The following is a 57671-nucleotide window of genomic DNA, read 5'->3' on the forward strand; positions in this document are numbered from 1 at the left end:
AGCGAAGCCGATGCCCTGGCCTTGATCAAATCCATCGCCGGCAAAAACCAGCTGTTCAAGACCTACATCGGCCANGGCTACTACGGCACGCACACGCCGTCGCCAATCCTGCGCAACCTGCTGGAAAACCCGGCCTGGTACACCGCCTACACCCCGTACCAACCGGAAATCTCCCAGGGCCGTCTCGAAGCGCTGCTGAACTTCCAGACCCTGATCAGCGACCTCACCGGCCTGCCGATCGCCAACGCCTCGCTGCTGGATGAAGCCACCGCCGCCGCCGAAGCGATGACCTTCTGCAAACGCCTGAGCAAGAACAAGGGCAGCCATGCGTTCTTCGCTTCCGTGCATTGCCACCCGCAAACCCTCGACGTGCTGCGCACCCGGGCCGAGCCGCTGGGCATCGACGTGGTGGTGGGCGACGAACTTGAACTGACTGACGTCAGCACCTTCTTTGGCGCCCTGCTGCAATACCCGGCGAGCAACGGTGACGTCTTCGATTACCGCGAACTGACCGAACGCTTCCACGCGGCGAATGCGCTGGTGGCGGTCGCCGCCGACCTGCTGGCCCTGACCGTGCTCACCCCGCCAGGCGAATTCGGTGCCGACGTGGCCATCGGCAGCGCGCAACGCTTCGGCGTGCCGCGGGGCTTCGGTGGCCCGCACGCGGCATATTTCTCCACCAAGGATGCATTCAAGCGCGACATGCCGGGCCGTCTGGTCGGCGTCTCCGTCGACCGTTTCGGCAAGCCGGCCCTGCGCCTGGCGATGCAGACCCGCGAGCAACACATCCGCCGCGAGAAAGCCACCAGCAACATCTGCACCGCGCAGGTCTTGTTGGCCAACATCGCCAGCATGTACGCCGTGTACCACGGCCCGAAAGGCCTGACGCAGATTGCCAACCGCGTGCATCACCTGACCGCGATTCTGGCCCAAGGCTTGAGCGCATTGGGCCTGAGCGTCGAGCAGGAAAACTTCTTCGACACGCTGACCATTAAGACCGGCGCGCAAACCACCGCGTTGCACGACAAGGCGCGCGCCAAGCAGATCAACCTGCGCGTAATCGATGGCGAACGTCTGGGCCTGTCCCTCGACGAAACCACCTCGCAAGCTGACGTGGAAACCCTGTGGGCCCTGCTGGCCGACGGCAAAACCCTGCCGGACTTCGCTGCTCTCGCCGCTTCGGTGACTAGCACGATCCCGGCCGCCCTGCTGCGTCAATCGCCCATCCTCAGCCACCCGGTGTTCAACCGCTACCACTCGGAAACCGAGCTGATGCGCTACCTGCGCAAGCTCGCCGACAAGGACCTGGCNCTGGATCGCACCATGATCCCGCTGGGCTCGTGCACCATGAAACTCAACGCCGCCAGCGAAATGATCCCGGTGACCTGGGCCGAGTTCGGCGCCCTGCACCCGTTCGCCCCGGCCGCGCAAAGCGCCGGCTACCAGCAGCTGACCGATGAACTGGAAGCGATGCTCTGCGCCGCCACCGGTTACGACGCGATCTCCCTGCAACCGAACGCCGGTTCCCAGGGCGAATACGCCGGCCTGCTGGCGATTCGCGCCTACCACCAGAGCCGTGGCGAAGACCGTCGCGACATCTGCCTGATCCCCTCGTCCGCCCACGGCACCAACCCGGCCACCGCCAACATGGCCGGCATGCGCGTGGTCGTCACCGCCTGCGATGCCCGCGGCAACGTCGACATCGAAGACCTGCGCGCCAAGGCCATCGAGCACCGCGAACACCTCGCCGCGCTGATGATCACCTACCCGTCGACCCACGGCGTGTTCGAAGAAGGCATCCGCGAAATCTGCGGCATCATTCACGACCACGGCGGCCAGGTGTACATCGACGGCGCCAACATGAACGCCATGGTCGGCCTCTGTGCCCCGGGCAAGTTCGGCGGCGACGTGTCGCACCTGAACCTGCACAAAACCTTCTGCATCCCCCACGGCGGTGGCGGCCCGGGCGTCGGCCCGATTGGCGTCAAGTCGCACCTGACCCCGTTCCTGCCGGGTCACGGCACCATGGAACGTAAAGAAGGCGCAGTCTGCGCAGCACCGTTCGGCAGCGCGAGCATTTTGCCGATCACCTGGATGTACATTCGGATGATGGGCGGCGCCGGTCTGAAGCGCGCTTCGCAACTGGCGATCCTCAATGCCAACTACATTTCCCGTCGCCTCGAAGAGCACTACCCGGTGCTCTACACCGGCAGCAACGGCCTGGTGGCGCACGAATGCATCCTCGATTTGCGCCCGTTGAAAGACAGCAGCGGCATCAGCGTCGATGACGTCGCCAAGCGCCTGATCGACTTCGGCTTCCATGCCCCGACCATGTCGTTCCCCGTCGCCGGCACCTTGATGATCGAGCCGACCGAAAGCGAATCCAAAGAAGAACTGGACCGCTTCTGCGACGCCATGATCCGCATCCGCGAAGAAATCCGCGCGGTGGAAAACGGCACCCTGGACAAGGACGACAACCCGCTGAAAAACGCCCCGCACACTGCGGCGGAAATCGTCGGTGAATGGACGCATCCGTACAGCCGTGAGCAAGCGGTGTATCCAGTAGCGTCGCTGATCGAAGGCAAGTACTGGCCACCGGTCGGTCGCGTCGACAACGTGTTTGGCGATCGCAACCTGATCTGCGCCTGCCCTTCGATCGAAAGCTACGCTTAAAACTGATGGGGGCGGGTTCGCCTGCCCCCACTTTCAAGAACACTACATATCCCCTTGTGGGAGCGGGCTTGCTCGCGAATGCGGTGGGTCAGGCAACATTGATGGTGACTGATACACCGCATTCGCGAGCAAGCCCGCTCCCACAGGGGACCGTGCAAAGCACCAGATTGCGCCCATACCTATAACAAGAAACCGGAGAACAACCATGTCTTTAAGCGTGTTCGACCTGTTCAAGATTGGCATCGGCCCCTCCAGTTCCCACACCGTCGGCCCGATGCGTGCAGCTGCTCGTTTCGCTGAAGGTTTGCGCCGTGAAGGGCTGCTGGCCGCAACCACCTGCGTCAAAGTCGAGCTCTACGGATCACTCGGCGCCACCGGTAAAGGCCACGGCAGCGACAAGGCCGTGTTGCTGGGCCTGGAAGGCGAACACCCGGACACCGTGAACACCGAAACCGTCGCCGCCCGTCTGCAAGAGATTCGTGGCAATGGTCGCTTGAACCTGCTCGGCGAACACAGCATTGCGTTCAATGAGAAAGTACATTTGGCGATGATCCGCAAACCGTTGGCCTATCACCCCAACGGCATGATCTTTCGCGCCTTCGATGCGGCGGGCATACAAATCCGCAGCCGCGAGTACTACTCGGTCGGCGGCGGTTTTGTGGTCGATGAAGACGCCGCCGGCGCCGACCGTATCGTCGAAGACGCCACGCCACTGACCTTCCCGTTCAAAAGCGCCAAGGACCTGCTCGGTCACTGCACCACCTACGGCCTGTCCATCAGCCAGGTGATGCTGACCAACGAAAGTGCCTGGCGCCCGGAAGCGGAAACCCGCGCCGGCCTGCTGAAAATCTGGCAAGTGATGCAGGACTGCGTCGCCGCCGGTTGTCGTAACGAAGGCATCCTGCCGGGTGGTTTGAAGGTCAAACGTCGGGCGGCCGCGCTGCATCGGCAACTGTGCAAGAACCCGGAATCATCCCTGCGAGATCCGCTGTCGGTGCTGGACTGGGTCAACCTCTACGCACTGGCGGTCAACGAAGAAAACGCCAACGGCGGGCGCGTGGTGACGGCTCCCACTAACGGTGCGGCAGGGATCGTCCCCGCTGTTTTGCATTACTACATGCGCTTCATCCCCGGGGCCAACGAAGACGGCGTCGTGCGTTTTCTGCTGACCGCGGCCGCGATTGGCATTCTCTATAAAGAAAACGCCTCGATCTCCGGCGCCGAAGTTGGCTGTCAGGGTGAGGTTGGCGTGGCGTGCTCCATGGCCGCCGGCGCCCTGTGCGAAGTGCTTGGCGGCACCGTACAGCAAGTGGAAAACGCCGCCGAAATCGGCATGGAACACAACCTCGGCCTGACCTGCGACCCGATTGGCGGGCTGGTGCAAGTGCCTTGCATCGAGCGCAACGCCATGGGGTCGGTCAAGGCAATCAATGCGGTGCGCATGGCCCTGCGCGGCGACGGTCAACACTTCGTCTCACTCGACAAGGTCATCCGCACCATGCGCCAGACCGGCGCCGACATGAAAAGCAAATACAAGGAAACCGCCCGTGGCGGTTTGGCGGTCAACATTATCGAGTGCTGATGCTTACGCGCATTTGCACACTTTTTCAGGAGCTGAATATGTCCACCGAACAACTGTCGAAAACCCCGCTGCACGCACTGCACATCGAACTCGGCGCCCGCATGGTGCCGTTTGCCGGCTATGACATGCCGGTGCAATACCCGCTCGGCGTGATGAAAGAACACCAGCACACCCGTGATCAGGCCGGGCTGTTCGATGTCTCGCACATGGGCCAGATCCGCCTGACCGGCGCCGATGCCGCCAAGGCGCTGGAAACCCTGGTGCCGGTGGACATCATCGACCTGCCTGTGGGCACGCAGCGTTACGCGATGTTCACCAACGAGACCGGCGGCATCCTCGACGACTTGATGGTCGCCAACCTGGGTAACGACGAACTGTTCCTGGTGGTCAACGCCGCCTGCAAGGACCAGGACCTGGCGCATCTGCGCAAACACATCGGCGACCAGTGCACCATCGAGCCGTTGTTTGAAGAACGCGCCCTGCTGGCGCTGCAAGGTCCGGCCGCCGTCACCGTGCTCGCGCGCCTGGCACCTGAAGTAGCGAAGATGACCTTCATGCAGTTCGCCCGCGTGAAACTGCTGGGCGTGGACTGCTTTGTCAGCCGTTCGGGCTATACCGGTGAAGACGGTTACGAAATCTCCGTACCGGCCGCCAACGCCGAAGCCTTGGCTCGCGCCCTGCTGGCCGAACCTGAAGTAGCGGCCATCGGCCTTGGCGCTCGCGACTCCCTGCGCCTGGAAGCCGGCCTGTGCCTCTACGGCCACGACATGAACACCGAGACCACCCCGATCGAAGCAAGCCTGCTGTGGGCCATCTCCAAGCCTCGTCGCGCTGATGGCGCACGTGCTGGCGGCTTCCCCGGCGCAGAAACCGTGTTCGGACAGCAACAAGCCGGTGTCAGCCGCAAGCGCGTGGGCCTTCTGCCTCAAGAACGCACGCCAGTGCGCGAAGGTGCAGAGATCGTCAATGAAGCAGGCGACATCATTGGTGCGGTTTGCAGTGGTGGCTTCGGTCCGACCTTGGGCGGCCCTTTGGCGATGGGTTACGTCGACAGTGCTTATATCGCTCTCGATACGCCGGTATGGGCGTTTGTTCGTGGGAAAAAGGTGCCTTTGCTTGTAAGCAAAATGCCATTTGTTCCACAACGCTACTACCGTGGCTGATTGACTGTTTCTATAAGTAACGCGGTTGCGTTAACAGCGCACTAATGTGTAACGCAACCGCCATAAAACAGTGCATCACTTTACCTGTAAGCTTCGTTTATGAACTTTGCTTATAACGATCGAAAACAATTGAACACGGCGATTGCATAAGCCAACACTAGTTGCGGCATAAACGCCCCGGCGCGAGCAAATCCGGGCCCTCCACAGGGCTTGTTTTTTCTCCCGTAGTTGGCGTAGAGTTTGTTCACTGTGTTTGCATGGGTCGCTTGGAATCGTGACCTGGGCAGTAGCCTACAAGTTAGCTACATCCCGTTCGGCGTCTTCTTACTCTCCTGCAACCAGCCCCAGTACTCTTTCACAAGAAGGAGGCTGTCATTAATTTTTGCGTTAAAGGAAATAAGAAATGTCCCAACGTCAGAGCGGTACCGTCAAGTGGTTTAACGACGAGAAAGGTTTTGGTTTTATCACTCCAGAAAGCGGTCCGGATCTGTTCGTGCATTTCCGCGCTATTCAGGGCAACGGCTTCAAGAGCCTGAAAGAAGGCCAGAAAGTGACTTTCGTTGCTGTGCAAGGCCAGAAAGGCATGCAAGCTGACGAAGTACAAGCAGAAGCCTGATCTTCTGTTACGAAAAAGCCCCTGATGCTGACATCAGGGGCTTTTTTGTGCGCGTAAATCCGTAAAATGGCTTCTTTTTTCCGTCCAGAGGCTGCCATGTCGAAACATCTTCTAAAACCCCAGGGCGACTTTCCTGCCGTCACCCTGGGTCGTCGCCTGGCAGCGATGTTCTACGACTTCTTGTTGTGTACCGCCCTGCTGATCGTCACCAGCGGGATTTACAAGATGATCCAGATGGCGATCATCGGCGAAGACAAAATGCGCACCCTTACCGAGGCCGGCGCGCTGGACGGCGATCCATTGCTGTCAACGGTGCTGCTGTTTGTGCTGTTCGGTTTCTTCGCCAAATTCTGGACCTGGTCCGGTCAGACCCTGGGGATGCAGGTCTGGTGCATACGCGTGCAAAACGCCGACGGTTCATCCATCAGTCTGTGGCAGGCGTTGCTGCGCTTTGTGGTGTCGATCGCGTCCTTGCTGTGCGTCGGGCTGGGTTTCTTCTGGTCGCTGTTCGACAAACAGAAACGCAGCTGGCATGACATCTACTCCAATACCCAGCTCGTGCGGATTCCAAAGAAAACCAAGTAATCCAGCCATACGAAAACCACTGTGGGAGCGAGCTTGCTCGCGATGGCGGCGTTTCAGTCAACATGTATGTGACTGACTGACAGACCGCTATCGCGAGCACGCTCGCTCCCACAGTTTTTTGCAACTAGCTGACAGATCTCAAGCGTTGCCGGCTAATTTCATCCGCGCTGCCTGTGTGAAGTCGAGCATGCGCTTGAGCGGCCGAATCGCTTGTGGAATCAGCGCGGGATCGACAAAGATCTCGTTAGTCCCTTCCTTCAAGCTCTTGAGCGTGCGCTCAAGGGTATTCATCGCCATCCACGGGCAATGTGCGCAGCTGCGGCACGCTGCGCCGTTACCGGCCGTTGGCGCTTCGATGAAGACCTTGTCCGGGCACAGCTGCTGCATCTTGTAGAAGATGCCGCGATCAGTAGCGACGATCAGGGTCTTGTTTGGCAGGCTCTGGGCTGCCGCAATCAACTGACTGGTGGAGCCGACGGCATCCGCCAACTCGATCACCGCCGTCGGCGACTCCGGATGCACCAGAATAGCTGCATCCGGGTACAGCGCCTTCATGTCTTCGAGCTGTTTGGACTTGAACTCTTCGTGAACGATGCAGGCACCGTCCCACAGCAGCATGTCCGCGCCGGTCTGGCGCTGGATGTAGGTGCCCAGGTGTTTGTCCGGGCCCCAAATGATGGTTTCGCCGTTATCCATCAGGCTTTCGACGATCTCCAGCGCGCAGCTTGAAGTCACCACCCAATCTGCCCTGGCTTTGACCGCCGCCGACGTGTTGGCATACACCACCACGGTACGTTCCGGGTGCTGATCGCAGAACGCCGAGAACTCGTCCACCGGGCAACCCAGGTCCAGCGAGCAGGTCGCTTCCAGGGTTGGCATCAGGATGCGTTTTTCAGGGTTGAGGATTTTGGCGGTCTCGCCCATGAACTTCACACCGGCGACCACCACGGTCTTGGCCGGGTGAGCATTGCCGAAGCGGGCCATCTCCAGCGAGTCGGAGACACAGCCTCCGGTTTCTTCGGCCAGGGCCTGAATGACCGGATCGCAATAGAAGTGAGCAACCAGCACCGCGTCCTGAGCCTTGAGCTCGGCAGCGATGGCGGCACGGTAATAGGCCTCCTCCTCGGCGGTCAGCGGCTTGGGCTGCTTGGCGTCGAGGTGGGCTTGAACCAGAAGGCGTTCGGAAATCTGCGTCATGTTCGCAAGACCTGCAGGCGCTTTCGCGCGAAAGTCGAGTATACACCCGGCTCCGGACCCTTCAGGGTACCGCCGGGAGAGTGAGTATCATCAGGCACGGACAACATTGAAGCTGCGCAAGGCTACAGAATATCCCGTGGATGCAAAAGATGATTCTGACCTGCGTCACGGTGTAGCCACGCTTTGATGCGAGCTCAAATCGCGGGCAAAAAAAAATCCGGAAATCCTCACTTACGTGGGCCTTCCAGACTTTTAAAACTGCTACAAAAATGGTGGGTCGTGTGGGATTCGAACCTACGACCAATTGGTTAAAAGCCAACTGCTCTACCAACTGAGCTAACGACCCGCTGTGTGGTGGCGCGTATAATACTGATTTTTAAGGACTATTCAACACCTAATTTGAAATAAATCAAAAATAAGGTGTCGGGTCGCTGATTCCGGCTGCCGCAAAGCCTTCTGCACGCAGGCGGCAGCTGTCGCATTTGCCGCAAGCGCGACCCTTATCATCGGCCTGATAGCAGGAAACAGTCAGCCCATAATCGACACCCAGCTTCACGCCTGCCTGGACAATTTGCGCCTTGCTCAGGTTCTGCAATGGCGCCTGAATGCGAAAACCATTCCCCTCTACACCGGCCTTCGTCGCCAGATTGGCCATGCGCTCGAAAGACTCAATAAATTCGGGACGGCAGTCTGGGTATCCGGAGTAATCCACGGCGTTCACACCAATAAAGATGTCACGCGCGCCCAGCACTTCAGCCCAGCCCAGAGCCAGGGACAGGAACACCGTGTTGCGCGCCGGCACGTAAGTCACCGGAATACCTTCACCCGGCACTTCCGGCACGTCGATGCTGCTGTCGGTCAGTGCCGAACCGCCGATACCGTTCAGGTTCAGACCGATGACCTTGTGTTCGATAACACCCAAGTCTCGGGCGACACGTTCGGCGGCGTGCAATTCGGCGTGAGACCGCTGACCGTAGTCGAAGCTCACGGTGTAGCAGCTGTAACCTTCAGCACGAGCGATCGCCACGACGGTCGCCGAGTCCAGGCCGCCGGACAGCAAGATGACTGCACGTTTTTCGGTAGTGTTCAGTTGTTCAGTCATTTCAGCGCCCCGGCTCGTCATTCCAAAGATATTTATGCAACTGCAACTGCAGGCGCACTGGCAGGTTGTCCGCCACCACCCAGTCAGCCAGGTCCCGTGCATTGAGATCATGGTGACTTGGCGAGAAAAGGACTTCACCGGCGCGCTGATCCAGACCGTACTGGATCAGCTTGGACACGGCCCAGTCATAGTCTTCCCGCGAGCAGATGACGAACTTCACCTGATCGTTGCGCGTGAGCAGTTCGATGTTCTCGTAGCGGTTGCGATGGGCTTCTTTCGAACCCGGGGTTTTCAGGTCGACGACGCGACTGACCCGTGGATCGACCGCCGAGATATCCAGGGCACCGCTGGTTTCCAGCGAGACCTCGTAACCGGCGTCACACAACTGCTTGAGCAATGGGATGGCGTTGGGTTGTGCCAGCGGCTCGCCGCCGGTGACACAGACGTAACGCGGACGAAAACCGGCCACTTGCTCGAGGATGTCGTCGAGCGTGCGAATGGTTCCGCCAGTGAACGCGTAGGCGCTGTCGCAGTATTGGCAACGCAATGGGCAACCGGTCAGGCGCACAAAAACAGTGGGCAGCCCGGCAGTCCGCGTTTCACCCTGCAACGAGTAGAAAACTTCGGTGATTCTCAATGTGTCTTGCATAGTCGCCACGGGCATAACAGCTAAACAGGCTGTCCGCCTCCGTCAGGCACTTCAAGGAACCCCGCCACCGCGCAGATCCCAAAAAGCGTGTTTCATAAAAAGGGCGTGAATTCTAACGAAAAAACCCGCGACAAGCGCGGGTTTCTTCGAAACAGGTCAAGCAGCCTTACATTTTCTGCAGATCACGCTGAGCCAGCTGAGCAGCGGAGGTGCCCGGATATTGGGACACTACCTGTTGCAGAATGCCTTTGACCTTGTCGGGATGACCAAGGCGGCGCTCTACATCAGCCAGCTTGTACAGCGAATCAGGCACTTTTGGATGCTTGGGGTACAGCTGTGAAACCTTGGCAAAAGCCTGACCTGCACCTTGCAGATCGCCTTTGGCCAGATTCACTTCGCCCAACCAGTACTGGGCATTACCCGCATACTGACTGTTCGGGTACTTGCGCAGGAATGCGGCAAACGCCTGGCTGGCCTTGTCGAAATCCTTGGCTTTGATCAGGTCGAAGGCTGCATCGTAATACAGTTTTTCCTTCGCCGGATCAGCCGGCTCGCTACCCGCGGCAGGCGCTTGTGTGGAAGTGGCAGCGGCTGCCGCTCCTGCGGCTGCGCCCGCTGCTGCACCGGGGGCATTCAAACTGCCACCGGCGGAAGAATTATCAGGAGTCGCGGCTGGTGCAACGCCGGTTCCTATGCGCCGATCAAGATCCTGATATCGCTCCAGGTTCTCTTGCTTCATGCGCGCTACATCATTTTGCAGAACTTCGATGATGCCTTGTTGGCGCGAGATCTGCTCCTGCATTGATTGCAGTTGGTTGAACAGCTCGCCCTGTGCCGAGACAGGGGCCGAAACCCCTCCCCCGGCATAGGCGCCGTTCGTACCGTAACCTGCAGGCGGATTACTAGTCCCGCTATTGGTATAGCCGGAGTCGTTATCGACCACAGGAACCGCAGCCCACACCGCAAGCGGTGCGAGGCTGAGAGCCAAAACAGTTACAGCACGACGGCACGTTCGCATGGCGAATTACTTACGCAGTTCGACGCGACGGTTTTGAGCCCAGGACTGCTCGTCGTTGCCGGTAGCAACTGGACGCTCTTCGCCGTAGGAAACCAGTTCCAGCTGAGCTGGGGAAACACCTTGCAGTACCAGGTAACGCTGAACGGCTTTCGCACGACGCTCGCCCAGTGCCATGTTGTACTCACGAGTACCACGTTCGTCGGTGTTGCCTTCCAGAACAACGCGAGCGCCGTTTGCTTTCAGGTCTTTGGCGTGAACGTCCAGAGCGCGCATGGCTTCTGGCTTCAGGTCCGAGCTGTCGTATTCGAAGTAGAAAGTGGTGATTGCGCGCAGAGCAGCTTCTTCGCTCAGGGAGCCGTCAACTGCACCAGTGTTTGCGCCGTAACCAGCGTTTGGATCTACAGCGCCTTCTCCGGCATTGTCGCCGCCTTTGGACGAGCAACCTACAGCTACAGCCATGGCCAGAGCCAGCGCAGCAAATTTACCAAACTTCAGCATTTCCATCGTGAAACTCCTAATGAACCCCAGTGTGTTAAGTACAACGTGTAGCGCCGCGTCAGTTCAGGTAAGGGGACCAGGAAGGTTCTCTGACTTCGCCTTGTGCGGTAGGAAGCGGGAGCCTTACGCGTCCATTAATGGACACGAGCATCAAGACTCCCCGGCCCTGCTGGCGGGTGGCGTAGATTACCATGGTGCCGTTGGGCGCAACAGTAGGCGACTCGTCCAGAGTGCTATCAGTGAGGATTTTTACGCTTCCGCGCTGCAAATCCTGGGCCGCCACCTTGAAATTAGTGAAACCTTCCTGACGATGGATCATCACCAGGGTCTTTTCATCAGCCGAAAGCTTAGGGTTGGCGTTGTAGTTACCGATAAAGGTCACACGTTCCGCACCACCACCGCCTGCGCTGGTTTTGTAGATCTGCGGCTTGCCGCCACGGTCCGAGGTGAAGTAGATGGTCGAACCATCTTTACCCCAGAACGGTTCGGTGTTGATGCCAGGACCGTTAGTGACACGAGTGATCTGACGCGAACCCAGGTTCATCACGTAGATGTCCGGGTTGCCATCTTTCGACAGTACGAATGCCAGACGATTACCATCCGGCGACCATGCTGGCGCGCCATTCAGGCCTTCGAAGTTGGTGATCTGCTCACGGCGACCGGTGTCGATGTTCTGCATGAAGATACGCGGACGCTTCTGCTCGAACGACACATAAGCGATGCGCTTGCCGTCCGGTGCGAAACGCGGCGACAGGATCGGCTCGCGCGATTGCAGCAGGGTCACAGCACGGGCACCGTCATAGTCCGAACGTTGCAGCGTGTAGCGAGTGTTCTTCTCGGAGAAACGCTCGGCTGTCACGTACAGCAGACGAGTCGAGAACGCACCTTTGATACCGGTGAGTTTTTCGAACGACTGGTCCGCAATGTAGTGCGACATGTCACGCAGTTGATCGACGCTGCCCGACACGCTGCCGGTCAGCACTTGCTGCTCGGTGGCGACGTTGAACAGTGCGTATTGGACCTGCAGGCGACCGCCCGCAGGAGCAATGCTGCCGACCATGACGTACTGGGCACCCAGCGCCTTGAAGTCACGGAAGATGATTTCGCTGGCCTGGCTTGGCTGGCTGATCATGTTCTGTTTAGGAATCGGCGAGTAGTAACCCGAGTTGCGCAGGTCGTTACCGATGATTTCGGCCATGTCGTCCGGCAGAACGCTGCCGCCCTGGTTGCCAAACGGAACGACTGCGATCGGGGTGGCCCGATCACTGCCGCTGGTGACCAGAATGTTTTTTTCATCAGCTGCCGCTATCCCTGCCAGGCAGCAGATAACGACAAGCATTCCTCGAAGAAGGTTTCTCACAAGGCTAGATCCTCAGGTGTGAATGTCATCTTGAATGAACGATACGGAGCGAAATCGCTCGGCTTCATTCCCTGCATTTCTGTCAAACGTCCAATATTCTTCACCGCTGCTACAGCCGAAGCGTCAAACGGACCATCGCCACTGGACTTGGCCACGCTGACCGAAGTCAACGTACCGTCCGGCAACATGCCGATCTGCAACACGACTGTCATGCCTTTGCGGGCCGAAGGTGGACGAGCCCAGCCTTCCGCTGCACGAGCACGGATCAGATCATCGAAACTACCGGCGACTTCGTCACCCTGCTCATCCGCCAAGGCCTGCTGACGCTGCGGCGTGTCTGAAAGCAAATCTGCCAGGGCCTGAGCCTTTTTGTCTTCGGCGGATTTACGTGCCGCTTCCTGCGATTTTTTCTTCGCAGCATCGGCAGCAGCTTTCTTCTTCGCGTCTTCCGCGACTTTCTTCTTCGCGTCCTCAGCTTCAGATTTCTTCTTGGCGTCTTCCGCGGCTTTCTTCTTCGCGTCTTCGACGATCTTTTTCTTCGCTTCTTCAGCGGCCGCTTTCTTGGCCTCTTCTTCAGCTGCTTTCTTGGCTTCTTCTTCAGACTTCTTCTTGGCTATATCAGCCAATTTTTTCTCTTCGGCCTTTTTAGCTTCGGCGGTCTTCTTCGCTTCATCGGCTTTCTTGGCTTCATCAGCCTTTTTAGCCTCTTCCGCTTTCTTCGTCTCGTCGGCCTTTTTTGATTCTTCGGCTTTTTGAGCCGCATCTTCCTTCTTTTGTTCCGCGGCTTTGATCGCTTCCTGCTCGATCTTTTTCTGTTCCATCTGTTCGACTTCGGTCTGGCGCGCGGCGGATTTCTTCGCCTCACCCGCAATCTTCTGATTGGTCTGGGTGGTCGCCTGACTTTTCGATTTCAGTTGGTACAGGGTCGCCTGGACAATCGGCTTGGCCGGCGGCAGTTCGGGCGTGAAGGCGAAACTGACAAACAGCATGCCGAAAACCAGCACGTGCAAGACAAGCGCCCAGACACTAGGCCAGAAGTAGCTTTCCGAGGCGGACGGCTCTCGCATTTGCTGCATCAGGGTGCCTCGGTAATCAAGCCAACATTACCGACCCCGGCTTTCTGCAACCCGCCCATGGCGCCCATAACGGAACCGTAATCGACGGTCTTGTCGCCGCGGATGAACACCTGAGTACGCTTGCCACCTTCAGTGCCGGCGCGAATGATCTTGGTCACGGCGTCAGTCATCTGCGGCAAGGTCATGGCCTTGTCCTGCTGCTTTTCGGTGTCGACTTCGCTGCCAAGGTTCCAGTAGTAGGTCTTGTCAGCCTTGATCGAAATGGTCAGGACCTGGGTGTTGTTGTCCTGCGGCAAGGCTTCGCTGGAAACCTTGGGCAGATCAACTTTCACGCCCTGATTGAGCATCGGAGCGGTCACCATGAAGATGACCAGCAGTACCAACATCACGTCGATGTAAGGCACCACGTTCATCTCGGCAACCGGCTTGCGCTTTTTGCGAGCTCGAGCGATTAAAGCCATTGGAAATTACCTGCTTATTCTTCGCTGGTGTGCACTTTGCGGTGCAGGATCGCCTGGAATTCGTCGGCGAAGGTGTAGTAACGGCTCAGCAGGGTTTCGCTGCGAGCAGCAAAACGGTTGTAAGCGATAACGGCCGGGATGGCGGCGAACAGACCGATCGCGGTTGCGATCAGTGCCTCGGCGATACCTGGAGCCACAGTGGCCAGGGTCGCTTGCTGGGCAGTTGCCAGACCACGGAAGGAGTTCATGATCCCCCAGACGGTACCGAACAGACCGATGTACGGGCTGACGGAACCTACGGTCGCGAGGAACGGCAGGCTCTGCTCGAGCTTTTCTTCTTCGCGGGAAATGGCGACGCGCATGGCACGGGCCACGCCTTCCATGACCGCTTCCGGGTCAACGCCTGGCTGCTGACGCAGACGGGAGAATTCCTTGAAACCGGCACGGAAGATCTGCTCTACGCCCGAATCCGGATCAGGATTGCTGCCGGCCTGACGGTAGAGTTTGGACAGGTCGATACCCGACCAGAAGCGCTCTTCAAAGCTCTCCAGGGCACGTCGACCGGCGCGCAGCAGATTGCTGCGCTGAAAGATCATGATCCATGAGGTCACCGATGCGGCTACCAGGATCAGCATTACCAGTTGCACCACGATACTGGCATTGCTGACCAGGCTCCACATGGAGGAATGGTCGACGACGTTAGCTTCCACGCTTTATCTCCTGCTTTGAGTGTGTACCCGCGCCGCTCACGTCGGCAAAGGCCGCACGTAGAGCTTCGGGAATGGCCCGGGGTTTCAAACTGTTAGTGCGCACACAGGCCACCAAAAACTGCCCCTCGCAGAGCAGCGCATTATCCGTGGCCCGCCTGACCTGCTGTTTGAAGCGCAGGCTGACACGGTTCAATTCGATTACTTCAGCGCTTACCAGCAGCTCGTCGTCCAGTCGCGCCGGCGCGTGGTAACGCGCTTCGCTGGAATGCACGACGAACAACAGGTCCTCACCTGCAAGCTGGGATTGGGCAAAGCCCAGCTCCCGGAGCCGCTCGGTTCGAGCCCGTTCCATAAACTTGAGGTAATTAACGTAATACACGATGCCGCCCGCATCGGTGTCCTCGTAATAAACGCGACAACGAAGTGCGAAAGGCTCAAGCCCGTTTTGCGCGCGCATACTCTAGTGCTTACTCCTCAGGTTGCCAATCCGGCCAGGCAACTGTTTTTCATTGATTCACGGCTTTCTGGCGAAAGTACGGTCCTGGGACCGCACAAACCCCGAATAAATCAGCGCGCAAAGGTTATTTATCGTCCACGGCATCGAGGAACTCGTCTACCACGGGCATCTCGCCCAATCGTGACGGGATGTTTAAACCGAAGTGCAGGTACGCATGCCGGGTCACCACTCGCCCCCGCGGCGTACGCATGATGTAGCCCTGCTGGATCAGGTACGGCTCCAGCACGTCTTCAATGGTGTGGCGCTCTTCACTGATGGCTGCAGCGAGACTATCGACCCCGACCGGCCCACCGTCGAACTTCTCGATCATGGTCAACAACAGACGTCGATCCTGGTGATCGAAACCACGCTCGTCGACATCCAGCAGGTTCAAGGCCAGGTCGGCGATCGGTTTGGTAATGTGGCCCTTGGCGCGAACTTCGGCGAAATCCCGAACCCGGCGCAGCAAGCGGTTGGCGATCCGTGGCGTACCACGGGCACGGCGGGCGATTTCGAAAGCGCCTTCCGGGTCCAGGGGCAAGCCGAGGATATTCGCCGAACGACTGACAATCGTTGCCAGATCGGCGGTGTTGTAGAACTCCAGGCGCTGGACGATGCCGAAACGGTCGCGCAGCGGATTGGTCAGCATCCCCGCCCGCGTCGTCGCACCGACCAGCGTGAACGGCGGCAGATCAAGCTTGATCGAGCGCGCGGCCGGCCCTTCGCCGATCATGATGTCGAGCTGGAAATCTTCCATGGCCGGGTACAGCACTTCTTCGACGATCGGTGAGAGCCGATGGATTTCGTCGATAAACAGCACGTCGTGTGGCTCAAGATTGGTCAGCAGCGCAGCCAGATCACCCGGGCGCTCAAGCACCGGGCCCGAAGTGCTCTTGATCGACACGCCCATTTCCTGGGCGATGATGTTGGCCAGGGTGGTTTTACCCAGACCCGGCGGGCCGAAAATCAGCGTGTGGTCCAGGGATTCATTGCGCCCACGGGCAGCCTGGATGAACAACTCCATCTGCTCGCGAACGGTCGGCTGGCCAATGTACTCGGCCAGGCTGACAGGACGAATCGCTCGGTCCTGGACTTCCTCGCGGTCACGAGGGCCGGGCGTGGCGGTAATCAGACGATCAGCTTCAATCACTTAGATCATTCCCTTCAGGGCACGACGAATCATGTCTTCACTGCTCAAACCTTTCTCCTTGATCGCAGAAATCGCCTTGCTGGCTTCCTGCGGCTTGTAGCCCAAGGAGATCAGCGCGCTGACCGCGTCATTTTCGGCGGTAGCGACCGGAGCTGGCGCATCTGGCGCACCCGGCTGGTTTGGCACCAACGCGAACATCGCCGGCACCGTTTCCCAGGCCTTGAAGCGGTCCTTGAGTTCCACCAGCAAACGCTCGGCGGTCTTTTTGCCCACGCCCGGCACCTTGGTCAGCGCCGAGGTGTCCTGGGATTGTACGCAGCGGACCAGCTCATCGACTTCCAGGCTCGACATCAGGGCCAGGGCCAATTTCGGCCCTACACCATTGAGACGGATCAACTCGCGAAAAAAGTCTCGCTCGCGCTTGCCGAAGAAGCCATAGAGTAACTGCGCGTCTTCGCGTACGACCAAATGGGTGTGCAAGGTCAGCGGTTCACCGACCGACGGCAAGCGATAAAGCGTGGTCATGGGCACTTCCAGCTCATACCCCAGACCGTTTACATCCAGAATCAGGTGCGGCGGCTGTTTCTCAGCCAGTGTTCCGCGCAAGCGTCCAATCACGTTTCAGATCCTTGAGCGTTGGCCAACTCAGCAGCTGGCGACTGACAGAGCAAGGGTTTTGCGCCGACGACACAGGCGCAAAACCCTCGCTCCATAAAAAATGATTGCTGATGCTATCAGAGACGCAGGCGTCCGCCACGACTGCGTGCCGTGCCCAGGCCATGGGGCAACAGGCTGGAACGGGTGTGAGCATGGCAAATGGCGATGGCCAAGGCGTCCGAGGCATCGATTTGAGGTTTGCTGGTCAGTTTCAGCATGTGCATGACCATCATTTGCACCTGCTCTTTATTCGCCGCGCCGGTCCCGGTCACCGCCTGCTTGACCTGGGTCGCGGTGTATTCAGCGATTTCCAGGCTTTCTTCCGCCCCGGCAACGATGGCTGCGCCGCGGGCCTGGCCAAGTTTCAATGCAGAGTCAGCGTTGCGCGCCATGAAGACCTTTTCAATGCCCATGGTCACCGGGCCGTACGTCTGGATGACTTCGCGCACGCCGCGATAGACGATTTGCAGGCGTTCATGCAGCTCGCCGGAACCTGTGCGAATGCAGCCCGACGCCACGTAAACGCAACCACGCCCGGTATCTCGCACTACGCCATAACCGGTAATGCGCGAACCGGGGTCGATACCAAGAATTAAAGTCATAACGCCTGCAAAGCTAGTGCGAGTATTCGAGGGTAACTGTAGGAGCTGCCGAAGGCTGCGATCTTTAATAAATGCATCAACCGAGCTGTGCGGCGACCGACTCAGGAATGTCCGCGTTGGAATAAACGTTCTGCACGTCATCCAGGTCTTCAAGCATGTCGATCAGCTTGAGAACCTTCTCGGCGCCTTCCAGGTCCAGTTCGGCACTGGTGGTCGGCAGCATCACGATTTCCGCATCATCACCTTTGAAACCGGCCGCTTCCAGCGCGTTACGCACGGAGTAGAAACCGGCGAACGAGGTAAATACGTCGATGGAGCCGTCTTCGTGGGTCACCACGTCATCGGCATCGGCCTCCATCGCCGCTTCCATCAGCGCATCTTCATCGACGCCTGGGGCGAAGGAAATCTGCCCCTTGCGCTCGAACAGATAGGCCACCGAACCGTCCGTACCGAGGTTGCCGCCGCATTTGCTGAACGCATGGCGAACAGCGGCGGCGGTGCGGTTGCGGTTGTCGGTCATGCACTCGACCATCACCGCCACGCCGCCCGGGCCGTAGCCTTCGTAGGTCAGCTCGACCATGTCGTCGGTGTCGGCAGCACCGGCGCCGCGGGCGACCGCGCGATCGATGATGTCGCGGCTCATATTCGCGCCGAGGGCCTTGTCCAGCGCCAGACGCAAACGCGGGTTGGAACCCGGATCACTACCGCCCTGACGGGCAGCAACGGTCAGTTCACGAATCCACTTGGTGAAAATCTTGCCCTTCTTGGCATCCTGACGTTCTTTGCGGTGCTTGATGTTCGCCCACTTGGAATGACCCGCCATATCTCGCTCCGAATTCTCTTTGAAACATTGCCCGCCACGCCATGACGCGCCAGCCGGCAAATAAAAATCTCGACCTTTCTATAAAGAAAGGGCGCATCCGAAGATGCGCCCTTCTGGTCAGCCTTACTCAGCTTTAGGCGTTTCGCGCAGACGAATGTGCAGTTCGCGCAGTGCCTTGGCATCTACCACACCCGGGGCCTGAGTCATGACGCAAGCGGCGCTCTGGGTTTTCGGGAAGGCGATCACTTCACGGATCGACTGGGCGCCGGTCATCAGCATCACCAGACGGTCCAGACCGAAGGCCAGGCCACCGTGCGGCGGTGCGCCGTATTTCAGGGCGTCGAGCAGGAAGCCGAATTTCTCTTCCTGTTCCGCTTCACTGATACCCAGCAGACGGAACACCGACTGTTGCATTTCCTTGCGATGGATACGGATCGAACCGCCACCCAGCTCGGTGCCGTTCAGGACCATGTCGTAGGCACGGGACAGAGCGGTCGCCGGGTTGGCTTCCAGTTCTTCCGGGGTGCACTTCGGCGCGGTGAACGGGTGGTGCAAGGCAGTGAAGCTACCGTCGTCGTTCTCTTCGAACATCGGGAAGTCGACAACCCACATCGGTGCCCACTCGCACGTCAGCAGGTTCAGATCGTTACCGACCTTGATCCGCAGCGCGCCCAGGGCTTCGCTGACGATCTTGGCTTTGTCGGCACCGAAGAACACGATGTCGCCGTCAACCGCGCCAACGCGATCAAGGATCACATTGAGGTTGGCTTCAGGGATGTTCTTGACGATCGGCGATTGCAGACCTTCAACGCCTTTGGCGCGCTCGTTGACCTTGATGTACGCCAGGCCCTTGGCACCGTAGATGCCGACGAACTTGGTGTAGTCGTCGATCTGCTTGCGCGGCATGCTCGCCGCGCCTGGAACGCGCAAGGCGGCAACGCGGCATTTCGGGTCGTTGGCCGGGCCGCTGAACACCTTGAAGTCGACTTCTTTCAGTTGATCGGCAACGTCAACCAGTTCCAGCGGGTTACGCAGGTCCGGCTTGTCGGAACCGTAACGACGCATGGCCTCTTCGAAGGTCATGTGCGGGAACTCACCGAACTCCAGATCCAGCACTTCCTTGAACAGGTTGCGGATCATGCCTTCGGTGATGCCGATGATGTCTTTTTCATCGAGGAAGCTGGTTTCGATGTCGATCTGAGTGAATTCAGGCTGACGGTCGGCACGCAGGTCTTCGTCGCGGAAGCACTTGGCGATCTGGTAGTAGCGATCGAAGCCGGCAACCATCAGCAGTTGCTTGAACAGCTGCGGCGATTGCGGCAAGGCGAAGAAGGAACCGGCGTGAGTACGGCTCGGCACCAGGTAATCGCGAGCACCTTCCGGGGTGGCGCGGGTCAGGATCGGCGTCTCGACATCGAGGAAGCCGTTCTCGTCCAGGTAACGGCGGATGCTGGTGGTCATGCGCGAACGCAGACGCAGCTTCTCGAGCATTTCCGGACGACGCAGGTCGATGAAGCGATAACGCAGGCGGGTTTCTTCGCCGACGTCGGAGAACTCGTTGAGCGGGAACGGCGGGGTTTCCGCTTCGTTCAATACTTCCAGCTCGTAGCCCAGCACTTCGATCATGCCCGACGCCATGTTGGCGTTGCCGGCACCGGCCGGACGCAGGCGGACCTTGCCGGTGACCTTGACCACGTATTCGCTGCGCACGCGATCCGCGGCGGCGAAGGTTTCAGCGCGGTCCGGGTCGAACACCACCTGGGCCAGACCGTCACGATCACGGATATCGAGGAAAATCACCCCACCGTGGTCACGGCGACGGTGAACCCATCCGCAAAGGGTAATTTCCTGGCCTTCCAGGCTTTCGTTCAGTTGGCCGCAATAATGGCTGCGCATCATGGTAGTGGTTCGCTTCTCGTAATTCGAAATTCGGTTGGAGACCTTGCTCATATCCTGCCCTTGTAAAAGGCGCCAGATGAGGCAAGAGCTCGCACGTGTCGTTCAACTCAGGTTCAAGACCCTAGTCAGCTTTGTCGCCGCCGGCCAGGTTCTTCTTGGAACCGGTCTTGAAATCGGTTTCGTACCAGCCGGTACCGCTAAGGCGGAAGCCCGGCATGGACAGCATCTTCTTAAGCTCTGGCGCCTGGCAGGCAGGGCAGTCGACCAGCGGTGCTGCGCTGATCTTTTGAATGGCTTCCAACTGATGACCACAGGAAGCACATTGATAGTCGTACATCGGCATGGGGGTTGTCTCGGCGATCAGATTGCTACCGCACACGCTGGGTTTTGCGGCAAAGAGCGGGATTATATCCATTAAATGCAGCCTGTGCAGCCGTAAGACTGCACAGACCGACACTCTACCCATTCCACCCCTGTGGCTAAGGCATGGCGACGCAGCCGCCTTCCTTCAGGCTGTGCACGACGCACACAACCCGCACCAGTCCGGTGAAGTTCTTGACCCCGCCGTGACGCAAATGCACCTCGCGGTCCACATGGGACAGCAGCGCACTGACCGTACAGCAGTTGACCTTGGCCATGTCGCCCAAAATATCCCAGTAGACCTGTTCAAGCCGCAAACAGGTTGCAAAGCCATTCAGCCGTACTGACCGGGATAAAGGCTGGGCCAGGCCCATATCAAATTCGCTGACAAATGGATCAATCCTTACATCCTTGACTGGACCGCCCCTCCACTCGCTTCGTCTGTCTTCGTAAACCATATCGTTGACACTCCTTTGTCATCCTTGCGTTTTTATAAGAGCAACAAGCTGTTTCTCTATAAAAGCGCAGGGACAAAGTTATATCCAGATGACTTTATGACCATCAACGTAGGATAAGCCAACAACTGAAGGGCGATCATGGAGACCGTCCTACTCCAGACAATTTCCTACACGCCTGGGCGCAATATCGTTCAACAGAAAGACACTAATCGTTACGAGAAGACAGGGCGCGAACAACACCTCATGGGCGTCATCCGCGCACTGACATTGTTACTGATCCAGCAGGGAGCGCAGCATCCACGCGGTTTTCTCGTGGACTTGCATACGCTGGGTCAGGAGGTCAGCCGTTGGCTCGTCACTGACCTTGTCGAGCAGTGGAAAAATCCCGCGTGCAGTACGCGTGACCGCCTCCTGGCCTTCGACAAGTTGCTTGATCATGTCTTCAGCACTGGGCACACCCACCTCCTCCTTAATGGAAGAAAGGCGCGCATAAATAGAATAGGCACCCGGAGCAGGAAATCCGAGGGCACGAATTCGCTCGGCAATCGAATCGACGGCCAGGGCCAACTCGTTATATTGCTCCTCGAACATCAAGTGCAGGGTCCGAAACATCGGACCGGTGACGTTCCAATGGAAGTTATGGGTTTTCAAATAAAGTACATAAGTGTCCGACAGCAGACGCGAAAGCCCGTCGACGATGGACTTGCGATCCTCTTCACTGATACCGATATCGATTGCCATGCGTTTCCCCTAAAGGTAATGAAATTCATCCAGCAGGTGCAGGACCACTCTAGCAAGCCTGCCGGCACCCCGCAGCCCCGGGTTCTCCGGTTACCTGCGACAAATCGACCCTCAGGGCACCGCTGGACTGCCTGATTTGAGTAGCTGCAGGCTTTGCTGTTAAATAGACAGTGTGTCGCTACCGCCTATTTTCCGGGGGCTGCGCATAGGCTGATACCGGGTACGTGTCCAACGCCTCTTATTGTTCTGAAGCGAACCGTGCTCAATCAGCTCTTCCTTGTGATCCGTCTTAACGTGAGTTACTCAAAATGTTGAAAATTGTCCACCTGCTAATGGGCGCAGCAGCCTTGCTGTTGTCCTTCATCCCTAGCCTGCGATCCGAAGCCGTACCTTACCTGCAACAACCCGATGCGTTGTACCTGGCCTTTTTCGGCCTGCTCAACCTCACCCTCGCTCCTGTTATCCCCTACTGGAACAAAGGCCCGCGTCATCAACTGCAAAACCTGGTCAGCGCCCTCCTGGTTCTGACCGTCGTCCTGCAAACCCTGACGCTGATCGCGCCGATGCCTGTCATTGCCGGTCAACCTGCTGTTCTGTTCAGCCTGGTCGCTGCCCTGATTGCCGTTCTTCTGCACCTGGCCATCAGCTTCTACAAATCCTCACCGGCCGCCGCCTCGCCAAGCTACGACATGAGCAACCGTGATACCGGCACCGTCAAGTGGTTCAACACCTCCAAAGGCTTCGGCTTTATTTCCCGTGATTCCGGCGACGATATTTTCGTGCATTTCCGGGCCATTCGTGGCGAAGGTCATCGCGTCCTGGTCGAAGGCCAGCGTGTGGAGTTCTCTGTCATGAACCGTGACAAGGGCCTGCAAGCCGAAGATGTGATCGCCGCTCTGCCGCGTCGCTGATTCAAGGCTAAAAAAAACCGCGAACAGCCTGGCTGTTCGCGGTTTTTTGTTGCCCGTCTGTTGGTCACACTCAGTAATGCGGCGGTGGCGCTTCTTCTTCAAACGTCTCGAACTGACCGGCCATTTCTTCTTGCCGCTTGAGCAAGGCGGCCATTTGCAGTTGCAGGCGCTCAACCGCACGCTGCTGCGTCGCCAGCACATCACTCAATGCCTGGATGGTGTCATCCTGAAACGCCAGCTGGCTCTCCAGATCGGTAACGCGTGCTTCCAGGCTCATGATTCAACCCTCCAGAAACGTAAAATCATCGGTCAATACCAGGCGCAACCGCTCGCGAATCAACGCGATCTGCTCCGGGCCATAAGGCTTGGCTGGGTGTTTACCCCAGACCGGCGCCGGCCAGGCGGCGTCTTCGCGCTTGCGCACAATCACATGCATGTGCAACTGACTGACGACATTACCCAAGGCCGCGACATTCAACTTGTCCGCATCAAACGAGTCCTTGAGCATTTCCGCCAGTGCGGTCGTTTCCTGCCACAGCTGCTGTTGATCTGCGACATCCAACTGAAATATCTCACTGATATCGTCGCGACGTGGCACCAGAATGAACCAGGGGTAGTTCGAATCATTGGACAGCAGCAACCGGCAGAGTGGGAAATCCCCGATCGGTAACGTGTCTTGTTGAAGCCGTGGATCTAAAGCGAACACTGCGCGCACTCCCGCCGGGTCATCATTTTTCAGCTTAGCGCCCATCCCGAGAGACGGCGCACCAAGCGACAGGACGGCAGCATACCTGCGAACGCCGCTGGCTTCACGACGAACCATTGTCGAAGCCGCCCCGAGAAACTACGAACGACTGGTCGCGCGCCCCGACATGAGTCATTTTCGATCAGGGCGCACCATTACAGAACCACTAACCATGCAAAAAACGCCGAACTGACTGAAAAACAACGAAGCGTTCGTGATTGGCAAACGGCCGCGCTGTATGAATTCAGTACAGCGATTAAAATTTTTTGCACCAAAACCGCACATTGCGTCTACGCTGAGTCGGTCAGGCATCCGCCATCTACTCACTGGTGGGGTGAACCGGTAACGTTTTTGGTTGTCATGCAGTCGGCCATAAGGGTGCAACACGATGCAAACCATGGCGTCAAGCCCAAACAAAACGTGCTTGAACACCCCGGTTTTATGAGGTTTTTACAGCGACCAGCAACCATTCAGAAAAAAAACCAGCAGGATTCTGATTTGTGCACGCTTGTTGCATTCACACCCACATCGCCTCTGAAGCGTCCGCTGGAAGTGGAAGCCTTAAGGCAAATAAAAACAGTGGCAGGGTTGCCCGATGGAGATTCAAGCGTTTCACCAGGGACTCTTTTTACCGATGCTCAGGCCCTGGAAAACAACGTTAAAAGTTGTCAGTCCGCTTGCGTCGAGGCTGTAAATTTGCGACATCTACCAAGCCGTTTGCGACAGGGTCGTAAAGAAGCTGAAAGGTTAGATGCGCAAGTATCGCCAACATGGTCGGCGTGATATAAGTTTGCGCCGACACAAAAAGAAAGAGCCGCCCAGATAATAAATCAGGTGGGACGGCAGTACTCTTCTAAAAACCAAAGGAGCAAATCACGATGCGCGTGATGAAGTGGAGCATGATCGCACTGGCAGTTGCAGCAGCAGCCAGTACTCAGTTGGCTACGGCCGCACCTTTTGTAAGTGACCAGGCTGAAGCCAAGGGTTTTGTTGAAGACTCCAAGTTGAACTTGAATCTTCGCAACTACTACTTCAACCGTGACAACAAAAACACCAACCACGACCAAAAAGACTGGACCCAGGGCTTTTGGGCCAACTACAGCTCCGGTTACACCCAGGGTCTTGTAGGTGTTGGCGTTGATGCATTCGGTTACCTGGCCGTCAAACTGGATGGCGGCGATGGCACTTCCGGTACGGGTAACATGAGCCGTAGCAACACCGTTAAGGCCAACGGTTATGCCCACGACGTCAACGACAGCCAGGGCAAATCCGGTGCAGCGGTTAAATTTCGCATCTCTAAAACCGAGCTGAAAGCCGGTGACATGCAGCCAAGCACTGCTCCAGTGTTCGCTGTTGGCGGTTCCCGTGTCCTTCCTCAAACTGCCAGCGGTTTCCAACTGCAGAGCAGTGAAGTCAAAGACCTTGACCTCGAAGCCGGTCATTTCTACTCGGCGACCAGCCAGGACAAAAACGCTCGTAACGGCGGCCTGTATGCAACCTACGCTGGTGTAGAAGCCAACTCCATCGACTATTTCGGTGGCAAATACGGCATCACCGACAACCTGAGCGCCTCGCTGTACGGCGCCAAGCTGGAAGACATCTGGAACCAGTACTACGCCAACCTGAACTACACCATTCCAATGGGTGGCGATCAGTCGGTTAACCTGGACGGTAACATCTACCGCACCACTGATACCGGCAACGCAGAAGCTGGCGAAATCAGCAACACCGCCTACTCTCTGGCAGCTGCTTTCTCGTTCCTGAAAGCACACACCATCACCTTCGCCTTCCAGAAGGTTAACGGTGACACTCCGTTCGACTACATCGGCGTGGGCAAGAACAACCGTGGCGGCGACTCGATTTTCCTCGCCAACTCCATCCAGTACTCCGACTTTAACGGCTCAGGCGAGAAATCGGCTCAAGTCCGTTATGACCTGAAAATGGCTGAGTACGGCGTTCCTGGTCTGAGCTTCATGACCCGTTACGTGAAAGGCTGGAACATCGACGGTACCAACACTCCAGCAGGCAGCCCTTACGCTGGTCTATATGGCGAAGATGGCCGGCACCACGAAACCAACTTGGAAGCCAAGTACGTCGTACAAACTGGCCCGGCAAAAGATCTGTCCTTCCGTATTCGTCAAGCATGGCACACCGCTAACGCTGACGAAAAAGAAGGCGACGTTAAAGAGTTCCGTCTGATCGTCGACTACCCGATTTCGGTTCTGTAATTGCCGAAAGTTAGTTCGCGGTAATCAAAAAAAGGCCCATCTTCGGATGGGCCTTTTTTGTTGCTTTATTGCACCGCAGCTTCCTGAACCACACGAATCACCCGCTGTGGAAACGGGATATCGATACCGGCCGTTTTCAATCGATCACGAGACTGCTCGTTGAACATGAACATCACATCCCAGTAATCCGCCGTCTTGACCCACACTCGAAGGGAAACAGTAATCGAACTGTCGCCCAGGGTAGAAATCACTGCCTGAGGTGCCGGCTCAGCCAAAACACGCTCATCTTTGGCCAGGTCCAGCAACACTTCCCGGGCCTTCTGCAAGTCCGCTTCATAATCCACACCCACATCAAACACAACTTTGCGCGTCGGTTGACGGTTAGTGTTGGTGATGATGCCGTTCGACAGATTACCGTTAGGCACGATGATGGTTTTGTTATCGCCAGTACGCAGCACCGTGTGGAAGATCTGAATGCTGTCGACCGTGCCGGCAACACCTTGGGCTTCGATCCAGTCACCAATGCGGAACGGGCGGAACAACAGAATCAGCACGCCGCCGGCGAAGTTCGCCAAGCTGCCCTGCAAGGCCAGACCGATGGCCAGACCTGCCGCACCGATGGCCGCGACGAACGAAGTGGTTTCCACCCCGATCATCGATGCCACGCTGACGATCAACAGAACCTTGAGAATAATGTTCGCCAGGCTACTGATAAACCCTTGCAGCGCCAGGTCGGCGTTACGCAGCGCCAGCAACCCGCCAAGCTTTTGCGCCACCTTGTTGATCAGCCACCAGCCGATGGCCAAGGTGATCACCGCCAGCAGCACGCGGCTGCCGTATTCCATGATCATCGGAATCCAGGCTTGAGACGCCTTGACCAGGTTGTCCACTTCAGTATTCAAATCCATCTACATTCTCCTGGGTTAAGCACAATCCGGGTGGGAGCGACGGTGCGACGATTCGACTTGCTCGCGAAAGCGGTGTGTCATTCAACAGTGATGTTGATTGATACGCCCTCTTCGCGAGCAAGCCCGCTCCCACAGGTCCCGCCTGAAAGGTCAGTCGCGGAAGTTGTTGAACTGCAGCGGCATATCGAAAGTCTTGGCGCGCAGGGCCGCGATGGCTTCCTGCAAGTCATCACGCTTCTTGCCGGTAATGCGCACCTGCTCACCCTGAATGGCAGCCTGAACCTTGAGCTTGGCGTCTTTGACATGAGCGACGATTTTCTTCGCCAGCTCTTTGTCGATGCCTTCCTTGAGGACCGCTTCCTGCTTCATCAGTTTGCCCGACGCATAGGCATCCTTGACTTCAAGGCACTGCACGTCGATTTTGCGCTTGACCAGGGCCAACTTGAGGATCTCAATCATCGCTTCGAGCTGGAAATCGGCTTCAGCGGTCAGGTTGACGGTCAGGTCCTTTTCCTTGAACTCGAAGGTGCCTTTGCCTTTCAGGTCATAACGACGATCGAGTTCCTTGACGGCGTTCTCGACCGCGTTGGTGACTTCGTGTTTGTCCAGTTCGGATACCACGTCGAACGACGGCATGTAATCTCTCCAATAAAAGGGCATGCTCGATCACGATGGAGCATGCCTGGCTTGCGGTTAAAATCCGCGCTGATTATAACGGGTCTTTCCGATCATTCACTGCGAGCCTCCCATGCGCGCGACAAACAGAGCAAAAAGCTGATGTCCACCACCTGGCATGTTCTGGGCGCCGGCAGCCTTGGCACCTTATGGGCCACTCGACTGGCGCGGGCCGGCGTGCCGGTCAAGCTGATCGTGCGGGACGCTGCACGCTTGCAGGCGTATGAGGCGGCGGGTGGGTTGACGCTGGTCGAACACGGTGAAGCGAAGTGCTATCCGGTGCCCGCCGAAACACCCGACAACAGTGAACCGATCAACCGCCTGCTGGTGGCCTGTAAAGCCTACGATGCCGAGAAAGCCGTGGCCCAACTGGCACCGCGCCTGGCCCCCGACGCTGAGCTGATCCTGTTGCAGAATGGTCTTGGCAGCCAGGACGCCGTCGCCACCCAGGTGCCGCAGGCTCGCTGCATTTGTGCGTCGAGCACCGAAGGCGCCTTTCGCGATGGCGACTGGCGCGTGGTGTTCGCCGGCCACGGTTACACCTGGCTGGGGGATGCCGGGCATCCCGTGGCGCCGATCTGGCTGGATGACGTGAGCGCCGCCGGTATTCCCCACGAGTGGAGCACCGACATTCTGACCCGGCTGTGGCGAAAACTGGCGCTCAACTGCGCGATCAATCCGCTGACCGTGCTGCACGATTGCCGTAATGGCGGTTTACAGGAACACCACTGCGAAGTCGCCACCCTTTGCGGCGAATTGACCGAGTTGCTTGAGCGCTGCGGTCAACCGGCAGCGGCCGAGGACCTTCAACAGGAAGTCGAACGGGTGATTCACGCGACCGCCGCCAACTACTCTTCGATGTACCAGGACGTCGCGAACCAGCGCCGGACCGAGATCAGCTATCTATTGGGTCATGCTTGCAAAGTCGCCGCGAGGCATCAACTCAACCTGCCACACCTCAATCAACTTGAGCAAAGGTTGATCACCCATCTGCACAGCCTTGGATTGCCCAGCGACTGAGCAGCGGCTACGCTGGCCACTTGTTCCTTTTCAGCGATGAACCTGATGCCATTGCGCCAGCGCCTTGAAAACCTTCCGGTCGGCCAGAAATTGCTGGCCGCCCTGCTGGTGCTGTTGACCACCGTCCTGCTGGTCGCCAACCTGACCTTTATCAGCGCCGCGTACTACATCTCCCAGGAAAGCATGGCACCTCAGGCCTTGCAGACCATCGGCCGCCTGGTGTCCAACCCCAGCCTGGTGTCCGAAGCCTTGCAGTCACCGCAAAGCGCCGAACGCCTGCTCAATGAGCTCAACAGCTATTCACCGTTGCGCGCGGCGGCCCTTTATGACGGCAAGGGCGAGCGTCTGGCGCAGTTGCAGCATGGCGACAATCTGAGCCTGCCAACGCGTTACCGGCACATTGAATCCTGGCAAGCCACCGAGTTTCGCAGCAATCAAATCATCACCCTGCCCCGCCCCGGCACCGCGCCCGGCCACCTGTTACTGGTCGCCAGCAGCGAACTGCCGATGGCTTTCTACACCGGCACTCTCACCGCCAGTCTCGGGATTCTGATCTTCAGTGTGCTGTTGTGGCTGGTGATTGCCCGGCAGATCAAACGCCTGATTACCCGGCCGATCCATCAGCTCGAAGAGCTGTCCCGGCAAGTGACCCGGGAAGAGAACTACGCCTTGCGCGCCTCCCGCGGTAACCATGACGAAATCGGCAGCCTCGCCGAAGCCTTCAACACCATGCTGTCGCGGATCGAGGCCCGTGAGCAGCAACTCAAGCGGGCCCGGGACGATTCCCAGGCCGCTTATGACCAGGCCCAGGGCCTGGCCGAAGAAACCCGTCATACCAATCGCAAACTGGAACTGGAAGTCCAGGTGCGCAGCAAGATCGAGAAGAAGCTCACCGGTTTCCAGAACTACCTCAACAGCATCATCGATTCCATGCCCTCGGCGCTAATCGCCCTTGATGAACAACTCTACGTGACGCAGTGGAATCAGGAGGCCAGCGCCCTGTCTGGCACACGCCTCGACGAAGCCCTGAATCAGCCGATTTTTCTCGCTTTCGAACCGCTCAAGCCGTTTCTGCCGCAACTCAAGCAAACCGTCGAGCAGCACACGGTGGCCAAGATTGAACGGGTGACGTGGTTCAAGGACGAAGAACCCAAGCACTACGCCCTGACCTTTTACCCGCTGATGGGCGGTGCCGGGCGTGGTGTGGTGATCCGGATCGACGACATCACTCAGCGTCTGTCGCTGGAAGAAATGATGGTGCAGTCGGAAAAAATGCTCTCGGTCGGTGGCCTCGCCGCGGGCATGGCCCACGAGATCAACAACCCGTTAGGCGCGATCCTGCACAACGTGCAGAACATTCGCCGACGCCTTTCGCCTGATCTGCCGAAGAATCTCGAACAAGCCGAGCAAACCGGGATCGCGCTGGAAACGGTCAACAAATACCTGCAAGCGCGCGAAGTGCCGCAGTTGCTCGATGGCATTCAACAGGCTGGCGCCCGGGCGGCGAAGATTGTCACGCACATGCTCAGCTTCAGCCGCCGCAGTACCCGGCAAATGGCCCCGTGCGACCTGCCGGCGCTGATCGATCAGGCGGTGGAAATCGCCGGCAATGACTTCGACCTGGCGATCGGTTTCGACTTCAAGGGCCAGGCGATCATTCGCCAGTTCGATCCAGCGTTGGGCCCGGTGCCCGGCACGGCGAACGAACTGGAGCAAGTGCTGCTCAATTTGCTGAAAAACGCCGCGCAGGCTATTCACCAGCGCGAAGGCGACCGCGAGCCGGGACGGATCATTCTGCGCACCAAGCTGAATCCGCCGTGGGCGGAAATCCAGGTGGAGGACAACGGCATCGGCATGAGCGAGAGTGTGCGCAAACGCACCTTCGAGCCGTTCTTCACCACCAAGGAAATCGGTCAGGGCACCGGCCTTGGCCTGTCGGTCTCGTATTTCATCATTACCAACAACCACAAGGGTCAGATGGAAGTGCAATCGACCCTGGGCCAAGGCACGTGTTTCACCTTGCGCCTGCCCTTGGCGGGCACCCCGCTCGTCTCTCAAGAACTCAATCAGCTATCGAGGTAACCATGGGCTTTCGCTTGTCGAAGATTTACACCCGCACCGGCGACAAAGGCGAAACCGGGCTGGGCGACGGTCGTCGCGTGCCCAAGGACCATCCGCGGATCGAAGCCATTGGCGAAGTCGATACGCTGAACAGCCAGGTGGGTGTGCTATTGGCTGGGTTGGCGGCGGAAAGTGGCGAGTATCCGGGCTTGAACGAAGTGATCGATGTTTTGGCGCCTTGCCAGCACCGGTTGTTCGACTTGGGTGGTGAACTGGCGATGCCGGTGTATCAGGCACTGAACACGGCAGAAGTCGAACGTTTGGAAGCCGCGATCGATGTGTGGAATGAAGAACTGGGGCCGCTGGAGAATTTCATTCTGCCGGGTGGTTCGGCGTTGATTGCTCAGGCTCATGTGTGCAGAAGCCTGGCGCGCAGTGCCGAGCGGCGGTGTCAGCATTTGAATGCTGTCGAACCGTTGGCTGGGGTTGGGTTGGCGTATATCAATCGGTTGTCGGATTTGTTGTTTGTGGCGGCGCGGTTGATTACCAAGCGGCAGGGGATTACCGAAATATTGTGGCAACCGGCGGCAAAACCCGAATAAATTATCGTCTGCCAGGCCCTCATCGCGAGCAAGCTCGCTCCCACAGGGATCAATGTCGTACACAAATCTGTGTCCGCCACGAACCACTGTGGGAGCGGGCTTGCTCGCGAAGGGGCCGGTGGCTAAACCAAAGAATCAGGCCAAAATGCCCGAATCCCCGCCGCACCCTGCGCGCCCGCCTCCCAGGCTTTCTGAAGATCCGCCGGGCCAACACCACCGAGCAAGAACACCGGCTTGCTGAAACCTTCGATCAACGCGCAAGCCTGTTCCCAGCCCAGCGGCTGAGCCCCCGGATGAGTCAGGGTCGGTTGCACCGGTGACAGGGTCACAAAATCCACCCCCATCTGCTCGGCCAACGCCAGCTCTTCAGCGTTATGGCAGGACGCCGCCAGCCAGCGCGACGCCGGTAACGGGCGGCCAGCCGCTGAGTATTTGCGCAGCTGCGCGGAGGTGATGTGCCAACCGGCGGACGGGAAATCTCCCAGCCATTCGAACGGCCCCTTGATCATCAACTGCGCCTTGCCCGCACACAGCCCCGCCGCGTCCACCGCCAGATCGCGGTACTTCGGATCGTAGCCGTTGGGTGCCCGCAACTGGATCAGCTTGATGCCGCCGGCAATGGCTTTCTGAATACCGCGCAGCAAGGCCGGGGTTTCCAGATCTTCCGGGGTAATCAAATACTGCGCGGGTAACCGTGCAGCCGCGACAATCGGCTGGTTGGCCGCCGGGAACTCGTAGTTCAGCAGATCGCGGGGCGCGACCCATTCCAACGGCTGGCCTTCGGCGCCGTGCGGTTCGCCGGTAAAGGCCGACACTTCCCAAACGTCCAGCAACACTTGCTTGTCCGGGTAATCGTGCCGGACCTTGATCAGCGGGCGAGCCGCGTTGACCACAATGCCCAACTCTTCATGGAGTTCGCGAGCCAGGGCGGTTTCGACGGATTCGTCGGCCTCGACCTTGCCACCGGGGAATTCCCACAGGCCACCCTGATGCTGAGTGTCGGCACGGCGGGCAATGAGGATCTTGCCACTGCCATCGCGGATGACAGCGGCGGCTACGTGTACTCGCTTCACTGCCCGACCTCCTCCAGACCCGCCTTCTGCCACGCCTTGAAGGCGGGCCATTGGTAGATGGTTTCGACGTAGGCCGCGTCCGCTGCGGGCAGCCTCACCTGATAGGTGCGCAGGCGCACGGCGATCGGTGCGAAGAAGGCATCCGCCAGGGTCGCGCCGCCGAACAGGAATGGACCGGTTTCGGTGGCGGCGGCGCGGCACTCGGCCCACAACGCCAACATACGTTCAATGTCGGCCTGGACGTCAGCCGGTGTCGGCGACAGCGCAGCGTCGTGGCTCAGGTCGAATGGCATGTTGCCGCGCATGGCGAAGAAACCGCTGTGCATCTGCGCGCACGCCGAACGCGCTTGGGCGCGGGCGGCGGTGTCTTTGGGCCAGAGGCCGGCGTCGGGGAACTGCTCTGCCAGATACTCGGCAATCGCCAGGGAATCGGCGATGGTGCCGTGTTCGGTTTTCAACAGCGGGACTTTCCCGGTCGGCGAGTGCTTGAGCAGACGCTCACGCGTATCCGGCTGGTTCAACTTGATCAGTTCTTCGGTGTAAGGGGCGCCAGCCAGGTCGAGGGCCAACGCGCCGCGCAGGGACCAGGAGGAAATCAGTTTGTCGCCGATGATCAGGTGAAGGCTCATGTTCGGGACCTTTTGATGGAGGAAACAGGCCAGTCTATTTAGTGACTGAGAGACCGCTTTCGCGAGCAAGCCCGCTCCCACATTAGATTTGTGTACACCTCAAACCAATGTGGGAGCGGGCTTGCTCGCGAAGGGAGCGACTCGGTCCTGACTTTGGTTACGTGCGGTATTCGGCGTTGATTTTCACGTATTCGTGGGACAGGTCGGTGGTCCAGATGGTTTCGCTGCAATCACCGCGACCCAGCTCGATACGGATCGTGATTTCTTCCTGCTGCATCACGGCCGCGCCCTGGGCTTCGGTGTAGGTCGATGCACGAGCGCCACGGCTGGCGATACAGACATCACCGAGGAACACGTCGATCTTGCTCACGTCCAGGTTCGGTACGCCGGCACGGCCGACGGCGGCCAGAATGCGGCCCCAGTTCGGATCGGAGGCGAACAGTGCGGTCTTGATCAGCGGCGAGTGAGCCACGGTGTAACCGACGTCCAGGCATTCCTGGTGATTGCCGCCGCCGTTGACTTCAACGGTCACAAACTTGGTCGCGCCTTCGCCGTCACGAACGATGGCCTGGGCCACGTCCATGCACACTTCGAACACGGCCTGTTTCAGCTTGGCGAACAACTCGCCTTCGGCGCGGGTGATTTCCGGCAGTGCAGCCTGACCGGTGGCGATCAGCATGCAGCAGTCGTTGGTCGAGGTGTCGCCGTCGATGGTGATGCGGTTGAACGATTTGTTGGCACCGTCCAGCAGCAGGTTTTGCAGCACGTCGCGGGAGACTTTGGCGTCGGTGGCGATGTAGCCGAGCATGGTCGCCATGTTCGGGCGGATCATGCCCGCGCCTTTGCTGATACCGGTGACTGTGATGGTCACGCCGTCATGCTGGAACTGGCGGCTGGCACCTTTTGGCAGGGTGTCGGTGGTCATGATGCCGGTGGCGGCAGCTTCCCAGTTGTTGACCGACAGGTCGTCAAGGGCGGCTTGCAGTGCCCCTTCGATTTTCTCGACCGGCAGCGGCTCGCCGATCACACCGGTGGAGTACGGCAGCACCAGGCTGGCGTCGACGCCGGTCAGCTCAGCCAGTTTGGCGCACGTGCGCTCGGCGGCGGCAAGGCCTGGTTCGCCAGTGCCGGCGTTGGCATTGCCGGTATTGGTCAACAGGTAACGCACCGGACCTTGCACACGCTGCTTGGCCAGGATCACGGGAGCCGCGCAAAAAGCGTTCAGGGTGAACACGCCAGCGACCGTGGAACCTTCGGCACAGCGCATGACCACAACATCCTTGCGCCCCGGGCGCTTGATGCCAGCCGAGGCGATACCGAGTTCAAAACCGGCAACCGGGTGCAACGTTGGCAAAGGACCAAGACCAACAGCCATGAATGCGCTCCTTAATAAATGATGTCAGCACCGCTTTCAGGAAGAACGGTGGTTTAAATGGCAAAACGCCGCGACGGCATAAGCCGGTCGCGGCGCGGGTATTTCAGCGTATGAAACGGGTTTTACTGGATCTGCCCGTGGCAATGCTTGAACTTCTTGCCCGAACCGCAGTAGCAAAGTTCGTTACGGCCCAGCTTCTGTTCATTGCGTACCGGAGCGATGGCAAGGGCGACATCGACCTCTTCACCCAGCAGTTCCGGTTGCTCAAGCCCCGGTGCTTCGTCGTGCTGGAACTGCATGCGCGCAGCCAGTGCTTCGGCTTCCTGACGCAGGCGTTGTTCTTCTTCGATCGGATCTTCGCGGCGAACCTGAACGTGGGACAGCACACGGATCGAGTCGCGCTTGATCGAATCCAGCAGCTCGGAGAACAGCGTGTAGGACTCGCGCTTGTACTCTTGCTTCGGGTTCTTCTGCGCATAACCACGCAAGTGGATGCCGTGACGCAGGTGATCCATGGTCGACAGGTGGTCTTTCCACAGGTCGTCGAGCACACGCAGGACGATTTGCTTCTCGAAGGTGCGCAGCGCCTCGGCGCTCGCCTGCTCTTCTTTCTCGTTGTACGCGGCCAGCAGCTCGGCCATGAGCTTCTCGCGCAGGGTTTCTTCGTACAGGTGATCGTCTTCGTCGAGCCATTGCTGGATCGGCAGCGCCACACCGAAGTCGCTCTGCAACGCCGCTTCCAGACCGGCCACGTCCCACTGCTCAGGCAGCGATTGCGGTGGAATGTGCGCGCTGACGGTTGCGTTGAGCACGTCCTGACGGAAGTCGGCGATGGTTTCACCGATGTTGTCGGCGGCCAACAAACTGTTACGCATGTGATAGATCACTTTACGTTGTTCGTTGTTGACGTCGTCGAACTCGAGCAGTTGCTTACGAATGTCGAAGTTGCGGCCTTCAACCTTGCGCTGAGCCTTCTCGATGGCGTTGGTCACCATGCGGTGCTCGATCGCCTCGCCAGGCTGCATGCCCAGGGCCTTCATGAAGTTCTTCACCCGATCAGAGGCGAAGATGCGCATCAGGCTGTCTTCCAGCGACAGGTAGAAACGGCTGGAACCAGCGTCACCCTGACGACCGGCACGACCACGCAGCTGGTTGTCGATACGGCGCGATTCGTGACGCTCGGAAGCAATCACCTGCAAACCGCCCGACTCGAGCACTTGCTGGTGACGTTTCTGCCAGTCGGCCTTGATCTGGGCAATCTGCTCAGGGGTCGGGTCTTCCAGGGTTGCCACTTCCACTTCCCAGTTACCGCCCAACAGGATGTCGGTACCACGACCGGCCATGTTGGTGGCGATGGTCAGTGCGCCTGGGCGACCGGCCTGGGCAATGATCTCGGCTTCTTTTTCGTGGAACTTGGCGTTCAGAACCTTGTGTTCGATGCCTTCCTTCTGCAACAGCGCAGACATGTGCTCGGAAGTTTCGATGGTTGCAGTACCCACCAGCACCGGACGGCCCTGGGTCATGCATTCCTTGATGTCATTGATGATCGCCGCGTATTTCTCTTCGGCAGTCAGGAACACCAGGTCGTTGTAGTCTTTACGCGCCAGCGGTTTGTTCGGCGGGATAACCATCACCGACAGACCGTAGATCTGGTGGAATTCGAACGCTTCGGTGTCAGCGGTACCGGTCATGCCGGACAGCTTGTTGTACAGACGGAAGTAGTTCTGGAACGTGGTCGAGGCCAGGGTCTGGCTTTCGGCCTGAATGTTCAGGTTTTCCTTGGCTTCGATGGCCTGGTGCAGGCCTTCGGACAGACGGCGACCCGGCATGGTGCGACCGGTGTGTTCGTCGACCAGAACGACCTGGCCATCCTGCACGATGTATTCGATGTTGCGATTGAACAGTTTATGAGCGCGCAGACCGGCATAAACGTGAGTCAGCAGACCGAGGTTGTGCGCCGAGTACAGGCTCTCGCCTTCAGCCAGCAGGCCAACGCGGGTCAGCATGTCTTCGATGAACTGGTGACCGGCTTCGTTGAGCTCAACCTGACGGGTCTTCTCGTCGACGGTGTAGTGGCCGGCCTTGGTGACTTCGCCTTCCACTTCTTCGATGTGCAACTCAAGCTGCGGGATCAGTTTGTTGATCTCGATGTACAGCTTGGAGCTGTCCTCGGCCTGACCGGAAATGATCAGCGGGGTACGGGCTTCGTCGATGAGGATGGAGTCGACTTCGTCGATCACGGCAAAATTGAGTTCGCGCTGGAATTTTTCTTCCATGCTGAACGCCATGTTGTCACGCAGGTAGTCGAAACCGAATTCGTTGTTGGTGCCGTAGGTAATGTCGGCAGCGTAAGCCAGACGTTTCTCTTCCGGCGGCTGGAACGGCGTGACAACACCGACCGACATTCCGAGGAATTCGTAGAGCGGACGCATCCAGTTGGCGTCACGACGGGCCAGGTAGTCGTTCACCGTCACAACGTGCACGCCCTTGCCGGACAGCGCGTTGAGGTAAACGCCCAGTGTTGCCACCAGGGTCTTGCCTTCACCGGTACGCATTTCCGCGATCTGGCCTTCATGCAAGGTCATGCCGCCGATCAGCTGGACGTCGAAGTGGCGCATACCCATGACGCGCTTGCCGGCTTCGCGGGCGACCGCAAAGGCTTCGGGCAGCAGCTTGTCGAGGGTTTCCCCTTTGGCGATGCGGGCCTTGAACTCATCTGTCTTGGCACGCAATTGATCGTCCGAAAGGGCCACCATTTGCTCTTCGAAGGCATTGACGAGTTGCACCGTCTTGAGCATGCGTTTGACTTCACGCTCGTTCTTGCTTCCAAAAAGTTTCTTTAACAAAGGCGCAAACATATCGGCAGGATCTTCCACACTAAAGGGATGGAGGGCGGCCCCGTGAGTCGCCCGAGCAGCCCTCATGGCCGCATGCGAACGAGCATTCTACCCGGAAACGATGGTGAGGAAAGTGGCGTTATTCCACGATACTGGCACAGCGCTTTGACGGGGCTCACTTAAAATAAGGGCTTTTTGCTCAACTTCAAGCCATTCAGGGCAGAAGTTACTTGTTGATTTAATGGGTAAAGCGCTCGCAAAGCAATGGCTCGGGTGCATCCGGTGCTTTCTGCTACCATGGCGGCTCTGTTACTTCAGGTGTCTGATCATGGCATTTCGCCCTCTTACGGCCAGAGCACCCGCCGTCCTGCTTCGCGAAGCCAAACCGCTGAAAGCCATCTTCGGCCACGCTCAACGCCTGGGTCATTTACAACGTCTGCTGGAAAGCCAATTGCAGCCCGCCGCCCGCGAGCATTGCCATGTGGCGTCGTGGCGCGAAGGCAGTTTGTTGCTGATAGTGACCGACGGTCATTGGGCAACCCGCCTGCGTTATCAGCAAAAGCGTCTGCAACGGCAACTACAGATGTTCGACGAATTCGCCAGCCTGACGCGGATTCTGTTCAAGGTTCAGCCGCCCACGGTTCAGCAAGGGGCGGCTGGCCATACCATCAGCTTGTCGACCGATGCCGGCGCGACCATTCAGGCCACAGCCGACGGGATCAGCGATCCGAATCTGCGGGCAGCGCTGGAACGCCTTGCGGCGCACGCTAAACCCAAGGATTAAAAGCAAGATCAAAAGATCGCAGCCTTCGGCAGCTCCTACATTGGGATGGTGTACACCCTGTAGGAGCTGCCGAAGGCTGCGATCTTTTGCTTTTAGCGGCGTTTGCTGCCGCCGAGCAACGACCCCATCAAGCCGCGTACCAACTGTCGGCCCAATTGATTAGCCGCCTGGCGCATCGCCGATTTCAGTGCCTGCCCCGCCGCGGTGCCGAGGAATTCCCCGGCCTTGTCGGTGAAGCTTGGCTCTTCGGCTGCCGGTTTGCCCGGAACAGCGTCAGGCTCTGGCGCCAACCCTTTGCGCCCCATCAACACTTCATAAGCCGATTCACGATCAACGGGTTTGTCATACCGCCCCTTGAACGTCGACCCTGCGATCAGCACTGTGCGTTCAGTCTCGCTCAACGGCCCGATCCGCGATTGCGGCGGTGCCACCAAAACCCGCTGAACCATCTCCGGGGTGCCCTTGTCCTGCAACGTACCGACCAGCGCCTCGCCAATCCCAAGCTCGGTCAGCACCGACAAGGCATCGAACGCCGGGTTCGGCCGGAAGCCTTCGGCCACCGCTCGCAAGGATTTCTGCTCCTTGGCGGTGAACGCGCGCAAGCCATGCTGAATGCGCAAACCGAGCTGAGCCAGCACGTCATCCGGCAAGTCGCCCGGCGATTGGGTGACGAAATACACGCCAACGCCTTTCGAGCGAATCAACCGCACCACTTGCTCAAGACGATCCTGCAAAGCCTTGGGCGTACCGGCGAACAATAAATGCGCTTCGTCGAAAAACAACGCCAGCAGCGGTTTGTCCGAATCGCCGCGCTCTGGCAGTTGCTCGAACAGTTCGGCCAGCAGCCACAACAGGAACGTTGCATAGACCTTCGGCGCTTCGTGCACCAGACGGCTGGCATCAAGCAAGTGAATGCGCCCGCGGCCCTCGGCGGTCGGCCGCAGAATGTCTTCGAGTTGCAGCGCCGGCTCACCGAACAGCGCTTCGGCGCCCTGTTGTTCCAGGGTCGCCAGACGCCGCAACAGCGCCTGACTGGAACCGGTGGTCAGCAGCGCGGCGTCGTCACCGAGCAATTCGGGGTTGTCACGCAAATGATTGAGCAGTGCCTTCAGATCCTTGAGGTCCAGCAGCAACAGCCCTTCACGGTCCGCCACCTTGAACGCGGCGTACAGCGCCGACTGCTGACTGTCGGTCAGCTCCAGCAGGCTGCCAATCAATAACGGCCCCATTTCACTCAAGGTTGTGCGCAACGGATGACCGGACTGACCGTGAATGTCCCACAGGGTCACCGGATACGCTTGAGGCGTGTGGTTCAGCCAGGGCATCCCGGCGATCCGCTCGGCGATTTTGCCTTGAGGGTTGCCGGCTGCGCCCAGCCCACACAGGTCACCCTTGATATCGGCGGCGAACACCGCCACGCCGGCATCGCTGAATGCTTCGGCCATCCGTTGCAAGGTGACGGTTTTGCCCGTCCCGGTAGCGCCCGCGACCAAACCATGACGGTTCGCCAGACGCATGGCCTGGGCAATGGGCTGCCCGGCGAGATCGGCACCGATAACGAGTTGTAATGAGTCAGGCATTTTGTCACCCATGGTTAATCTTTGATCCTTCACGGCCGATAGGAATAAGCGAGAGACCCAATTGAAAGCAAGGTCCGACATTCCCCTATGGAGAGCAGGAATTACCGACTCGCTCCATTGCGCACTCATTTTGCGCGCATTAACAGCAACGCGCCCCGAACAATAAGACCTTAGCGGACCCCCGAGCCATGAACAAAAACCTGAGCTTCAGCCATAAAATTTTGCTTGCCGCCGCCCTCATCGTTATTGCCGCTTTCGCCTCGTTCACGCTGTACAACGATTATTTGCAGCGAACTGCCATCCGCGACGACCTGAACAGCTATTTCAACGAGATGGGCGATGTCACCGCCAACGACATCCAGACCTGGCTGACCGGCCGTGTCCTGCTGATCGATAACCTCGCCCAGAACATCGCGATCAATCCGGAACCTGCCACCGTCGCCAGCCTGCTTGAGCAGAAAGCTCTGACGTCGACCTTCATGGCGTCCTACCTGGGCGATGCCACCGGCAGCTTTACTATTCGCCCGGATGCAAAAATGCCCGCCGGCTTCGATCCGCGCGTGCGCCCTTGGTACAAAGGCGCCGAAAGCAGCAGCACAGCGACCCTGACTGAACCTTACATCGATGCGGCTACTGGCCAGACCATCATCTCTATCGCCACCGCCTCGAAAAAGGCCGGGCAGAGCATTGGCGTAGTGGGCGGTGATCTTAGCCTGCAAACCCTGATCGACAACCTGAGTGGCCGCGACTTTGGCGGCATGGGTTATGCGTTTCTGGTCAGCGCCGACGGCAAGATCCTGGTTCACCCGGACAAAACGCTGGTGATGAAGTCCCTGAGTGAGGCGTACCCGCAAAACACGCCGCGCATCAGCAGGGACTTCAGCGAAGTGGAGGTCAACGGCAAGACCCGCATCTTCAATTTCACCCCGATCAAAGGCCTGCCCTCGGTCAATTGGTACATCGGTCTGTCGGTCGATAAAGAAAAAGCCTTCGCGATGCTCAGCGAATTCCGCACCTCGGCAGTGATTGCAACGGTGATTGCCGTGGCGGTCATCATTGCCTTGTTGGGCATGTTGATCCGCGTGCTGATCCAGCCGCTGCACGTCATGACCCGCGCCATGGCAGACATCGCCGACGGCGAAGGCGACCTGACCAAACGCCTGACCATCGTGAACAACGATGAATTCGGTGTCCTCGGTACCGCGTTCAACCGCTTCGTGGAACGCATTCACGGTTCGATCCGCGAAGTGTCGTCGGCCACCGGGCAAGTCAACGAAGTGGCCCTGCGTGTCGTGGCCGCCTCGAACTCGTCGATGTTCAACTCCGACCAACAGGCTTCGCGCACCAGCAGCGTGGCCGCGGCGATCAACCAGCTCGGCGCCGCCGCTCAGGAAATCGCCCGCAATGCAGCGCAAGCATCGAGTCAGGCCAGCGATGCCCGCAGCCTGGCCGAAGATGGCCAGCAAGTGGTGGATCGCAGCATTGTCGCGATGAATCAACTGTCGAGCATGCTCAGCGCCTCGAGCACCAACATCGAATCGCTGAACAGCAAAACCGTGAACATCGGGCAGATTCTCGAAGTGATCACCAGCATCTCCCAGCAAACCAACCTGCTGGCGCTGAACGCGGCCATCGAAGCAGCACGTGCCGGTGAAGCCGGACGTGGTTTTGCCGTGGTGGCCGATGAAGTGCGCAACCTGGCGCACCGCACTCAGGAATCGGCGCAACAGGTGCAGACCATGATCGAGGAGCTGCAAGTCGGCGCCCGCGAATCCGTCAGCACCATGAGCGACAGCCAGCGCCACAGCCAGGACAGCGTCGAAATCGCCAACCTGGCCGGCGAGCGTTTGAACAGCGTGACGTTGCGTATCGGCGAGATTGACGGGATGAACCAATCGGTGGCGACAGCGACCGAGGAGCAGACGGCGGTGGTGGAGTCGATCAACGTCGACATTACCGAGATCAACACACTGAATCAGGAAGGGGTGGAAAACCTGCAGTCGACGTTGCGGGCGTGCTCGGATCTTGAGCAGCAGGCGGCGCGGCTTAAACAATTGGTGGGCAGTTTCCGTATTTAGCGTCCGGACGGGCCCCTTCGCGAGCAAGCCCGCTCCCACAGGTTCAACGCCAGACCTTGTGGGAGCGGGCTTGCTCGCGAAGGCGACCCTCCAAACACCGCAAACCTCACTGCCCCGCAAAACCCCAACCGAACATCTATCCTTCATAAAGGTCAACCAAGGGAGCCCAACGGACCGGAGGGAAGTTCATCGTGCATATCGCTGACATAACCATGTTCTACGCCCCTGCCAGCGGTGGCGTGCGCACTTATCTGGATGCAAAACACCGTCGCCTGAGCATCAAGCCGGGCATTCGCCACAGCCTGCTGATCCCTGGGGCTTACTTGAGTGAACAGGATGGCGTTTACACAGTTCCGGCCCCCGCCCTGCCCTTCGGCAAGGGTTATCGTTTCCCCCTCCGTCTCGCGCCCTGGCGCAATGTTCTGCACGATTTACAGCCCGACCTGATCGAGGTCGGCGACCCCTACCTCACCGCATGGGCGGCACTCGACGCTCGGCGGCAACTCGATGTCCCGGTGGTCGGCTTTTATCACTCGGACCTGCCGCTGCTGGTCAGCAATCGCATGGGCAACTGGGTCACAACCAACGTCGAAGCCTATGTCAGCAAGCTCTATGGCAACTTCGATCGGGTTCTGGCGCCAAGCCAGGTCATGGCCGACAAACTGATCGGGCTCGGGGTGAAGAACGTTTTCGTTCAACCGCTGGGCGTCGACTTGCACACCTTCCATCCCAATGCCCGGGACCCGGGCCTGCGGGCCGAATTGGGCATCGATGAAAACACTCATTTGCTGATCTTCGCCGGGCGCGGCGCCAAGGAAAAAAACCTGCCCGTGTTGCTCGATTGCATGAAACGCCTGGGCCGACGCTATCACCTGCTGCTGGTAGGTTCGTCGATGCCGGCCGTGGTGCCGGACAACGTGACCGTGATCGGTGAGTTCTGTCCGGCGGCACACGTGGCGCGATTGATGGCCAGCGCCGATGCGCTGCTGCACGCAGGCGATCAGGAAACATTCGGCCTGGTGGTTCTTGAAGCCATGGCCAGTGGCATTCCGGTGGTGGCCGTGGCGGCCGGGGCCTTTCAGGAAATCATCACCGATCAATGCGGCCTGCTCTGCCCGCCGAATAATCCATTGGCGATGGCCGACGCCGTTCGCGAACTGTTCAGCTCGGGCAGCGTCGTGTTGGGCAAACAGGCCCGCAGCCATGTCGAGCGGCATTACTCTTGGGATACGGTGGTCAACAGCCTGCTGGGGCATTATCGCGCCGTACTTGGCAGCCACTTGCCGCTGACCGCCAATGGTTGAGCCCATGAATCCGCCCAGCCTGATACTCGTCCTGCACGACGTCGCACCGCAAACCTGGGCCGATTACCAACCCTTTGTCGAAGCTGTCGACGCTCTGGGCGAGGTGCCGATGACCTGGCTGGTGGTGCCCAATTTCCACAAGCACAACGATCTGGAAGAGCATCCGGGATTTCGACGCTTGCTCACCCGTCGTCTCGCCCGAGGTGACGAACTGGCATTGCACGGTTACTTTCATTGCGATGAAGCGTCCACTCCCACTACGCCACAAGACTGGTTCATGCGCAGGATCTACACCCACGAAGGCGAGTTTTACAGCCTGTCTCAAGAAGCCGCCCTCGCCCGCCTGCGCGCCGGCATCGAAATATTCCACCGTTATCACTGGCCGCTGGAGGGCTTCGTCGCCCCGGCCTGGTTGATGAGCGAAGGGACGCGCCAGGCCTTGCGCCAGTTACCCCTGCGTTACACCAGCGATCCACAGCATCTGTATTGTCTGCCGGACTTCACCGCCGTTGATGCGCCAGGCCTGGTCTGGAGTGCGCGCAGTGCCTGGCGCCGGGGGGTGTCGAAGCTGGTCAGCGATCAACGCGAACAACGCTGGCGGCAAGCACCGGTGATTCGTCTTGGCTTGCACCCGGTCGATATGCGCCATGGGTTCTCGCGCACTTACTGGCTGCAAACCCTCAAGCGCTTGCTCGATGAGGGACGTGTGCCGATGACCAAGGCACGCTGGCTGGCGCTGCAAAGCGACCGTATCGGTCGCGCCGCATGAGTCGCGGGATTCTGCTGTTCGTCGCGCTGCTCGCTGCGGTGCTGATTCCGTCGCTGCTGGGCGGTAACGAAACCTGGTATCGGCTGCGAAGCTTTCCGCTGACATGGTTGCTGATCATGTTCGGCATGATCCTGCTGTGCTGGGTGCTGAACACGATGCGCTTGCGCCTGCTGCTAGGGGATCAGCGCGACAAGGTGGGCCCGCTAAAAAGTCTCGGTGTGGTGATGGCCGCCGAGTTCGCTTATTGCGCCACACCGGGTGGCAGCGGCGGTCCGCTGACGATCATGGCGCTGCTGGCGCGCAATGGCGTGCGTCCGGCCAGGGGCAGCGCCGTGTTTGCCATGGATCAGCTGAGCGATTTGCTGTTTTTTCTTTGTGCGCTGAGCGGAATCCTGATTTATGCGTTGTTCCAGCACCTCAGCCAACGCATGGAATGGCTGCTGACCGTCAGCGCCATTTCGATGTTCGGCGGGTTGTTGAGTTGCGTGGTGGTCGCCCGCTACCATCGAATGCTGATTCGTCTGAGCGGTCGGTTGCTCGCTCGCCTGAATGTCAAAACCACCACGCGCCTGCGCTGGGCGCGAAAACTCCTGCACTTTCTGGCGGCGTTCACGGACACATTGAAGCTGCCCTTTCAGACGCTCATTACAGTGTTTGCCCTGACTTGCCTGCATTGGATCTTGCGCTATAGCGTGCTGTATCTGGCATTGCGTGGGCTTGGGGCGGATTTGCAGTGGGCCTGGAGCTTTCTGATCCAGATGCTTTCGCTGAGCGCGGGGCAATTCAGCCTGTTGCCGGGCGGTGCCGGGGCGGCGGAGTTGACGTCGGCGGCGCTGCTGGCGCCGATGGTGGGGAAATCCACCGCGGCGGCGGCGATTCTGATCTGGCGAGCGGTGACTTATTACTTTTATCTGGTAGTCGGCGGGCCGGTATTTTTACTGATGCTTGGGCGGCCGCTGCTGAAGAAGTTGATGAAATTCAAACAGGCCTAAAAGATCGCAGCCTGCGGCAGCTCCTACATGGATCGCGTACCCCTGTAGGAGCTGCCGCAGGCTGCGATCTTTTTAGGCCTCCCCGATTTCTTCGTCGGACTCCGGATTCAACTGCTCCCACAACTCGGCCGCACCGGGAAACTCCGTCCCGTCTTCTGGACTCATGTCATCCGGGTCGTAACGACTCAAACACCCTTCGCCCAACGTGGCGGGAGCCTTGGATGTAGCTTTGTCGAGTGGATCGGCCATGACCATGTCCTCAGTGCAGAAACGGCGAAGGGCCTGAAGCGATTGAACGCCCAGGCCCTTCGAATTTCAACTGTGTTGTATGGCTGTCAGAACACGACGGTTTTGTTGCCGTGCACCAGCACCCGATCTTCCAGGTGATAACGCAGACCACGGGCCAGCACCATCTTCTCGACGTCCCGACCGAAACGCACCATGTCGTCGATGCTGTCACTGTGGCTGACGCGAACGACGTCCTGTTCGATGATCGGACCGGCATCCAGCTCTTCAGTCACGTAGTGGCAAGTAGCGCCAATCAACTTCACGCCACGCATCGATGCCTGGTGATACGGCTTGGCACCGACGAACGACGGCAGGAAGCTGTGGTGAATGTTGATGACCTTGTGAGCATATTCGCGGCACAACTCGGGCGGCAGGATTTGCATGTAGCGGGCAAGTACGACCACTTCGGCATCGTGCTGTTTGACCAGGCGCGAGACTTCGGCGAATGCCGGCTCTTTATCCTGCGGATTGACCGGTACGTGGTAATACGGAATCCCGTGCCACTCGACCATGCTGCGCAAGTCGTCATGGTTGGAGATCACGCAGGAAATTTCGCAATCCAGCTCATCACTGTGCCAGCGGTGCAACAAGTCGGCGAGGCAATGAGACTCGCGACTGGCCATCAGTACCACGCGCTTTTTCTGCTCGGTATCGGTGATGCGCCAGTTCATCGAGAACTCTTCGGCAATCGGTGCAAACGCTTCGCGAAAGGCATCGATACCGAAGGGCAGCGAATCGGCACGAATTTCGTGACGCATGAAGAACCAGCCACTGAGATTGTCCGAGTGATGGCTCGCTTCAGTGATCCAGCCGTTATGTGACGCCAGAAAGTTACTGACTTTAGCAACGATGCCGACGCGGTCCGGGCAAGCAATCACCAGCCGAAAAGTGCGCATGAGGGTCAAACTCCAGAACTTCGCAAAGGCGGCCATTCTAGCGATTGCGCAGCAAAACTGCAGTATTGATGACGTTTTGCCCGACACAAAGGTAAGCGGCACAGGTTCTGGCAGCACCTGCAACCCGCGCGATGGTGTTCCTGTTGCCAATCTTCAAGTGCCCAATTGTGAATATTCGTGATGACTGCATCACACTATTTAACTACACCGGCAATTTATGCCCTATTCACCGTAACTAATTTAAATAAAACTCCGGTTATATGTTTACTTGGTGAAACACCCTGACTATTATTGCCGCACTGTCACCTGCCATCCAGCGCCCCAACATAAGGTAGTCCTCATGTCCTTGATCAACGAATACCGCGCCACCGAAGAAGCTATCAAAGAGCTGCAAGCCCGTTTGAAGAACCTGTCCCAAGACGACAAACTGCAAACCGAGCTGGAATTCGAAGGCAAACTGCGCACCCTGATGGGCGAGTACTCCAAGTCTCTGCGTGACATCATTGCGCTATTGGATCCAGAGTCCAAAACCAAAGCACCACGCGGCGGCGCAGTAAAAACTACTGGCACCAAGCGTGCTCGCAAAGTTAAACAATACAAAAACCCGCACAACGGCGAAGTCATCGAAACCAAAGGTGGCAACCACAAAACTCTGAAAGAGTGGAAAGCCAAGTGGGGCGGTGACGTGGTTGAAGGCTGGGCTACCCTGCTGGGCTAAGCCGTAGCGCTTGTCGCAGACTCATCCGCGACAAAAAAGAACGCCAGCATCTGCTGGCGTTTTTTTATGCCCGGGATTCAGCACCCGAACATTTTCGATTTCAAAGATTCAAACGTTTGCGTAATCCTTCGACATAATTCTGCCATTCATTCAGCACCTCTCGCTGAAACGATGTAGCCGTAATACTCCATTGGGCGGCGGCCTCTACAAAAGTTTCCAGCGTATTTGGCGCCCCCCACTCGGGTGCTGACAAACGTTGCTGACAGAATATTCTCCAGCGTTCTTGCTCTTCGAAACTCAACGTATCGGGGAAGTTGCGTGCGCGATATCGAAACAATAATTCAGGCAATCGTTCATCATCGAAAGGCCATTGTTGTTGCGCTAATTGAGCCGGGTCGGCAGACCTGACTTGCTCACATAGACGCCGATCCCGATCACCGATAAAACCATCGTATAACTGTTGCTCAGGGTCTTGGCTCGAGGTGAAATCTTCGCTGGCGTAAATCGCCTGAACTTTATCTCGCCAAACTGTTTGTGCGTCACTTAGCCGCAGCGCACGCTCTTGGTAGAGCGACATATCCAGCCCCAAACGTTGCTGATCTTCAGAGCGAAGTACCGACAACGGCGCCACCACCGGACATTTATTGATGTGGATAAGTTTGAGCGGCACCGGCAACTCGCCCTCGGCCAAGTCATCGCGGCGGGTATACAGCCGTTGGCGTAAGGTGTCGGCATCAAGATCGAGCAAGCCCTGAGGGTCCAGGTGCAGGTCACAGACAATCAAGGCGTTCTTGTTGCGCGGGTGCCAGGCCAGGGGCAGCACCACACCGACATAATTGCGCGCCGCTGAAAAGCGCCCGGAGATGTGCACCATCGGCTGCAGCAGCCGAATCTGATCCATCACCTTTTGTTTACCGCGCAACTGAAACAACCAGTCATACAACTTCGGCTGCTTTTCCCGGATCAGACGCGCCAGGGCGATGGTGGCGCGAACGTCCGATAGCGCTTCGTGAGCATTTCCGTGATCGATGCCATTGACGGCGGTCAGGCGTTCGAGTTTGAGCGTTATCCGCCCCTCGTCGTCCGTCGGCCAAACGATGCCGTCAGGGCGCAAGGCATAGGCTGCACGCACCACATCGATCAGGTCCCAGCGGCTATTTCCGCCCTGCCACTCGCGCGCATAAGGGTCGAAAAAGTTTCGGTAAAGACTGTAACGGGTCATCTCGTCGTCGAAACGCAGCGTGTTGTACCCCGCCCCACACGTGCCGGGCGCAGCGAGTTGAGCATGCACCCGGGTCATGAAATCGGCTTCGCTCAAGCCTTGCTCGGCCAGTCGACCGGGCGTAATACCCGTGATCACGCAGGCTGCCGGATGGGGCAGGATGTCTTCACTGGGCTGGCAGTAAAGGTTGACCGGCTCGTCTATTTCATTGAGATCGAAGTCAGTGCGAATCCCCGCCATTTGCAGCGGGCGGTCGCAACGGGGGTTGATGCCAGTGGTTTCATAGTCGTACCAGAAGATAGAGGTCACGGGCTATTCCTGAACTGAAGATCGGCGAAGTCTAGGCGTTCACATCCCGCCCCGGCCAGTAATCTCGTCATTCAATCACCTCTGGCCACTTACCGTGCAATACATAGTTATGTCGTTTTGCCCCGAGAGGCTGCTAGCATCGGACGGACATCGAATCCCGAACAGGCCACATCAAGGTTGCCCATGCTCGAGACCACAGCACTGCCAAGGAAAGCGACGCTGTCCGCGCCACTGGATACGCGGTATCAAGTCGAAACGCCGGAAGGCATCGACCTGCCACTGCGCCCGGCCGGGTTGATGGTTCGTGCGCTGGCGTTCTCCATCGATCTCGGGCTGCGCGGGTTGATCGTGGGCCTGCTGTTTATTGTCCTGGCGTTCCTCGGGAAACTCGGTGCAGGGCTCGGCTCGATTCTGTTGTTCGTGGTGAGCTGGTGGTACATGGTGCTGTTCGAAGTGCTCAATCAGGGGCGTTCGCCCGGCAAGCAGTGGATGGGCCTGCGAGTGGTACAGGACGATGGCACGCCGATCGGCTGGTCTGCTTCGCTGCTGCGCAACCTGCTGCGATTTGTCGACATGCTGCCGTTCGGCTATTTCCTCGGGGCCATCAGTTGCCTGCAACATCCTACCTTCAAGCGCCTCGGCGATCTGGCTGCCGGCACGCTGGTGATCTACCGCGAACAATCGCTTGCCCGACCGCAACTGCCTGACATCCAGCCCCGGCGCCCGGCCTTTGCGCTGACGCTGACCGAACAACGCGCCATCCTCGGGTTTGCCGAGCGTCAGGGTGAACTCTCTGAAGCACGGGTCAAAGAGCTGGCGGCCATACTCGCGCAACCGTTGCAGGTGTCGGCGCCAGGGGCCGTGGACGAACTCAATGGCATCGCCCGCGGCTTGTTGGGCCCGACATGAAGCAAAGCCTTTTCGAAACTCGCCACAAGGCCGAATGGGAGCAATTTACCCTCGTGCTTGAACAGCTGGAGCAAGGCAAGGAAGCCGAACGAGTCGCCCGTTTTCCAAGCGATTATCGTCGTCTCTGCCAACACCTGGCGCTGGCCCAGGAACGTGGTTACAGCAGTTTTCTGATCGACTCATTGCAGCAACAGGTCCTGCGCGGACATCAACAGCTTTATCGCCACCGCAGTCGATTGGGTGCCAACGTGCTGAGCTTCATCCTGGCTGACTTCCCGCGACTGGTGCGCGAACAGTGGCGCTTCGTGCTCGCCGCCGGCCTGATGTTTTTTGGCAGCCTGATCGGCATCGCACTGCTGGTGTATCTGTTCCCCGACCTGGTCTACAACCTGATCCCGGCCGAGCAGGTCAGCGAGATGCAAGGCATGTACGACCCCGTCGCCGGTCATTTGGGCCGCTCTGCCGAACGGGCAGCCAGTGAAGACTGGGTGATGTTCGGTTACTACATCATGCACAACATCGGCATCGCCTTTCAGACCTTCGCCAGCGGTTTGCTGTTTGGCCTGGGCAGCGCGTTTTTCCTGTTCTTCAACGGTTTGATGATCGGCGCGGTGGCCGGGCACCTGACGCACATCGGCTACGGGCAAACCTTCTGGTCATTCGTGGTTGGCCACGGCGCCTTCGAACTGAGTGCTATCGCCCTGGCCGGTGCCGCCGGCCTGCAACTGGGTTGGGCATTGATCGCGCCGGGACGCCTGCCCCGCTCCGAAGCCCTGCGATTGGCGGCGCGAAAGAGCGTGCTGCTGATTTGCGGGGTCATGCTGTTTCTGCTGATTGCGGCGTTTATCGAAGCTTACTGGTCGTCCACGATCGGCGTCGCGCCAATGACCAAATACCTGGTCGGTGCAGCCCTCTGGTTGTTGGTGGCGGTTTATCTGCTGTTTGCCGGACGGACCCGCCATGCGCCTGAGTGACGCCACGGTTGTCATCCGCCCGCGCACCACCTGGGAAGCCATGGACCTGGGCGTCCTGCTGAGCCAGCGACACCGGCGTCTGCTGATGACCAGTTGGGCCATCGTGACCTTGCCGATTTTCGCCCTGCTCAGTTGGGTGCTGTGGGATTCGCCCTCCCTCGCCGTGTTCATTTTCTGGTGGCTGAAACCGGCGTTCGACCGCCTGCCGCTGTACATACTGTCCAAAGCCATGTTCGGCGAAACGCCCACGCTGAAGCAGGCGCTGCGCCAATTTCCGCGGCTGCTCCAACCGCAACTACTGGTGAGTCTGACCTGGCGGCGCCTGAGCCTGAGTCGCAGTTTCCTGATGCCGGTGGTGCAACTCGAAGGGCTGAGTGGGCAAGCGCGACAACAGCGCTTGCAGGTGCTATTGCAGCGCAACGCCGGTGCTGCGCGGTGGCTGACCATCATCGGCGTACACCTGGAAAGCGCGTTATGGATCGGCCTGATGGTGCTGTTCTATATGTTCTTGCCGCAACAGGTCGAACTCGACTGGAGCTGGCAGACCTTGATCACCGCCGCCACACAGGACTGGCGTTGGCTGGAACACCTGACCAATGCCTTTTACGCACTGGTGCTCATTGTCTGGGAACCGGTTTATGTCGCCTGCGGTTTCAGCCTTTATCTGAATCGGCGCACGGTGCTGGAGGCCTGGGATATCGAGCTGGTGTTCCGCCGCATGCGCCAACGCTTGACCAGCGCCGCCGTCCCCCTCCTGCTGGCAGCATTCCTGTTGATGCCGACAGCACAAACCGTGTGGGCCGCCGAGCCAGTCATTTCACCCGACAGCCCGCGTCTGCTGGACCAGCCGCTGACCAGTCAGGCGTCCCGGGACAGCATCAAGGCGATCCTCGATCAGCCTCCGTTCAAGAACAAGGAATCGGTCACGCGCTATCGGTTTGGCGAGGACAAACCAGCCGCCGACACGGCGGACGACGACAACGCCCCCGAATGGCTGGAGGCGCTGCTCAAGCTTCTGGACAACCAACGCTTCGGCGCAGCGGCCACGCTGATTGAAGTTGTGTTGTGGGGTGTCGTGATCGGTGCCATTGGTTTATTGATCTGGCATTACCGTGACGGGTTGCAAGCCTTCGTCAGCCTTCGTCCGGCCTTGAACAGCAAGGTCACGCGGCCGTTACCGCAACAGGCTTTCGGCCTGGACCTCAACCGCGAAACCCTGCCCGCCGACATCGCCGCCAGCGCCGAACGCCTCTGGCAAACCCACCCTCGCGAGGCCCTCGGGTTGCTCTATCGCGGTCTGCTCAGTCATTTGCTGCACGACTTCGACATGGCGTTGAAACCCGCCGACACCGAAGGCCAGGTCCTGGAGCGCATTGAACAATTGCAACAACCTGCCTTGCTGGCCTTCAGTAAAAACCTGACCGGGCACTGGCAGAACATGGCCTACGGGCATCGCCTGCCTCCCGCGCATTTGCAACAGGAACTCTGTGACGGCTGGCGAGCCCTGTTCGGCCCGGGAGCGTTGCGTTGAACCGGCAACGCTGGCTGGCGGTCGGCGTGTTCATTGCCGTGCTAGTGATCGCGCTGAGTGTTTATCTATACGTCAAGGCGACGCCCTATCAAGCAGACATCGATCACGGCCCCTCGCCCGAAGCCCAGGCCAACCCCTATCTCGCCGCCGAGCATTTCCTGCGCAAACAGGGCCTGTCGGTGAGCCACGCCAACAGCCTCGACATTCTGCCCACCCTGGAGCCGCACCAGCACAGTCTGTTATTGCTCGGGGACCGTTACAACATGACCCCGCGCCAGATCGATCAGCTGTTGAACTGGACCCGGGCCGGCGGGCGTCTTTTGTTTGTTGCCCAGTCGCTGTGGGATGAAAAGACTGGCCAAAGCAATGACCTGTTGCTCGACCGGGTGCAGCTGCACCAGTCGCTGAGCAAAGACCTCAAGGACCCGCCGCCCGCTATCGACGACGATCCTTACCCCAAGCTGACCAAGCTGTATCTGGAAGACGAAAACGCGCCGGCCTACGCAGGTTTTGATACCGCATTCCATCTCGAAGACCCGAAAAACCTCGCCCAGGCCTGGGCCAACAGCGGCAAGGCCACGCACATGATGCAGCTCAATCACGGGCTCGGTTCGATCACCGTGGTCACCGACGCCGACCTGTGGAAAACCCCGGCCATCGACCAGTACGACAACGCCTGGCTGCTCTGGTACCTGACCGCGGACACGAACGTGACCCTGCTGTTCAACACCGATCACGACAGTCTGCTGACCTTGCTCCTGCGTAATTTCCCTCAGGCGTTGGTCGCCCTCATCGCCCTGATCGGTCTTGGCTTCTGGCACGTCGGCGTGCGCCAGGGTCCGCTGCTGGAACCGTCCCCAAGGGCCCGCCGCCAACTTCAGGAACACCTGCGCGCCAGCGCCGATTTCATGTTGCGCCGCAACGGTCAGCAGTACCTGCTGCAAGCCTTGCAGCACGACATCTTGCGTCGTGTGCGGCGCCGTCATCCCGGTTTTGAACAACTCGGCGTTGCCGAACAATGGCTGGTGCTCGCACGCCTGACCGGCCAACCCACACGCGCTATCAGCCAGGCCATGAGCCCGCGACCGAAGCAGCGGCTGTCCAGCGCTGAATTCAGTCGCCAAGTCGCCCACCTGCAAACCTTGAGGAACGCCTTATGAGTGAACAGATCGAGCCCGGCGCACTGAGCCACGCCGCGCAGCAACGCCAGCGCGCCAGCCAGTTGGCCCAAGCAGTCAGAACTGAACTGCAAAAAGCCGTGATCGGCCAGAACACCGTGATCGACGACGTCCTCACCGCGCTGATCGCCGGTGGCCACGTACTGCTCGAAGGCGTGCCGGGTCTGGGCAAGACACTGTTGGTGCGCGCCCTCGCCCGCTGCTTCGGCGGCGAGTTCGCACGTATCCAGTTCACCCCGGACCTGATGCCCAGCGACGTCACCGGGCACGCCGTTTACGACCTGCAGACCGAGCAGTTCAAACTGCGCAAAGGTCCGTTGTTCACCAACCTTTTGCTGGCCGACGAGATCAACCGTGCCCCGGCGAAAACCCAGGCCGCGCTACTCGAAGCCATGCAGGAACGGCAAGTCACCCTCGAAGGCCGCGCTCTGCCCATCGTGCAACCGTTCATGGTGCTCGCCACGCAAAACCCTATCGAACAGGAAGGCACTTACCCACTGCCAGAAGCCGAGCTCGATCGCTTCATGCTCAAGGTGCGCATGGACTACCCCGACGCCGAGCAAGAACTGAACATGGTCCGCCAGGTCAGCCGCTCGACCCGGGCCGACATGCTCGACGTGCAACCCCTGCGCACCGTGTTGCAAGCCAAGGACGTGCTGGCCTTGCAGCGCATTGCCAGCGATCTGCCGCTGGACGATCAGGTGCTCGACTATGCCGTACGCCTGGCCCGCACCACCCGCAATTGGCCGGGCCTGATCCTCGGTGCCGGGCCTCGGGCCTCCATTGCCCTGGTGCGTTGCGCTCGGGCGCGAGCCTTGTTGCGCGGTGGCGAGTTTGTGATTCCGGATGACATCAAAGGCTGCGCATTGGCGGTGTTGCGTCACCGTGTGCGGATTGCGCCGGAGCTGGACATCGAAGGGCTGGACGTCGATCAAGTGCTCAAGCAACTGCTCGATCAAGTGCCGGCGCCAAGAGTGTGAACGCCGTGCTCGAGATTCGCGTCGATACCAGAAAAGATCGCAGCCTTCGGCAGCTCCTACGGGGGCCAGCGTTCGACGTAGGAGCTGCCGAAGGCTGCGATCTTTTCAACAGACCACACGGTGTCACGCCATGAAACCGTCCCGGCTTCTGCTGATCTGGCTCGCCTTGCTGCTGGCCATCGGCATCGTGCTGGGCGCAATGCGGGCGCTGGACATCCCGATTCCATCCAGCCTGCAAGCGATCAACTGGGGATTGCTGCTGGCGCTGCTGGCCTTGGCAGTACTCGACGGTGTCCGTCTCAAGCGCCTGCCCTCACCCCGCCTCCAGCGACAAATGCCCGGTAGTCTTGCACTCGGTCGATGGGGCGAAGTGCGACTGGAGATCGAGCATGATTTTGAACAACCACTGACCGTACAGATTTTCGACCATGTGCCGGAAGGCCTGAGCTTCGAAAACCTGCCACTGTCGGTCGACCTGCAACCCGGCCAGCACAGCCACATCGGTTATCGATTGCGCCCGCTCAAGCGCGGCCACTTCACCTTCGAACACTGCGAAATCAACCTGCCCAGCCCATTGGGCCTGTGGTCTGACAAACGCTTGCTCAACGTGGCCGACAACACCCGCGTCTACCCGGACTTCGCCCGCCTTTACGGCGGCCAATTACTGGCAGTGGACAACTGGCTGAGCCAACTCGGCGTCCGCCAGCGCCAGCGTCGCGGGTTGGGCCTTGAATTCCATCAATTAAGGGAATTCCGCGAAGGCGACAGCCTGCGCCAGATCGACTGGAAAGCCACCGCCCGCCAACGCACCCCCATCGCCCGTGAGTATCAGGACGAGCGCGACCAGCAGATCATCTTCATGCTCGATTGCGGCCGACGGATGCGCAGCCAGGACGGTGAACTGGCGCATTTCGATCACGCACTCAACGCCTGCCTGTTGCTCAGCTACATCGCCCTGCGCCAAGGCGATGCGGTAGGCCTGAGCACCTTCGCCAGCGACCGGCCGCATTACCTCGCTCCGGTAAAAGGCACTGAACAACTCAAGGTCCTGCTCAACGCTGTCTATGACCTCAATAGCACCCAACGCCCAGCCGATTATCAGGCCGCCGCCAACCAGTTACTGGCCCGACAAAAACGCCGGGCGCTGGTGGTGCTGGTGACTAACTTGCGGGATGAAGATGATGAAGAATTGCTCACCGCCGTCAAACGCCTGAGCAAACAGCATCGGGTGCTAGTGGCGAGTCTGCGCGAAGACTTGCTCGACAATCTGCGGCATGCGCCGGTGCAAACCTTGCCGGAGGCGTTGGCCTATTGCGGGATGGTGGATTACTTGAATGAACGGGCCGAACTCCATGAGCGGTTGAGTGCTCATGGCGTTCCGGTACTGGATGCTCGGCCCGGGGAGTTGGGGAGCCAACTTGTGACGCGCTATCTGGCCTGGAAAAAAGTGGGAGTGTTCTAGGCTCTGTACGAAAACTACCCGATCGCCGCTCGGCGACTTTTCGTACAAACCCCGGCGAGCGGCTCCCGCCATTCGGACAAAGACAACACCTGACCCCCTCCGGATTTTGCTCACAGATGTACGGTGTATGTTGGTCCTCAGCCTGAAGAATCAGGGCGTGGGTCGGTCATACGGGATGCCTAATGAAAACGACTGCTGTGGCGACAGCTCAAGCAGATTGGCAGCCTCGGCAAACCAACGAAAACTTCCGTCCCTTTTATTGCCACATTTAGCGACCCATGTCAGCCCTGTCATGCCCATCATCGACCGTTTTTCGCCCAGCGCCGGTGCCACGGTTACGCTCAGGTCGTTCGGCAATGTCCCCGCCCAGCCCAACCTCACAGGGATACCCATGAGTGGATTGCCGATTACTGAAGGGGCAATGCTGTACGAATAATCGTTAGCGCGACGTGGAAACGCCGTTTGTTCCCCCAGTTTTTTACCCGATTCGAGGTCTCGGTAAAAGACCACGCCCAGCCACGGGCTTGTCGGCAACGCGTCAACCTCCAGGGAAGCCGATGATGATTGCCCCGTGTAAGGGCTGTTTACCTCAGCCTTGACCTCAGCCGGGCCTGTGGTCTTCGGTTGATAGGCATAGGATGACCAGCCGTCCCCCCGAGTGGGCACGATCAACGCTTGCGCATCTTCCTTTCCTTTCCAGCTCACGGGAATATTCGCCACGGGGGCTTTTGTGTAAAACGAGCCCACTTGAACCCACACCCTGGCACTTTCATTCTCCGCCAGCACCGGTCTGATCGTCGCCTCACGCTGGCCGATGATTTCCAGCCGGTTGTGCCCCAGTGACATGGCCATCGATGTCGAGGACATAGCCAGTTGAGGCAACGTCAACTGCAGTGAGAAGTCGCCTGCATGCTGACTGTTACGGCAATCGAGCGACCATCGGGCCCCACCCGATAAGATCTCGACACCAGTGCCCACAGCAGGCTCGACGATCACGTTCAGTTGCTCAACCGGTATGCCGTTCCAGTCGAGTTCCATCGATAAACCGGACAGAGGCCCCAATGGATTGGGCAGGAATGAGAATGCATGCTTCGCCCCAAGGCACGGGTACGACGAAACAGCGGAAAGCACCGGGGTTGTATCCAGCGAGACGCGGCCCTCATCGGCAAGATTTCGGGAGATCAATCGGCCAGACAGCTCCAGGTCCTGACTGATCACCTCGAGAGCGCTCAGCTTCAACTCGAACCTGCCGCTCTTCGTTGTCCCCCCCGTGATCGTCCATTGCAGTCCGGTAGCGGTAAGCTTTTTTGGCACGCCAATGGGTGGGTCAAACGTCAGTCCCAGGTCCGGATCAGAATTCCGCCAGTCCAGCGTTACATCCTTGTCGAGCAACTGGCTGCCAGACTTGGGTGTAAGTGTCAGGGTAACGGTCTCGCCACGCCAGCAGACAAAACCGAGCGCTGCGGGTACGAGCGGGTTGCCGATCGTCCACTCAACCTCGGCCTTCCAGGGGTTCGTCCGCCAGGCCGTGAACGGGAATGTCTCTTCAAGCGGTTCGCCCTCCTCGCCGCGAACTTGGATTGTGGCGACAAGACACTGAGTGCCATCTAAAGTCGGCTGATAGGACAACTCCGTCCAGCCCCCTTGGCCGGTGAACGTCTTGACTAGACCGCCAGGCGTCTGCCATTCGACTTCCACGTTCTCCACACCCTCCCGGGTCTCAGGTTCCACAAGCTGCACCAGCACTTGCACGCGCTCAGCTTGATCGATTACCGGGGAGCGATTGGCCTGGCGCGTATCACCGACAATGTACCGGTTGAGCCCCAGCGACATCCGATTGGAGCTGGACGTGTCTTGCAACCGCTTTGCCGCCAACAGCAACTCAAACTCGCCGTCCTTCGTTGCCTGAGTGCAATCGAGTGTCCAGACGACCTCCCCACTTTGCCAATCAACAGTCGTATTCAGTGGCGGAGTCACGGTAACGCCCAGCGACTCGGCCGATTCACCGTTCCAGATCAACATCAACGGATAGTCCGGCAGCTCGCTGCCCGGCGACGCACTCACGCGGACGGTGAACACTCCCCCGCGGTGGGGATAGCCGGCCCTGCTACCCCAGGACGATTGTGCTCCGCCCTCAAAAGCCACCTGTGCAGTGTCGAATGGATCAGCCTTCAGCACTTTGACTTCCAGCGTTTCATTCAACTCGCCGGACGTGTAGTAAGGGCTATCGATCGCAATGTTGACCTGTTGCAGGCCGGTTACCGCAGGCGAGTATTCAACGTCGACACCACCGGAGCTGTCGGTGTGGGTGACTTTCGACTCACCTTCCAGCAACCAGACAACCCGACGATCCACAAGGGGGAGGTCGGTGTAAAACGATTTCACCGTGCCTGTCAGACGGACTGACTGCTTATTGATGATCGGATCGAAATCACCGTTTTTGGGGTCTGCCAATGCGACGCGGTGATCGCCGATCGACAGTTTCAAAGGATAAGGTTCTGCATCCCACCTGCTGACAATCATCAGTTCAAGCTCACGCACAGATGCAGTGTCCGAGATACTGAATAACCAAGGGCTTTCCAGCACCTGCAATTTATTCAGTTCGGGGTCAATGACCACATTTGGGTCAAGGTCCTCGTTTTCGTCAGCCATCAATAAGGCAACTTCGGAGCCTTTCCACGCGCCGCCAGCCGCCTCCTGGAACGTCAGCCTGTGCGATTCCCCGACGCCAGTGGCTCCCCGGCATACATAAACGGT

54 protein-coding genes and 1 tRNA gene (1 of these 55 running past the window's edge) are annotated in these 57671 nt (G+C 58.8%); 23 read left to right on the forward strand and 32 right to left on the reverse strand.

All coding sequences use genetic code 11. The features are described 5' to 3' along the window. From gcvP to CUN63_RS05740, 5 genes are all read left to right on the forward strand, one after another. Positions 1 to 2673, forward strand: a 2673-nt coding sequence (gcvP, locus tag CUN63_RS05720; protein ID WP_129445061.1) for an aminomethyl-transferring glycine dehydrogenase, incomplete at its 5' end; no start/stop codon positions are given. 205 nt (positions 2674 to 2878) lie between these two features. Continuing rightward, the gene (locus CUN63_RS05725; protein WP_129437829.1) at positions 2879 to 4255 is read left to right on the forward strand and encodes an L-serine ammonia-lyase; all 1377 of its coding nucleotides are present in this window, start codon (positions 2879 to 2881) and stop codon (positions 4253 to 4255) included. Positions 4256 to 4293: 38 nt separating this feature from the next. After that, the gene (gcvT, locus tag CUN63_RS05730) at positions 4294 to 5418 is read left to right on the forward strand and encodes a glycine cleavage system aminomethyltransferase GcvT (protein ID WP_129437831.1); all 1125 of its coding nucleotides are present in this window, start codon (positions 4294 to 4296) and stop codon (positions 5416 to 5418) included. Positions 5419 to 5821: 403 nt separating this feature from the next. Next, positions 5822 to 6034: a cold-shock protein gene (locus tag CUN63_RS05735; protein WP_003175786.1), complete on the forward strand. Its 213-nt coding sequence runs from the start codon at positions 5822 to 5824 to the stop codon at positions 6032 to 6034. A 96-nt stretch (positions 6035 to 6130) separates the two neighbouring features. Further along, on the forward strand, positions 6131 to 6619 hold the full coding sequence (locus tag CUN63_RS05740; protein ID WP_111451447.1) for an RDD family protein: 489 nt from the start codon (positions 6131 to 6133) through the stop codon (positions 6617 to 6619). A 138-nt stretch (positions 6620 to 6757) separates the two neighbouring features. Here CUN63_RS05740 and nadA read toward each other — a convergent pair whose 3' ends face one another. The 19 genes from nadA to CUN63_RS05835 form a co-directional block, all read right to left on the reverse strand. Further along, positions 6758 to 7816: a quinolinate synthase NadA gene (gene nadA, locus CUN63_RS05745; protein ID WP_129437833.1), complete on the reverse strand. Its 1059-nt coding sequence runs from the start codon at positions 7814 to 7816 to the stop codon at positions 6758 to 6760. Positions 7817 to 8086: 270 nt separating this feature from the next. Further along, positions 8087 to 8162: transfer RNA gene (locus CUN63_RS05750), tRNA-Lys, on the reverse strand. A gap of 63 nt (positions 8163 to 8225) precedes the next feature. Continuing rightward, complete coding sequence (gene queC, locus CUN63_RS05755; RefSeq protein WP_129437835.1) at positions 8226 to 8918, reverse strand: 7-cyano-7-deazaguanine synthase QueC; 693 nt, start codon at positions 8916 to 8918, stop codon at positions 8226 to 8228. 1 nt (position 8919) lies between these two features. Beyond that, positions 8920 to 9567 carry a 7-carboxy-7-deazaguanine synthase QueE gene (gene queE, locus CUN63_RS05760; RefSeq protein WP_129437837.1) on the reverse strand — a complete coding sequence of 216 codons (648 nt, stop codon included), beginning with the start codon at positions 9565 to 9567 and terminating at the stop codon, positions 8920 to 8922. Between the two features lie 166 nt (positions 9568 to 9733). Then, positions 9734 to 10585, reverse strand: coding sequence for a tol-pal system protein YbgF (gene ybgF / locus CUN63_RS05765; RefSeq protein ID WP_129437839.1), 852 nt, complete (start codon positions 10583 to 10585; stop codon positions 9734 to 9736). 6 nt (positions 10586 to 10591) lie between these two features. Then, entirely contained in the window at positions 10592 to 11089 is a 498-nt protein-coding gene (gene pal, locus CUN63_RS05770; RefSeq protein ID WP_003178634.1) for a peptidoglycan-associated lipoprotein Pal, read from the reverse strand. A 52-nt stretch (positions 11090 to 11141) separates the two neighbouring features. Further along, positions 11142 to 12443 (reverse strand): Tol-Pal system beta propeller repeat protein TolB, encoded by a 1302-nt coding sequence (tolB, locus tag CUN63_RS05775; protein WP_074879460.1) that lies wholly within the window; start codon positions 12441 to 12443, stop codon positions 11142 to 11144. Beyond that, positions 12440 to 13519 carry a cell envelope integrity protein TolA gene (gene tolA, locus CUN63_RS05780; RefSeq protein WP_129437841.1) on the reverse strand — a complete coding sequence of 360 codons (1080 nt, stop codon included), beginning with the start codon at positions 13517 to 13519 and terminating at the stop codon, positions 12440 to 12442. The genes tolB and tolA overlap by 4 nt, the downstream gene beginning before the upstream one ends. Beyond that, positions 13519 to 13971, reverse strand: coding sequence for a protein TolR (gene tolR / locus CUN63_RS05785; RefSeq protein ID WP_161807482.1), 453 nt, complete (start codon positions 13969 to 13971; stop codon positions 13519 to 13521). Before tolR ends, tolA begins: the two co-directional genes overlap by 1 nt. Positions 13972 to 13994: 23 nt before the next feature. After that, positions 13995 to 14690, reverse strand: a complete 696-nt coding sequence (gene tolQ / locus CUN63_RS05790; RefSeq protein WP_046049659.1) for a protein TolQ — start codon at positions 14688 to 14690, stop codon at positions 13995 to 13997. Then, complete coding sequence (ybgC, locus tag CUN63_RS05795) at positions 14680 to 15147, reverse strand: tol-pal system-associated acyl-CoA thioesterase (protein WP_008147372.1); 468 nt, start codon at positions 15145 to 15147, stop codon at positions 14680 to 14682. The genes tolQ and ybgC overlap by 11 nt, the downstream gene beginning before the upstream one ends. Before the next feature lie 124 nt (positions 15148 to 15271). After that, entirely contained in the window at positions 15272 to 16336 is a 1065-nt protein-coding gene (gene ruvB, locus CUN63_RS05800) for a Holliday junction branch migration DNA helicase RuvB (protein WP_123367885.1), read from the reverse strand. Then, positions 16337 to 16954 (reverse strand): Holliday junction branch migration protein RuvA, encoded by a 618-nt coding sequence (gene ruvA / locus CUN63_RS05805; RefSeq protein ID WP_129437843.1) that lies wholly within the window; start codon positions 16952 to 16954, stop codon positions 16337 to 16339. A 116-nt stretch (positions 16955 to 17070) separates the two neighbouring features. Beyond that, the gene (ruvC, locus tag CUN63_RS05810) at positions 17071 to 17595 is read right to left on the reverse strand and encodes a crossover junction endodeoxyribonuclease RuvC (RefSeq protein ID WP_008147379.1); all 525 of its coding nucleotides are present in this window, start codon (positions 17593 to 17595) and stop codon (positions 17071 to 17073) included. Positions 17596 to 17671: 76 nt separating this feature from the next. Continuing rightward, positions 17672 to 18418, reverse strand: coding sequence for a YebC/PmpR family DNA-binding transcriptional regulator (locus CUN63_RS05815; protein ID WP_129437845.1), 747 nt, complete (start codon positions 18416 to 18418; stop codon positions 17672 to 17674). Between the two features lie 123 nt (positions 18419 to 18541). Then, positions 18542 to 20317 (reverse strand): aspartate--tRNA ligase, encoded by a 1776-nt coding sequence (aspS, locus tag CUN63_RS05820; protein WP_129437847.1) that lies wholly within the window; start codon positions 20315 to 20317, stop codon positions 18542 to 18544. A gap of 121 nt (positions 20318 to 20438) precedes the next feature. After that, on the reverse strand, positions 20439 to 20660 hold the full coding sequence (locus tag CUN63_RS05825) for an FmdB family zinc ribbon protein (RefSeq protein ID WP_010457489.1): 222 nt from the start codon (positions 20658 to 20660) through the stop codon (positions 20439 to 20441). Positions 20661 to 20796: 136 nt separating this feature from the next. Further along, on the reverse strand, positions 20797 to 21135 hold the full coding sequence (locus CUN63_RS05830) for a ribbon-helix-helix domain-containing protein (protein ID WP_129437849.1): 339 nt from the start codon (positions 21133 to 21135) through the stop codon (positions 20797 to 20799). Positions 21136 to 21405: 270 nt separating this feature from the next. Further along, positions 21406 to 21876 (reverse strand): Dps family protein, encoded by a 471-nt coding sequence (locus CUN63_RS05835; RefSeq protein ID WP_129437851.1) that lies wholly within the window; start codon positions 21874 to 21876, stop codon positions 21406 to 21408. Positions 21877 to 22184: 308 nt separating this feature from the next. On the opposite strand from CUN63_RS05835, the gene CUN63_RS32545 reads away from it, so the two are divergent. Continuing rightward, positions 22185 to 22787, forward strand: coding sequence for a cold-shock protein (locus tag CUN63_RS32545; protein WP_008147390.1), 603 nt, complete (start codon positions 22185 to 22187; stop codon positions 22785 to 22787). Positions 22788 to 22857: 70 nt separating this feature from the next. Here the strand turns inward: CUN63_RS32545 and CUN63_RS05845 are convergent, their stop codons facing one another. Continuing rightward, positions 22858 to 23064 carry a SlyX family protein gene (locus CUN63_RS05845; RefSeq protein WP_008147392.1) on the reverse strand — a complete coding sequence of 69 codons (207 nt, stop codon included), beginning with the start codon at positions 23062 to 23064 and terminating at the stop codon, positions 22858 to 22860. Positions 23065 to 23067: 3 nt separating this feature from the next. Beyond that, positions 23068 to 23493: an HIT domain-containing protein gene (locus CUN63_RS05850; RefSeq protein ID WP_129445062.1), complete on the reverse strand. Its 426-nt coding sequence runs from the start codon at positions 23491 to 23493 to the stop codon at positions 23068 to 23070. Between the two features lie 399 nt (positions 23494 to 23892). On the opposite strand from CUN63_RS05850, the gene CUN63_RS31655 reads away from it, so the two are divergent. Next, positions 23893 to 24315, forward strand: a complete 423-nt coding sequence (locus tag CUN63_RS31655) for a hypothetical protein (protein ID WP_218570144.1) — start codon at positions 23893 to 23895, stop codon at positions 24313 to 24315. Positions 24316 to 24410: 95 nt separating this feature from the next. Then, positions 24411 to 25760, forward strand: coding sequence for an OprD family porin (locus tag CUN63_RS05855; protein ID WP_129437853.1), 1350 nt, complete (start codon positions 24411 to 24413; stop codon positions 25758 to 25760). 65 nt (positions 25761 to 25825) lie between these two features. Here the strand turns inward: CUN63_RS05855 and CUN63_RS05860 are convergent, their stop codons facing one another. After that, positions 25826 to 26668: a mechanosensitive ion channel family protein gene (locus CUN63_RS05860; protein WP_129437855.1), complete on the reverse strand. Its 843-nt coding sequence runs from the start codon at positions 26666 to 26668 to the stop codon at positions 25826 to 25828. 150 nt (positions 26669 to 26818) lie between these two features. Then, a complete protein-coding gene (locus CUN63_RS05870) occupies positions 26819 to 27304 on the reverse strand; it encodes a YajQ family cyclic di-GMP-binding protein (RefSeq protein ID WP_007906601.1) in 486 nt (161 codons plus the stop codon). Positions 27305 to 27445: 141 nt separating this feature from the next. Between CUN63_RS05870 and CUN63_RS05875 the strand changes: the two genes are divergently transcribed. Genes CUN63_RS05875 through CUN63_RS05885 form a run of 3 tightly spaced genes read left to right on the forward strand, consistent with a single transcriptional unit; the run spans position 27446 to position 31026 of the window. After that, positions 27446 to 28363 (forward strand): putative 2-dehydropantoate 2-reductase, encoded by a 918-nt coding sequence (locus tag CUN63_RS05875; protein WP_129437857.1) that lies wholly within the window; start codon positions 27446 to 27448, stop codon positions 28361 to 28363. Between the two features lie 45 nt (positions 28364 to 28408). Beyond that, positions 28409 to 30445 (forward strand): HAMP domain-containing sensor histidine kinase, encoded by a 2037-nt coding sequence (locus CUN63_RS05880; RefSeq protein ID WP_129437859.1) that lies wholly within the window; start codon positions 28409 to 28411, stop codon positions 30443 to 30445. A 2-nt stretch (positions 30446 to 30447) separates the two neighbouring features. Continuing rightward, positions 30448 to 31026: a cob(I)yrinic acid a,c-diamide adenosyltransferase gene (locus tag CUN63_RS05885; protein ID WP_129437861.1), complete on the forward strand. Its 579-nt coding sequence runs from the start codon at positions 30448 to 30450 to the stop codon at positions 31024 to 31026. A 122-nt stretch (positions 31027 to 31148) separates the two neighbouring features. Here CUN63_RS05885 and CUN63_RS05890 read toward each other — a convergent pair whose 3' ends face one another. The 4 genes from CUN63_RS05890 to secA all read right to left on the reverse strand — a co-directional run bounded on the left by CUN63_RS05890 (position 31149) and on the right by secA (position 36961). Beyond that, positions 31149 to 32099, reverse strand: a complete 951-nt coding sequence (locus CUN63_RS05890) for a Nudix family hydrolase (RefSeq protein ID WP_129437863.1) — start codon at positions 32097 to 32099, stop codon at positions 31149 to 31151. Next, positions 32096 to 32728 (reverse strand): glutathione S-transferase family protein, encoded by a 633-nt coding sequence (locus tag CUN63_RS05895; protein WP_129437865.1) that lies wholly within the window; start codon positions 32726 to 32728, stop codon positions 32096 to 32098. Before CUN63_RS05895 ends, CUN63_RS05890 begins: the two co-directional genes overlap by 4 nt. Before the next feature lie 157 nt (positions 32729 to 32885). Beyond that, positions 32886 to 34103 carry a bifunctional glutamate N-acetyltransferase/amino-acid acetyltransferase ArgJ gene (argJ, locus tag CUN63_RS05900; protein ID WP_129437867.1) on the reverse strand — a complete coding sequence of 406 codons (1218 nt, stop codon included), beginning with the start codon at positions 34101 to 34103 and terminating at the stop codon, positions 32886 to 32888. A 122-nt stretch (positions 34104 to 34225) separates the two neighbouring features. Then, positions 34226 to 36961 carry a preprotein translocase subunit SecA gene (gene secA, locus CUN63_RS05905; protein WP_129437869.1) on the reverse strand — a complete coding sequence of 912 codons (2736 nt, stop codon included), beginning with the start codon at positions 36959 to 36961 and terminating at the stop codon, positions 34226 to 34228. 307 nt (positions 36962 to 37268) lie between these two features. Here secA and CUN63_RS05910 point away from each other — a divergent pair, with 307 nt between their 5' ends. After that, the gene (locus CUN63_RS05910) at positions 37269 to 37724 is read left to right on the forward strand and encodes a DUF721 domain-containing protein (protein WP_090187471.1); all 456 of its coding nucleotides are present in this window, start codon (positions 37269 to 37271) and stop codon (positions 37722 to 37724) included. Between the two features lie 92 nt (positions 37725 to 37816). Here CUN63_RS05910 and CUN63_RS05915 read toward each other — a convergent pair whose 3' ends face one another. Then, positions 37817 to 39304 (reverse strand): helicase HerA-like domain-containing protein, encoded by a 1488-nt coding sequence (locus CUN63_RS05915; protein ID WP_129437871.1) that lies wholly within the window; start codon positions 39302 to 39304, stop codon positions 37817 to 37819. 188 nt (positions 39305 to 39492) lie between these two features. On the opposite strand from CUN63_RS05915, the gene CUN63_RS05920 reads away from it, so the two are divergent. From CUN63_RS05920 to CUN63_RS05935, 4 genes are all read left to right on the forward strand, one after another. Beyond that, positions 39493 to 41382, forward strand: coding sequence for a methyl-accepting chemotaxis protein (locus tag CUN63_RS05920; protein WP_129437873.1), 1890 nt, complete (start codon positions 39493 to 39495; stop codon positions 41380 to 41382). Positions 41383 to 41573: 191 nt separating this feature from the next. After that, complete coding sequence (locus CUN63_RS05925; RefSeq protein WP_129437875.1) at positions 41574 to 42686, forward strand: glycosyltransferase family 1 protein; 1113 nt, start codon at positions 41574 to 41576, stop codon at positions 42684 to 42686. After that, positions 42679 to 43455: a DUF2334 domain-containing protein gene (locus CUN63_RS05930; RefSeq protein ID WP_129437877.1), complete on the forward strand. Its 777-nt coding sequence runs from the start codon at positions 42679 to 42681 to the stop codon at positions 43453 to 43455. The genes CUN63_RS05925 and CUN63_RS05930 overlap by 8 nt, the downstream gene beginning before the upstream one ends. Continuing rightward, positions 43452 to 44447 (forward strand): lysylphosphatidylglycerol synthase transmembrane domain-containing protein, encoded by a 996-nt coding sequence (locus tag CUN63_RS05935; RefSeq protein WP_129437879.1) that lies wholly within the window; start codon positions 43452 to 43454, stop codon positions 44445 to 44447. Before CUN63_RS05930 ends, CUN63_RS05935 begins: the two co-directional genes overlap by 4 nt. A 72-nt stretch (positions 44448 to 44519) precedes the next feature. On the opposite strand, the gene CUN63_RS31660 is transcribed toward CUN63_RS05935, so the two are convergent. Together CUN63_RS31660 and purU are read right to left on the reverse strand one after the other, a co-directional pair. Beyond that, complete coding sequence (locus tag CUN63_RS31660) at positions 44520 to 44696, reverse strand: hypothetical protein (RefSeq protein WP_165353233.1); 177 nt, start codon at positions 44694 to 44696, stop codon at positions 44520 to 44522. 86 nt (positions 44697 to 44782) lie between these two features. Further along, positions 44783 to 45631, reverse strand: coding sequence for a formyltetrahydrofolate deformylase (purU, locus tag CUN63_RS05940; RefSeq protein WP_008147434.1), 849 nt, complete (start codon positions 45629 to 45631; stop codon positions 44783 to 44785). A gap of 340 nt (positions 45632 to 45971) precedes the next feature. Between purU and mvaT the strand changes: the two genes are divergently transcribed. After that, positions 45972 to 46349: a histone-like nucleoid-structuring protein MvaT gene (gene mvaT, locus CUN63_RS05950; RefSeq protein ID WP_007933316.1), complete on the forward strand. Its 378-nt coding sequence runs from the start codon at positions 45972 to 45974 to the stop codon at positions 46347 to 46349. Between the two features lie 100 nt (positions 46350 to 46449). On the opposite strand, the gene sbcB is transcribed toward mvaT, so the two are convergent. After that, complete coding sequence (gene sbcB, locus CUN63_RS05955; protein WP_129437883.1) at positions 46450 to 47880, reverse strand: exodeoxyribonuclease I; 1431 nt, start codon at positions 47878 to 47880, stop codon at positions 46450 to 46452. Positions 47881 to 48063: 183 nt separating this feature from the next. Here sbcB and CUN63_RS05960 point away from each other — a divergent pair, with 183 nt between their 5' ends. The 6 genes from CUN63_RS05960 (at position 48064) to CUN63_RS05985 (ending at position 54914) form a co-directional block, all read left to right on the forward strand. Next, a complete protein-coding gene (locus tag CUN63_RS05960) occupies positions 48064 to 48789 on the forward strand; it encodes an RDD family protein (protein WP_129437885.1) in 726 nt (241 codons plus the stop codon). Next, complete coding sequence (locus CUN63_RS05965) at positions 48786 to 49763, forward strand: stage II sporulation protein M (RefSeq protein WP_129437887.1); 978 nt, start codon at positions 48786 to 48788, stop codon at positions 49761 to 49763. The genes CUN63_RS05960 and CUN63_RS05965 overlap by 4 nt, the downstream gene beginning before the upstream one ends. After that, positions 49750 to 51294, forward strand: a complete 1545-nt coding sequence (locus CUN63_RS05970; RefSeq protein ID WP_129437889.1) for a DUF4129 domain-containing protein — start codon at positions 49750 to 49752, stop codon at positions 51292 to 51294. The genes CUN63_RS05965 and CUN63_RS05970 overlap by 14 nt, the downstream gene beginning before the upstream one ends. Further along, positions 51291 to 52454 (forward strand): DUF4350 domain-containing protein, encoded by a 1164-nt coding sequence (locus CUN63_RS05975; RefSeq protein ID WP_129437891.1) that lies wholly within the window; start codon positions 51291 to 51293, stop codon positions 52452 to 52454. The genes CUN63_RS05970 and CUN63_RS05975 overlap by 4 nt, the downstream gene beginning before the upstream one ends. After that, a complete protein-coding gene (locus CUN63_RS05980; protein WP_129437893.1) occupies positions 52451 to 53452 on the forward strand; it encodes a MoxR family ATPase in 1002 nt (333 codons plus the stop codon). The genes CUN63_RS05975 and CUN63_RS05980 overlap by 4 nt, the downstream gene beginning before the upstream one ends. 130 nt (positions 53453 to 53582) lie before the next feature. Beyond that, positions 53583 to 54914 (forward strand): DUF58 domain-containing protein, encoded by a 1332-nt coding sequence (locus tag CUN63_RS05985; protein WP_129437895.1) that lies wholly within the window; start codon positions 53583 to 53585, stop codon positions 54912 to 54914. Between the two features lie 150 nt (positions 54915 to 55064). Here the strand turns inward: CUN63_RS05985 and CUN63_RS05990 are convergent, their stop codons facing one another. Beyond that, positions 55065 to 57671, reverse strand: partial view of a hypothetical protein gene (locus tag CUN63_RS05990; protein ID WP_129437897.1) — the 3' portion only. The gene runs 579 nt beyond the window's last position; the window shows 2607 of its 3186 coding nt (coding positions 580-3186); its start codon lies off the right edge, out of view; its stop codon occupies positions 55065 to 55067.

This window comes from Pseudomonas sp. ACM7 (assembly GCF_004136015.1).
GTDB classification, from domain to species: domain Bacteria; phylum Pseudomonadota; class Gammaproteobacteria; order Pseudomonadales; family Pseudomonadaceae; genus Aquipseudomonas; species Aquipseudomonas frigoris.

Bases quoted from the DNA above. Each gene is read 5' to 3' on its own strand.
- CUN63_RS05735 (WP_003175786.1), top strand. From the start codon at position 5,822: ATGTCCCAACGTCAGAGCGGTACCGTCAAGTGGTTTAACGACGAGAAA.
- gcvT (WP_129437831.1), top strand. From the start codon at position 4,294: ATGTCCACCGAACAACTGTCGAAAACCCCGCTGCACGCACTGCACATC.
- CUN63_RS05830 (WP_129437849.1), bottom strand. From the start codon at position 21,135: ATGGTTTACGAAGACAGACGAAGCGAGTGGAGGGGCGGTCCAGTCAAG.
- CUN63_RS05855 (WP_129437853.1), top strand. From the start codon at position 24,411: ATGCGCGTGATGAAGTGGAGCATGATCGCACTGGCAGTTGCAGCAGCA.
- CUN63_RS05815 (WP_129437845.1), bottom strand. From the start codon at position 18,418: ATGGCGGGTCATTCCAAGTGGGCGAACATCAAGCACCGCAAAGAACGT.
- purU (WP_008147434.1), bottom strand. From the start codon at position 45,631: ATGCGCACTTTTCGGCTGGTGATTGCTTGCCCGGACCGCGTCGGCATC.
- CUN63_RS05910 (WP_090187471.1), top strand. From the start codon at position 37,269: ATGGCATTTCGCCCTCTTACGGCCAGAGCACCCGCCGTCCTGCTTCGC.
- CUN63_RS05930 (WP_129437877.1), top strand. From the start codon at position 42,679: ATGGTTGAGCCCATGAATCCGCCCAGCCTGATACTCGTCCTGCACGAC.
- secA (WP_129437869.1), bottom strand. From the start codon at position 36,961: ATGTTTGCGCCTTTGTTAAAGAAACTTTTTGGAAGCAAGAACGAGCGT.
- CUN63_RS31655 (WP_218570144.1), top strand. From the start codon at position 23,893: ATGCAGTCGGCCATAAGGGTGCAACACGATGCAAACCATGGCGTCAAG.
- CUN63_RS05980 (WP_129437893.1), top strand. From the start codon at position 52,451: ATGAGTGAACAGATCGAGCCCGGCGCACTGAGCCACGCCGCGCAGCAA.
- ybgF (WP_129437839.1), bottom strand. From the start codon at position 10,585: ATGCGAACGTGCCGTCGTGCTGTAACTGTTTTGGCTCTCAGCCTCGCA.
- argJ (WP_129437867.1), bottom strand. From the start codon at position 34,103: ATGGCTGTTGGTCTTGGTCCTTTGCCAACGTTGCACCCGGTTGCCGGT.
- CUN63_RS05885 (WP_129437861.1), top strand. From the start codon at position 30,448: ATGGGCTTTCGCTTGTCGAAGATTTACACCCGCACCGGCGACAAAGGC.
- CUN63_RS05845 (WP_008147392.1), bottom strand. From the start codon at position 23,064: ATGAGCCTGGAAGCACGCGTTACCGATCTGGAGAGCCAGCTGGCGTTT.
- CUN63_RS32545 (WP_008147390.1), top strand. From the start codon at position 22,185: ATGTTGAAAATTGTCCACCTGCTAATGGGCGCAGCAGCCTTGCTGTTG.
- CUN63_RS05725 (WP_129437829.1), top strand. From the start codon at position 2,879: ATGTCTTTAAGCGTGTTCGACCTGTTCAAGATTGGCATCGGCCCCTCC.
- CUN63_RS05875 (WP_129437857.1), top strand. From the start codon at position 27,446: ATGTCCACCACCTGGCATGTTCTGGGCGCCGGCAGCCTTGGCACCTTA.
- CUN63_RS05740 (WP_111451447.1), top strand. From the start codon at position 6,131: ATGTCGAAACATCTTCTAAAACCCCAGGGCGACTTTCCTGCCGTCACC.
- aspS (WP_129437847.1), bottom strand. From the start codon at position 20,317: ATGATGCGCAGCCATTATTGCGGCCAACTGAACGAAAGCCTGGAAGGC.
- tolA (WP_129437841.1), bottom strand. From the start codon at position 13,519: ATGCAGCAAATGCGAGAGCCGTCCGCCTCGGAAAGCTACTTCTGGCCT.
- CUN63_RS05985 (WP_129437895.1), top strand. From the start codon at position 53,583: ATGAAACCGTCCCGGCTTCTGCTGATCTGGCTCGCCTTGCTGCTGGCC.
- CUN63_RS05960 (WP_129437885.1), top strand. From the start codon at position 48,064: ATGCTCGAGACCACAGCACTGCCAAGGAAAGCGACGCTGTCCGCGCCA.
- CUN63_RS05895 (WP_129437865.1), bottom strand. From the start codon at position 32,728: ATGAGCCTTCACCTGATCATCGGCGACAAACTGATTTCCTCCTGGTCC.
- CUN63_RS05825 (WP_010457489.1), bottom strand. From the start codon at position 20,660: ATGCCGATGTACGACTATCAATGTGCTTCCTGTGGTCATCAGTTGGAA.
- CUN63_RS05920 (WP_129437873.1), top strand. From the start codon at position 39,493: ATGAACAAAAACCTGAGCTTCAGCCATAAAATTTTGCTTGCCGCCGCC.
- queC (WP_129437835.1), bottom strand. From the start codon at position 8,918: ATGACTGAACAACTGAACACTACCGAAAAACGTGCAGTCATCTTGCTG.
- CUN63_RS05935 (WP_129437879.1), top strand. From the start codon at position 43,452: ATGAGTCGCGGGATTCTGCTGTTCGTCGCGCTGCTCGCTGCGGTGCTG.
- pal (WP_003178634.1), bottom strand. From the start codon at position 11,089: ATGGAAATGCTGAAGTTTGGTAAATTTGCTGCGCTGGCTCTGGCCATG.
- queE (WP_129437837.1), bottom strand. From the start codon at position 9,567: ATGCAAGACACATTGAGAATCACCGAAGTTTTCTACTCGTTGCAGGGT.
- mvaT (WP_007933316.1), top strand. From the start codon at position 45,972: ATGTCCTTGATCAACGAATACCGCGCCACCGAAGAAGCTATCAAAGAG.
- CUN63_RS05870 (WP_007906601.1), bottom strand. From the start codon at position 27,304: ATGCCGTCGTTCGACGTGGTATCCGAACTGGACAAACACGAAGTCACC.
- CUN63_RS05915 (WP_129437871.1), bottom strand. From the start codon at position 39,304: ATGCCTGACTCATTACAACTCGTTATCGGTGCCGATCTCGCCGGGCAG.
- CUN63_RS05970 (WP_129437889.1), top strand. From the start codon at position 49,750: ATGCGCCTGAGTGACGCCACGGTTGTCATCCGCCCGCGCACCACCTGG.
- CUN63_RS05860 (WP_129437855.1), bottom strand. From the start codon at position 26,668: ATGGATTTGAATACTGAAGTGGACAACCTGGTCAAGGCGTCTCAAGCC.
- CUN63_RS05835 (WP_129437851.1), bottom strand. From the start codon at position 21,876: ATGGCAATCGATATCGGTATCAGTGAAGAGGATCGCAAGTCCATCGTC.
- ybgC (WP_008147372.1), bottom strand. From the start codon at position 15,147: ATGCGCGCGCAAAACGGGCTTGAGCCTTTCGCACTTCGTTGTCGCGTT.
- ruvC (WP_008147379.1), bottom strand. From the start codon at position 17,595: ATGACTTTAATTCTTGGTATCGACCCCGGTTCGCGCATTACCGGTTAT.
- nadA (WP_129437833.1), bottom strand. From the start codon at position 7,816: ATGACGCAGATTTCCGAACGCCTTCTGGTTCAAGCCCACCTCGACGCC.
- CUN63_RS05965 (WP_129437887.1), top strand. From the start codon at position 48,786: ATGAAGCAAAGCCTTTTCGAAACTCGCCACAAGGCCGAATGGGAGCAA.
- CUN63_RS31660 (WP_165353233.1), bottom strand. From the start codon at position 44,696: ATGGCCGATCCACTCGACAAAGCTACATCCAAGGCTCCCGCCACGTTG.
- CUN63_RS05880 (WP_129437859.1), top strand. From the start codon at position 28,409: ATGCCATTGCGCCAGCGCCTTGAAAACCTTCCGGTCGGCCAGAAATTG.